Genomic DNA, 47369 nt, shown 5'->3' with positions numbered 1-47369 from the left:
TCAACTGAGCAGTCTGCCACCGGAAATTGGCCAACTCACCAACCTGCAAACCCTCGACCTCAACAATAATCAACTGAGCAGTCTGCCAAGGGAAATCAGGCAACTGTCAAACCTGGAAAAGCTGGATCTTCGTAGAAATCCAGTCCCCATTCCACCAGAGATTTTGGGGCCGAAGGTTTACTACCAAAATCCGGGTAATGTGAATGAAATTCTCGATTTCTATTTTCGGGTGCAAGATCCAGCAGAAAGCGAACCCTTCTACGAAGCAAAATTCTTGATTGTTGGCGAAGGAGGAGCCGGTAAAACCTCTTTAGCTAATAAAATCAAAAACGAAACCTATAAACTCCAGGCAGAAGAGAAATCAACCCAAGGCATTGACGTGATTCGGTGGCACTTTACACAGCCCAATGGCAAAGATTTTCGTGTCAACATCTGGGATTTTGGCGGTCAGGAAATCTACCATCAAACCCATCAGTTTTTCCTCAGCAAGCGTTCTCTCTATGCTTTAGTTGCCGACACTCGCAAAGAAAACACTGATTTTTACTGGTGGCTGAAAGTTGTCGAACTCTTGAGCGACAAAAGCCCAGTTCTCATCATCAAAAACGAAAAACAAGACCGTCAGTGCGAAGTCAATGAAGGCCAGTTACGAGGAGAATTTAGCAATCTGGAGAAAATACTGGCAACCAATTTAGAAAATAATCGCGGTTTAACCGAGATTAAAAACGCGATTCAGCTTTACATCAGCAATCTTGACCACGTTGGCACACCTTTACCAAAACTCTGGGTAAGAGTCAGAACCGCCTTAGAGAACGATTCCCGAAATTACATCAGCGTTGAAGAATACTTTAACCTTTGCCGAGTCAATAATTTAACTGACCGTAAAGACATGCTGCGCTTGAGTAGCTATCTTCACGACCTCGGCGTTTGCCTCCACTTTCAAGATGATTCTACACTCAAACACTACGTCATCCTCAAACCGGAATGGGCGACAACTGCCGTTTACAAAGTTTTGGATAATCAAGCTGTCAAGGAAAATCTAGGTTGTTTTACCAAAGACGACCTCAAAAATATTTGGCAAGATGGCGAATATGCAGATATGCGAGATGAACTCCTGCAATTAATGATGCAGTTCAAGCTTTGTTACGAAATCCGCGATCGCCCTAACAATTATATTGCGCCTCAATTGCTTTCCATTGAAAAAGCTAAATATACTTGGGATGATACCCACAACCTTATCCTACGCTACACCTATACATTCATGCCCAAAGGCATCCTCACCCGCTTTATTGTCGAGACGCACCCTTGGATTGAACAGCAAAAACTCGTTTGGAAAAACGGTGTTGTTCTCAACAAAGATCAAACTCGTGCTGAAATCATTGAAAACTACAATCAACGGGAAATTAAAATCCGTGTAGCCGGAAACCGTACAAAAGAATTGATGGCTGTCATCACCCATGAACTCGAAAAAATCCACAACTCTTACGAACGTTTGGAATATCAAACTTTAGTTCCTTGTAATTGCAAAAACTGTGAAGGAAGCCGGACTCCTCATGTTTATTATATGGATGTGCTGTATAGGTTTCGATACGCTCGTCAGTACGAGATCCAATGCCAGAAAAGCTTTCAAATGGTAGATGTCCGCAGGTTAATCGATGATGTAATGTTCCAATCCGCTAAAGCAGATGAGGAAATCAACCCCCAAGTTACACCGTTGCAAAGCGAACTGGAGCAAGAGAGAAATGAATTGTTGACGCATCGGTTACGAGATAGCAAACAAGTAGAAAAAGGTATCATGAATAGTCAATCTGCAATAGAGTTCGAGAAGGAAATTTTTATCTCTTATGCTTGGGGTGGAGAAAGTGAGCAATTTGTCAATAAACTGGATGAAACTTTCCAGGCAAAAGGAATCAAAATCATCCGCGATAAACGCGATTTGGGCTACAAAGGACTAATTAAATCCTTCATGGAACGCATTGGACGCGGTAAATGTGCGATCGCAGTTATTAGTGACAAGTATTTAAAATCTCCCAATTGCATGTTTGAGCTAGTGCAAATTGCTAAAAATGGTGAATTTTATAATCGAATTTTCCCTATTGTGTTAGCGGATGCCCAAATTTATAAGCCTGTTGCAAGACTTAAATATATTAAACATTGGGAAGACGAAATTAAAGAATTAGACGAAGCTATGAAAGGGGTTTCCGCAGCTAATTTGCAGGGATTTCGTGAAGAGATTGACCAATACACCGAGATTCGCAACACGATCGCGGAACTGACTAACCTGCTAAAAGATATGAACACACTCACCCCTGATATTCACAGCAAATCAGACTTTGAGGAATTGTTGAATGCGATCGCACACCGTTTAGATGAGTAAAAATAGACTATTAGTGAAGTTTAAAGGTGAAGCGATGTCTCCGACGGGCTACTCCTACGACCTTTTTACTTGACAACTCGTGTTCCAATTACGAATTACGAATTGGTTTAGCCACCCAAAAACCTGCTCAACCGTCAAATCCAGTGTTAAAAACTTTGGTGTGGGAAGACAATCGCTACCTATCAACTCAATAGGTTCCTGTCCTGGTGAAAATGCTAAAATCAGTCGTTCCTCTGGATCGATTAACCATCCTAGCTGAGTACCATGTTTAAGGCAGTGCAAAATATTACTGATAACTTTAGTAGCTCTTTGCTCAGGTGAAAGAATTTCTACAGTCCAGTCGGGATAAATTTCAAAAGCATTGGGTACTTCGCCATCAGCCTCAAAAGGAATTCGTTCCCAAATGAATACAGCAGCATCGGGAACAATAGAACGTCCACCAAAGCTACAACGCAATTCTGGAAAGGCGAGGGCAATTTGTGAGCTTTCGGCAACTTGATTTACAGCATCACAAAACTTGAGTCGCAGACGAGAGTGTTTGCCTTGAGGCATAGGTTTCTGGTAAATTTGACCGTCAATAAACTCACTGGCAGGCTTGGTTTCTGGCAGTTTGAGGAATTCTTCGAGGGTGAGAGACGAAGGAGTTGCTGTTGTCATTGCCTTGAGTTCAGTATCATTGCCACTTTGCCAAAATTTTATCGCTTATATTTTCTGCTGGGATAAATCCATCAAATTTGCCAGCTTGTAAACTACCCGCGCCCCCACATTACCATCCCACTCAGCATCCCCAACTTCGCAGATATCAAAGCCAATAATTTTTCTGCCACTATTGACTAATTCCCGGAACAGACAAAAAGTTTGCTCTAATTCCAACCCACCTGGAACAGGAGTACCTGTACTCGGACAGAGTTTTGGATCTAGACCATCTATATCAAAGCTAATATGAACATACTCAGGTAAATGACTGATAATTTCTCGGCATAAATCAATCCAAGTTGTTCCAGAGTAAAGCTTTTGCTTAATAGCTGGGTCGTAATAAGCAATAATGCGACTATCAGATTGGTCAATCATTTGCACTTCATCATGACTAATATCACGCAAACCCACCTGCACCAGCTTGGAAATTTGCGGTATTTTCATCGCATTAAACATAATAGACGCATGGGAAAACTCAAATCCCTCATAAGCATCCCGTAAATCTGCGTGGGCATCAATGTGCAAAATGCCATAGTTTGGGTATTTAGCCGCTAATGCTTGAAAATAACCTAGAGGTGAACTGTGATCTCCACCAATGACTGCAACTCGCTTACCATGATTAATTGCTTCTTGACAATTTTCAAACAGCCATTGATTCACCTGTTCACCAGCCTGATTAATTTCTGTCAGCACAGGTGTTAAATCTGGTGTATCTGAGAGTTGTTTACCTTGGGCTAATCGCTCAATAATTTTTGCTGCCAAAGTGCGATAGTATGTGTTCTTCTCTAAAATATCTTGGGGAATTTCCACCATGAAAATTCCCTGTTTCCAACCATTAGGGTTATCAAAATCGAACAAATCTAGTTGAGTCGAAGCATCTAGAATTCGCTGTGGGCCGTTAGCAGTGCCAGCACCATAGGAAACAGTGACTTCCCACGGCACACCAAAGACAATCAGGTTTGCAGACTCGTAATCGCAAGGCAAACCTAAGAGGTTGCCATTTACTTCACCTACGCCGCTGGGATTGTAGTCTTGTAGTTGATTACTCATCAAATAATCTTCTGGATTTAGGTAGATGGACAGTATGCCGCCTAGTGGACATCTGCATTGTAATACAAACAAACAAAGTAGAAAGTGGGGGAAGAAGAACTATTGATCCATGCCCGAATGGCACTAAGAAAAGGGAAAATCGTTGAGGCAGCAGGGGTGCAGAGGAGCAAAGGAGCAGGGGAGAAGGAAGAAATTTTAGGCATTGCGCTCAGATATTTATAAATTCCCCTCTGCCCCCCTGCTCCCCTGCCCCTCTGCAATCCCTACGCCGCTTACCTTTCAGCTTAACTTAGTGCCATTAGATCCATGCCCCATGCCCCATGCCCCATGCCCAATCCCCAATTCCCAATAACTATTTACCAATATCTTCATTCCATAGTTCGGGGTTAGCTTCAATAAACTCACTCATCATTTGTTCGCATTCGTCAAGATTAAGATCAATTACTTCCACACCGTGAGATACCATAAATTCTTTAGCACCAGGAAAAGTTCTGGATTCTCCAGCGATGACTTTTTTAATGCCAAATTGTACCACTGCCCCAGCGCACAAGTAACACGGCATTAAGGTTGAATAGAGTGTTGTACCTCTATAACTGCCAACCCTTCCAGCATTGCGGAGACAATCGATTTCGGCGTGGGTGACAGGATCTCCGTCTTGCACACGTTTATTGTGTCCTTTGCCGAGAATTTTGCCATCTTTGACGAGAACCGAACCAATGGGAATTCCACCTTCTTGTTTGCCTTGTTTTGCTTCCTGAATTGCAGCTTTGATAAACTCATCCATATTAATAATTCTCCTTTTATGTCAAAACAACTAGTATTAATGGATCACGATGGTGGTGTAGATGATTATCTAGCAACTATGCTGCTGTTGACGATGGATCATATTGAACTCCTTGGTGTTGTCGTCACTCCAGCAGATTGTTACGTTCAACCGGCTGTTAGTGCCACACGTAAAATTATAGATTTGATGGGATTTTCTCATATCCCAGTTGCAGAAAGCACTGTGCGCGGGATTAATCCATTTCCTACTCTCTATCGCCGTGATTCGTTTATCGTTGACCATCTCCCCATTCTCAATCAAAGGGAAACCATCACTACGCCTCTGCTTGCTGAAACAGGTCAAGATTTTATGATCCAGGTGTTACGTGACGCATCAAGCCCCGTAACGTTGATGGTAACTGGGCCGTTGACGACGGTTGCAGTGGCTTTGGACAAAGCACCAGACATTGAAGCCAAGATTCACAAGATTGTGTGGATGGGGGGTGCGTTAAATGTCCCTGGTAATGTAGAAAAAAGTCTGGAAGCGGGACAAGATGGTTCTGCCGAATGGAATGTTTATTGGGACGCGGTTTCAGCCGCGCGGGTATGGCAAACCCAAATTGAAATTATTATGTGTCCTTTAGATTTAACTAACAATGTCCCTGTCACATCAGAATTAGTGCAAAAAATGGGACGACAACGCCAGTATTCCATCTCTGATTTAGCTGGACAATGTTATGCACTAGTTATCCCCCAAGATTATTATTTTTGGGATGTTTTGGCAACAGCTTATTTGGGACATCCAGAATTTTATCAACTACGCGAATGGGAAACAGAAATTATCACCACTGGTCTTAGTCAGGGGCGTACTAAAGTAGTTACCGGTGGTCGGAAAATTTATGCAATGGATAAAGTCGATAAAGAGGCTTTTTATAATTACATTTTGCAGCAATGGGCAAGATAAAAAATAAGCCCCCACAGCGCATAGTTTTGCTTCAGGAGACAAGAGGATGAAGACCGTTATTGCTGGAGTAACCCCAATACGGTTCGGTTAAGGCAAGAGACGCGATAAATCGCCGTCTCTACAAGTGTTTTGGACTTATCTGAACTGTATTGTATTAAAGCTTAATTTTCATAAATCTCTAATGGCAAATTATCTGGATCTTTAAAGAAAGTAAATTTCTTACTTGTAATTTCGTCAATTCTAATATTTTCTGTTTCGACACCTTGGGATTTTAAGTAATCAACAGTTTTTTCTAGATCATCAACTTTAAAAGCAAGATGTCTTAAACCACAAGCTTCTGGACTACTAAATCTTTGAGGAGGATTTGGGAAAGAGAATAACTCTATCTGATCACTTTCTCCAACTCGTAAATCTAATTTATAAGAATTTCTCTCGGCGCGAAAAGTCTCTTCAATAATCGAAAAGCCTAAAGTTTCGACATAAAATTTTTTCGAGCGTTCATAGTCAGAACAAATAATAGCTACATGATGAATTCCAGTAGTTTTCATGTGTACTTTTCAAGCTAATAATCATTTCCCTGTAGCACTTTTAGCAGAGTTTTGCTAGTCTTTGCAAGATAAAGGCTTTAGCAAAGTGCTAATCTGGAAAATGCAAACCTTAATGCCATCAGCCTTAAAGACGCTGATCAATACACCAGAATCTATATACGTCTTTTTAAGACTCACGGAATCCACCGCGACGTGCAGCAAGTTCAAGTCCTATTTCATCTTCGTTGAGAAGTTGTAATCCAGCAGCGATCGCTCGTTGTCGGATTGACCATAATTTTTTGGCTAAGGGTATTTGTGGCACAAAATCAGATTCGGGGGGTGTTGTTTCTGACTCAGATTTAAGTACTTCAACAAACTCCAAAACTTTTTGTTGCTTTTCGGGTGTGAGTTCTCGCCAGTGTTCAAGTAGTTCAACTTCATTACCCATAACTACAACGCTCGTGAATAATTTTTCTATTTTAGTGGCTGAAGCCTTATTTCCCGTTCCTTGCTATAAAATTTTGCTTGGAGTACAATCGTCTCTCATTAACTTGGTATGAAGCAATATACATTGACGATGATTTTCATCAGGAGCTAGGGTTACTTCCATGAAATTAGATCGCATTACCAGCAATCCCAATCGCATGAATGGACAGCCCTCTATTCGTAATCTTCGGCTTACCGTTCGTCGAGTGATTGAGTTATTAGCTACTTATCCTAATCGAGAAGAACTGCGCCAGGAGTTTCCCGAATTAGAAGATGAAGATATTCAGCAAGCCTTAATTTTTGCATCGTCCTACTTGAGCGATCGCATCATTGAACTACCTAACAGCTATGAAACTGTTGCTTGATCAGGGATTACCACTCTCTGCGGCAGCATTACTACGTGATGTAAGTATCTACACCATCCATGTGGGTGAAATTGGGATGTCTGAAGCTGAAGATGCATTAAATTAGCATTTTTATTTGCTACAAAAGTATTCCCAATACGAATAACCTGCTGTCTCAGATTTTACTAATGAAACTCCAGGTTCCTTGAGATTAACTCTTCTTATTACTATATCTTGGGAGTTAATTTCTAATCTATCGAATTCATAAAGAGTCGCACTATTACAATCAATACCGCTACTGATAATCATCGCTTTAACTCCATTACGGTTAGGGTATTGAAACTTTATTAGTTTATTGTAAGTGTATAGTTGTCCTTCTTGTATGATTGAATCAAGATCAATATAGTATTCATAGCTGGATTGACTAGTTAGAATATATACCCAATTGCCATCGGAAGATAACTGTTTTCTTTGTACTGTATCTAAAACAGCTTTTACAATCGTTTGACCCGTAAACTCGCCAATCGCCTCCCCGATACCATTACGTAGACCTTTGCCTACAGACTTGCAACTGGCAAGTGTTATCAGAACCATAATTAAAGCAAAAGCCTTTTTCATACCCTTGTAGTTGATGTTTCTGGATGCACCAAGATTAAGCTAATGTATTAAGCACATCTTGTCCTATTTGTAGCTATTATTACCTCCGAAATAACACAGCTTTTTTGGTGATTTTAGTAAAAATTCTCAACAATTTTTAAGTATTTTTTATAAAAAAATACTTAAAATATCAATATAAAAGATTAAGGCTAAAAAAAGCCAATGCTGGTAAATAAAAACTTATCCTTGACTGATCAAATTGAATTTATTTAGACTACATACTTGCCTAGCGATTATGGTCAGAACAAACCATACCTACATGATCAATGCCAGTAGTTTTCATAAAATTTAGGAGTTAAGAGTTATTTAAAGGACTATTCCTGTAAAATAGTCTTTGATACTATCCTAGTTTTCTTAAGGTCAGCTTCGGAAAGTTCTTCTCCGGCTTGCAGGCGAGTAGCGGAAGTTTGCAACACTGTGGCTGCACCTTTATCTCCTATTTGTAAAGCGGTTTTAGCTGCTGTTTGTAACATCGTGGCTGCACCAGTGCGATCGCCTTGTTGCAATTTCGCCTCGGCTAACTGGGTTTGACGATACTTTGCTAATGCTAAAATAGACTGTTGCACCTGGGGATTGGATGTTGGTTGATACGCCCGCACTACATCTGCATACACTGGTACAAGGGGCGAAAGTAAGCCTTGTTCGTTAACTAATGGGTCATCATAACGGATTTGCAGATGCCCAATCACTTGTTTCCCTTCTGGCAACTGTCCCAGATAAATGTTCGCCAAAACTACCCGTTCTACATCCTGCATCAAGTCTCCCAAGCGTACAGCAAAGCTACCATCAGCTTCGGGTTCCACTGGTAACTCGATTGTGTCTGGGGCAACTTGGGCAATGGGTTTCAATTCTGCTAATCGGATATTGGGCACTAAAGATAACAGCAAGTAGGCGTTAGTTAGTCCAATCGATTGAATCCGTCCAAACAGTCGGCTAAATTGATCCACAGCCTGTTCAGGACGTTCAATGTGGGCTAGAGTCCCACCACCGACATCGGCAATTTTTTCCAGCAAATCCTGATTCCAGCTATTGCCAAATCCGAAAGTGTTGATAGTTAGGTTCAGCTTGGCAGCCTTTTGCGCCAGTTTAAGACAGCGCTTGTTGTCATCTCGCCCAATATCCCACTTCCAAATTCGCAAACCGCTTTCACCGTGCCCATCTGTCAGCAGAAATGCCTGGGAAACAGCGCCTCTTGTCCCCTTCATCAGTTCTGTAATGCCTAATTCCAAACCCTCAGCGATCGCAGTGCCGCCGCTAGCAGTCAGTTTGCTTTTGATTTGAGATTTGATGCTTTCGGGGTCTAGGATGACTTGATTAGGGATAATGACTTCCGCAGTACCGGAAAAAGCCACAACTGAAATGCGATCGCCTACTTTCAACCGATCGATTAATCCTTCCACTGCCTGGATCACCGTTTTTATCGGTTGTCCATGCATGGAACCACTTCTATCCAAAATCAAGCAGAGGTTAAGGGGAAGATTTTGATCGGACTCACCAGCGATCGCAAAAATCGTCATTGCTAGTTGACGTTGGCTACTTGTTTGAGCCACATCAACATTATTGTCATTTAACGCCGATAGCAATTTAACTTTCATCTAAACCTGAGTTTACTGGGGAGGGGTATCTTGCAAAACTGTTTTCGAGACAATTCTGGTTTTCTTGCGATCGCTTTCAGATAAATCTCCGCCAGCTTGTAGCTGGGTGGCAGAAGTTTGCAACACCGTCGCCGCCCCAGTATCTCCCATTTGCAGCGCGGTTTTCGCAGCCGTTTGTAACATCGTCGCCGCACCAGAGCGATCGCCTTGTTGTAATTTCGTCTCGGCTAGCTGGGTTTGGCGGTACTTAGCTAATGCCAAAATCGACTGCTGCACCTGGGGATTAAGGTCTGCTTGATAATTTTTCACGACATGGGCATAAACTGGGATATTTGCTGTCAATAAACCTACCTGGTTGGCGGCTGGATCATCGTAGCGGACTTGCACATTAGCGATCGCTTGTTCACCTGCTGGCAATTGTCCCAAATAAATATTAGCTAAAATTACCCGTTCTGCATCTTTCATTAAATCTCCCAACCGCACAGCGAAACGCCCATCAGCTTCTTGTTGCAGTGGTAACTCAATTGTGTCTGGGGAAACTTGGGCAATCGGTTTGAGTTCCGCTAGCCGGACATGGGGCATCAGGGAGAATAGCAGATAAGCATTAGTCAATCCCACCGTTTGAATCCGGCTAAACAGGCGATTAAACTCTTCCACTGCCTGTTCGGGTTTTTGAATATAAGATAAAGTACCTAAACCAGCATCAGCAATTTTTTCTAAAACATCTTGGTTCCAATTGTCACCAAATCCCAAAGTGTTTAAAGTCAAATTATAACTAGCAGCCAATTGAGCGAATTTGAAACAGCGATTATTATCACCGTGTTCATTTTCACCGTCGGTTAATAAGAAGGCTTGAGAAACAGTATCTTTTTTTCCCTTTGCCAACTCCTCAATCCCCAAACGCAATCCTTCATCAATCGCAGTTCCACCATCGGCATTGAGGCGATTAATTTGCTGTTTGATTTTCTCTGGATCTTCGACACTTTGACTAGGTACTAAGACTTTGGCACGGTGATCAAAAACTACAACACTGAGGCGATCGCCAGGATTGAGTCTATCTACCAGACGATTCGCGGCTTTTTTGACCGTTTCTAGCGATCGCCCGTTCATCGAACCACTATGATCGAGAATTAAGCATAAATTCAGGGGTACATGGCGGTCTTGAGTCTCTGCGATCGCCGAAATCGAAATTCCCAACTGACGTTGACTATTCAGTTGATTCGCGTCCAAATTACCATCATTCAAGGCAGGGTGCAAACTAACCTTCATAACACAAAGCCCCTATTCAGGATACACATATTAATAAATAACTTCAAAGCACTACTTTAGCTCTACGGAAAACCTATCCAACATAAATACACTAATATAATCAGAATATCTTAGAAGCCAAGCATTGGCAGATGCGAAGCCGCCTTCAGCATTAGGGAGAAATCCGCACCTTGAGGGAGGCGTGCATCGCGCTAGGATGTATTACAGTTAACGGCATAGTTTCAGGCGATCAGTTGCTATGGACATTTCCCCAATTAAGGCTGTTCAAGCCCCATATTACGGCGATAACTTTTACCGGACACCACCGCCAGATTTACCTTCCCTCTTATTGAAGGAGCGAATTGTCTATATTGGGATGCCACTGGTGCCTGCTGTCACGGAATTAATCGTGGCCGAATTGCTATTTTTGCAATCCGACGACCCCGAAAAACCGATTAAAATCTACATCAACTCCACCGGCACTTCCGGTTACAGTGGCGAACCTATTGGCTTTGAAACCGAAGCCTTCGCCATCTTTGACACCATGAAATATATCAAGCCTCCTATCCACACCATTTGCGTCGGTTCCGCGATGGGTATGGCAGCGATGCTTCTCAGTGCTGGTACAAAAGGCTGCCGCGCCAGTTTGCCTCACTCCTCGATTATCCTGCATCAGCCCAAGAGCTACGCCCAAGGTCAAGCAACGGATATTCAAATTCGCGCTAGGGAAGTTTTGGTAAATAAAGGAGCCTTAGTTGATATCTTGCATCGCACTACTGGACAGCCTCCAGAAAAAATTACTAAGGATATGGATCGGCTGTTATACCTAACACCTTACGAAGCGAAGGAATACGGACTGATTGACCGAGTTTTTGAGAAAGAAGAACTCGCCAATCCCCCACTTCCTGCCAGTGTCCTCTAGTAAGTGCTGAGTGCTGAGTGCTGAGTGCTGAGTAGAGACGCGATTAATCGCGTCTGTACAGGAGTTATGAGTTATTCCTAACTCTCCTACCGCCCCCAAATTATTAAGAACGGAGTAAATTATGCCTATAGGCGTTCCTAAAGTTCCTTACCGGATGCCCGGTGGACAATATACAGATTGGATTAGTATCTACGATCGCCTTTACCGAGAACGGATTATATTCTTGGGGCGAGATATTGATGATGAAATTGCCAATCAAATTATCGCTGTAATGCTGTATCTGGACTCAGATGATCCAGGTAAAGATATTTATATATACATCAATTCTCCCGGTGGAATGGTTACATCTGGCATGGCTATTTTTGACACCATGCAACATATCAAATCAGATGTAGTGACTATTTGCGTCGGTTTAGCTGCTTCAATGGGGTCTTTTTTGCTGGCAGCTGGCACAAAAGGCAAACGGTTAGCATTGCCTCACTCACGGATTATGATTCACCAGCCATCTGGTGGCACCCGTGGACAAGCAACTGATATCGAAATTGAAGCTAAAGAGATTCTTAGAATTCGTCACCAGCTTAATGGCATTTATGCTGATAAAACCGGTCAGACCATAGAAAAAATTGAAAAAGATATGGATCGTGACTTTTTCATGTCTGCTCAAGAGGCTAAGGAATACGGTTTAATTGACCGTGTAATTGAAGACCGAACCTCGGTAATAACTGGGGAGTAGGGAATAGGGGGATGAGGGGGATGAGGGGGATGAGGAAGCAGGGGGAGTAGACAAAGAATTTAAACTCTTAACTCCTAACTTCCAAATCCCCACTCCCCACTCCCCACTCCCCACTCCCTTCTTTAAACAAACTGTCAACATTGAACTTTAAAATAGCAAATTAGCCCTTATTATTAATAGTTCAGGCTTAAAGCTCATAGCTGGTAGCCCCTATCTCGATATTCGATAGCTCATAGCTCAAGATGGATCTTGGAGATTGCTACCGTTTACTAGGTTTAAGATCGGGAGCTTCTTTTGCTGACATCAAAGCGTCTTACCGACGACTGGCGCAGCAATATCACCCCGATATCAACCCAGATGACAACAAAGCCAAAGATAAATTTATTGCCTTAACAGAGGCTTACAAACTCCTGCTGACGGTAGTACTGCCAGAGGAAACTGTTGCCCATTCAAGTCATGTGTCAACTGCGCGTAATGACACCAAGGCAACGCAGCGGCAGAAAACACCAGTTACAACGGTGACAAGCCAAGAATCAGGGAAACCAAAGCCGCCGAATCTATTGGAAATAGAAGAACGGCTAAAGTGGAAGACTTATGAGCAATTGCAGCGATTTTTGCAAGAAAGACGATTTCCGCAAGCGATCGCTCTGGCGGAAGCTTTAGCAGATCGCTTGTCAACAGATGCAGAAGTCCGCCAATGGCTAGCGATCGTCTATCAAATTTGGGGACGGGCGCTTATTTCCGAAAAACAACTGCTCAAAGCCAGAATTTATCTCAAAAAAGCTCTGAAGACAGACCCCCATAATAAAACTCTCTGGTATGAAGTCCAGCGCGATTTCCAACGCTTAGAACAAATTTTTTAAGTTTACAAAATTTATCGAGGAAGGCAGAGGAGGTGTCGGTCAGCCTTACTCCTGCCTCCTGAAGAATTACCGCCATCCGCGCAACACTGCTCCCAAAACAGCGATTCCCTCAACAATCTTCTCGGTTGGTTGAAAGCTAAAAGCTAACCTGATGGCATCATCTCCCTGTCCATTGGCATAACAGCGAGTCCCTGACAGAAAGCTGATGCCGTGTTCATTAGCAGCGGTTAGGAGTGCTTTGGCGCTGATATCTGGCGGCAATTTACACCAAACGAAAAAGCCTCCACCCGGTCGCAAAGCAACTACATCACTGGGAAACTCGTGAGCGATCGCTTCTAACAACAAATTGCACTTATGCTTGTAGCAGGCGATTAACTCCTGAATGTGATCATCTAGTTTGCCTGTAGCACAGTAGCGAGCGACCACATGGCTGACAAATGGCCCCACTGGTCCCTCACTTTTGAACATTGCCAACCGCTCAATAATTGCTGGATCGCCACAAGCCCAGCCCAGCCGGATACCAGGCGCAATAATTTTTGAGAAGGTACTCACGTATAAAACCCACCCCTCCTTGTCGAGGGTTGCCAAGGGAGGCACGGCTTCCCCCTGGAAGCGCAAATCGCTGTAAGCATCGTCTTCCACCACCAGCACGCCATACTCAGCCGCCAGTGCTACTAGCTTTTGGCGGCGAAATAACGGCATAGTAGCGCCTGTGGGATTATGAAACGTCGGGATGGTGTAAATAAACCGGGGTCGAATGCCCTGTTTCTTCAAATCGCTCAAAGTTTCTTCCAGGGCGTCCACATCCATCCCCAACTCATCCACAGGAATGGTAATTACGCGTGCGCCAGCGTGGACAAATCTACTAACTACTCCCAAGAAGGTTGGCCCTTCTACAATTACCACGTCACCAGGTTCGACAAACACATCTGGTAGCAAGCCCAAAATCTGACCAGAACCATAGCCAATGATCAGGCGATCGCGATCGGCGGCGATTCCTTTAGCCTGCAAGCGGAGGATGATTTGTTCATACAATTGGCCTGAAGGTGGCCCGTAATTCAGGGCGATCGGAGCCTCTTCTGCCAGCACAGCAGCACTTGCAGCAGCTAAGTCAGCGTGGGGAAAGAGAATTGGGTCAGCTAAACCGTAGGCAAAGCTAACAGTAATAATTTTGGTTAACTCAGTGCCGTAAGTTGGTGGTGCAAGGTTTCTAGCTCGTTCGGCGAATAAATCAGTAATTTGGTAAGTAGAGGTGGTGAGAGCCATACAGAGCGAGTTGTCTTCTAGGTTTATGAATATATCAGCATTGCCCGCAAGAAATACTGATAGTCAGCTTTATTCTAAATCTGAACAATGCTACCGTGTTTTCTAAGTAAAGTTTAGTTTTGGCTAATGTCTCATCAATATCTCGACGAGCAAAAATTTTAGACTATTTTGGAATCGATAGTTTATAACCTTTTAGTATTTTCAATATTTTGACTTATTCAAAAGATAAAAAATCTACATTTTGTGTCATAAATGATGAGCAAATAAGTCATACATGAAAATATTCATATTAATAACCTATACACAATAATTAAAATCCCAAACTTAAAAATATTTCACAGCAAGAAAATTCATCCTTGCTCCGCAATAAGCAAGCTATGTGAAAAAATCCAAAATCTAAAATCTAAAATGATGAACTCAAACATGCTATGGTGACTAAAAATTACATCATTTACTAATATTGATAGTGGCATAACTAATGGAGATGGAACAGGACGCTCAATTTGTAACCGTGGTAATTACACAACTTGTCAAACCAGGATGCGAAACTGCTTACGAAGCGTGGTTGAAAGAGATTACCAGAGTTTCCAGAGCATATATGGGTCATCTGGGAACAAATGTGATTCGTCCTCAACTTGGGGTGCGAAATGAATATGTGATCATCTTCCGGTTTGACGGTTACGAAAATTTAAAGGCGTGGATGACATCGCGCGATCGCGAATATTGGCTCAATCAAGGTAAACATTTGGTTGAATCTGATCCTCATGTTCAACAACTTAGTGGATTAGAAGCTTGGTTTTCTCTTCCCAGTCAATCACTGAAAACTCCACCACGCTACAAAATAGCATTGCTAACTTGGGGAGCAGTATTTGTGTTAATTAATTTATTGAGTACGTTTATAGTCCCCCTACTTCGCGGTTTATCTCCCTTAATTATTTCGTTAATCGTTACGATTACTATGATTTTGCTATTAACATATATTGTTATGCCTAGAGTTAGCCGTTTGTTTAGCTTTTGGCTATATCCTAAATCACGAAAAATTTAGCAATTGAAATGACTTTAAGTAATTCTGCGGGTTTAACGTAATTACGGATTATCTTAACCAAGAGCGAACTCAGTAAATTGTCGTTTAAATGGGGAATGAAAAGCCAAAACGATGTCTTTTTTTGGTATACCTCGATTAATAAGTTCATTGGCGATACCTCCTTCAGTACCATCGTGTTGAATCCAAATTTTTTCGTTTTTAATATCTAGATGCAAAACACAGCCATATACGCGGCGCTTATTTGACCACCCCACGTGAACAACTTGGTAGCGATCGCGTTCTCTATCAAAAATCACTTCTGCTTCGACTTCTTCGTTGCTGGCTTTGATTTCGCTGTAAGCTAGCAGCAGTTCTTGAATAAGTTGACGGTACTGTTCTACTTTTGCCATTTTACGATCGCCTCCTCTTCTGGATCGAAAACAATCAGCCGAACTTGGTAACGTTGGATTAATAAAGCTGGCAGTTCTAAAGTAAAAAAAGAACGATACGTGTCTAAGGGAACTGCTAAATATAGAAGTCTCTCAGGTTGTTCTTCTTCAAGTGCTAATTGATATTTGAGATACTGTCCTAAAGCAGTACTAAATTCAGTTGTAGTAGATGGAGCAACAAAGCTTTTAACTTCAACCGCAATTTTTTCTTGATTTCGTTCTGCTGCTAAAACTTTCTCTGCACCAAGGTCGATGTACATATCCAAACCACCAAAACGCAGGAAAAGCGGGTCATTAGTGATGAACCAGCCCTCTTTCTCCAAAGCGCGTTTTACTGCATCATGGAATATGTCTTTCGCCGCCATAGATTCCTAGAATTTTGATTTCGGTACTATAAAACTAGCTTACTCCCTACCAAACCTGACTTAAATCCAAAACAAACCCAGGTAGCAACGGTTCACCAGAAAGTATCTTAGGATTATCTAATACCTCAACCGCAATATTAGGACAATAAATAAAAACTCGGCGCTGTTTTCTATCAATTAACCAACCAAGTTGAGTGCCATTATCAATATACTCTTGCATCTTGTCTTGCAAAATTCGTAAGTTATCGCTCTCAGAACGCAATTCAATTACAAACTCAGGACAAATCGGTGCAAATTTTTTTCGCAGTTCTGGTGGTATGGCTTCCCAGCGATCGCGTTTTATCCACGCTGCATCTGGAGAACGCACCGCACCATTAGGCAAAGTAAACCCACCACTGGAACCAAACCCTACACCTGTACCATCTTGCTTTGTCCAAATACCTAACTGACCAATAATTTCAAAGTTACGTTGGCTAGTTTCCGCATCTGTTAGAGACATAATCACTAATTCTCCCACAGCATTGCGTTCGATGTGAAAATCACGGTTTAGCTGACAAAACTCATAAAACTGATCTTCGGTTAGTGCGATCGCAGGTTGCAATTGCAAAACCACTGGTATAATTTCTGTGGCTACAGGTAAGTTGGTGGTCATAATGGCTTTGTGGCTACTTCACCTGCTTTAACTATAATCTTTTCACAATCTACGGTGGAATGAGGGTTAACTCATGAAGATTGGAATTATTGGCAGTGGAAACATGGGGCGCTCTCTAGGTATACTCTGGGCAGAGCAGGGGCATGAAGTATTTTTTGGCTCTCGTGATGCCGAAAAAGGAAAAGCAACAGCAGAGTTCGCCGGACGCGGAACGCAAGGTGGTACAAATGATCAGGCGGCGGCGTTTGCTGATGTAATTTTGTGGACAGTACGCAGCATTATGCCAAAAGAGTTGCTTTCTCATCCTGAAGTTCTCGACAATAAAATTATTATTGATTGCAATAATCAGGATATTCCTGAAGGATTTGCTTATCCACCAATAGTAGAATCTCTAGCCGAAAAGCTTGCTAAAGATATACCTCAAGCGCAGGTGGTAAAAGCTTTTAATACGATGGCGCAGGAAGTTTTTGAATTAGCACCTGAACCACTAAAGGATTATGGAGTTTCTGTTTTTGTTGCAGGAGATGATGAACAAGCCAGAAAAACAGTAATGGGGCTTGCTGAAGAAATCGGATTTTTAGCAGTAGATTCTGGTGTTTTACGTAATGCTCGATTGGTAGAAGGCTTAGGAGATTTTATTCGCCTGATTATAGGTGGTCAAAAACAAGGTGTTTATGCAACTATCTCTGTCAATGTCTTACCTACAGCGTCAGAACAACGCTTAGGTGGACGGCAAGCTTCGAGTTTGAAGTAAGTCAGAATCATTGATTGAATACATTTCTGCAATCAACTTGCTTAATTCATTGCATCTCAGTACAGTACAATCAAAAGCAGTTTCAAGGTCATAAAAATGACGACTGAAAAAAGGATTGCTGTGGTAACAGGCAGCAATCGAGGGCTAGGATATGCTATTTCCCGTCAATTATCCCAAATTGGCAACCGCGTAATTCTGACGAGTCGTAATGAAACAGATGGTCTTGTTGCTAAAGGGCAGCTTACCAATGAAGGGCTTGATGTTGACTATCACACGCTAGATGTCAGCAATGACGGAAGTGTGCAGCAGTTTACAGAGTGGCTGCGTGAAACTTACGGCAAAGTAGATATTCTGGTCAATAATGCAGGCGTGAATCCCACAACTAAGCCGGAGGAGTCCAGCTTACTAACTGTGCAACTGGAAACGATGCGATCGACCTTTGAAACCAATGTTCTAGCGGTACTCAGAATTTCTCAAGCATTAATTCCGTTGATGAAGGTGCAAAACTACGGTCGCATTGTCAATATCTCTACGGAAATGGCATCTCTAACATCAGTTCCCACTGACTACTACCCTTTAGCGCCTTCTTATCGACTCTCGAAGGTGGGAGTAAATGGACTAACTGTGATTCTCGCCAAGGAACTCCAAGGTAGTAATATTCTCGTAAATGCCTATTCTCCAGGTTGGATGAAGACAGATATGGGGGGAGATGATGCCCCGTTCACGGCAGAAGAAGGAGCCGAAACTGCTGTCTATTTAGCAACACTTCCCGATGGAGGAGCGCAAGGACTGTTTTTTGCAGAGATGCGAAAGTTTGGTGGCCCCATTCAATTACAATGGTAGGTTAATATGGGAAATTCCGCAGATTTACCGTCTATTTACGCAGATAAGCCGATTGAATTAGCACCGGCTAAAATTATTACCTCGTTTCCTGTTAATACTTTTTTGGAAAATCTAGCAATTGCACCAGATGGCACAATTTTTGTAACCAATCACGAAGTTGGCGAGATTGTTAGCATTACCCCAGATGGCAATCAGCAAATTTATGCCACTGTTGAAGGCAAAGTAAGTGGTCTTGCTTTCACTACCAACGGCGATCTGGTGGCAACAGGATGGAATGCTGATTCTATACCCGTGGTTTCTCTAGTTAAAAGTGATGGCACGGTGGAAACGTTGCTGACACTGCCAGACGCAATATTTCTCAATGGCATCACGCCACTTTCCGATACTCAGTATTTGACAGCAGATTCCTATCGTGGTGCAATCTGGCTGATTGATGTTGCTCAACCCAGTGGATCAATTTGGCTAGAACATCCAATGCTTGCTCGTAGCAATTCAGAGAGCGTGTTTCCGGCTGCAAATGGCTTGAAGCGTTTTGGTGATTTCCTCTACGTTTCAAATACGGAAAAAATGTTGCTGTTGCGGATTCCCATTGATACCGCTAATAAACCAGGTGAGCCGGAAATTTTTGTTGAGCAGACCAATATTGATGACTTTGCCTTTGATGTAGAAGGCAACCTTTATGGAGCAACGCACATTTACAACAGTGTGGTAAGAATTGCACCCGATCGCAGTACTACTATTATTGCTCAAGCCGAGTCAGGTGTAATTGGTAGCACAGCAGTGGCTTTTGGTCAAAGTGAGGGCGATAGCACCGCGATTTATGTTGTAACGAATGGTGGAATGTTTTTACCTCCACCCACTGGTGTCGTTCCTGCCAATGTTGTTCGGCTTGAGGTTGGAAAAGCTGGATATCCCTTGGGTTGAGAATGATGCAATTTTAGATTTTAAGTTTTGGATTTTGGATTAAAACTTCTAAATCCAAAATTTAAATTTGTTTGCTCTCCAACGAATTTGTACTTGTTTTACGAAAAGCAAGCTACTTGAAATAAATCCAAAATCCCCAAGCCTTGAATTTATTCATAGGATCAATCCAAAATCTAAAATCCAAAATCCAAAATTGATAAAGATGGAACAGGACGATCAATTTGTGACTGTGGTTATTTCACAACTGGTAAAACCAGGATGTGAAAAGGCTTACGAGGCTTGGTTGAAAGATATTACCAGTGTTGCCAGAACCTATCTAGGGCATTTGGGAACAAATGTGATTCGTCCCCAACTTGGTGTGCGAAATGAATATGTGATCATTTTTCGGTTTGACAATTATGAAAATTTGAAAGCGTGGATGACATCGCGCGATCGCGAGTACTGGCTCAATCAAGGTAAACATTTGGTGGAATCCGATCCTGATGTTCAAGAAATTTGTGGATTAGAAGCTTGGTTTTCTATTCCCGGTCAACCACTGAAAACTCCACCACGCTATAAAACAGCATTACTAACTTGGGGAGCTGTATTTGTGTTGATTAATTTGTTGAATACATTTATAACGCCCCTGCTTCGCGGTTTACCTCCCTTAATTATTTCGTTGATCATTACCATTACTATGGTTTTGCTATTGACATATATTGTTATGCCTAGAGTTAGCCGTTTGTTTAGTTCTTGGCTATATCCTAAATTACGAAAAGCTTAGGAATTTAAATTACTTATATGGTTTCACAAAAAGTAGCGATTATTACTGCTGCTAGTCGAGGGATTGGTGCAGGTTGTGCGCGAGAGTTAGCAGCGCAGGGTTATAGGGTTTCACTGATGGCGCGATCGCCCAAGATTCTGGATTTGGCAGATGAATTGGGCGGTATTGCTACTCAAGGCTCGATTACCAATTTTCAAGACTTACAGCGATTAGTAGAGACAACTTTAGCTCAATTCGGTCGTATTGATGCAGTAGTAAATAGTTTTGGAGATCCACCCCGACCAGATTTGCTATCTATTTCTGATGAAATGTGGATAGAAAACTTTGAAATGCTGTTTTTGAGTGTTGTCCGCATCGCCAAACTAGTTACAGAAGCAATGCGATATTCAGGAGGCGGTGTCATTGTGAATATTTCCGCGTGTGACTCCCATGAACCAGAATTAGGGACACCCTTTAGCGGTACACTCCGCGCCGCAATGGAAGGGTTTACAAAACTTTATGCCAAACGTTACAAAGCAGATAAAATTCGCATGGTTTCCGTAGCGCCTTTTTTTGTAGCAGATTCAATGGCAGAGTTAGAGGGATGGAATGTGCCTTCGGATTTGATGCTTGGTCGTCCTACTACCTATGCAGAGTTTGCTAAAATAATCGCTTTTCTGATTTCTGATGATGCCAAGTTTATTACAGGCACAACTTTGAAGGTGGATGAAGCCTATTCTTCTGCTATTTAGTTTTATTTCTAGGTCGGGAAATATAGCAAGGGACTGGGGACTGGGGACTGGGTGAAAAGTCTTTTTGTGTCTAAGTTTTATCATCTGTTGATGTCCTAATCACTTTGGCTGTTGCTATACAAGCGATGCCTATGGCGGGCTACGCCTACGCACCTGATCACCCTTCCAAAAAGCCAAAATGTTAGGGGCGGTTTCGTAACCACCCCTTTATTGCCCTAATAATTTAGAATTTACTTGCAGACCCCTTAATGGGAAGTTAATTTACTCAGAAATGTTAATCGAACTTTCAACTTGAGAAGTAGCCAATGTTGGTGCAGAGAAAATCCGCGAGTACAGACTTGATGGTTGTTGATGAGCAACGACTGGTAGAACTTCACGAGCATGGGCGGCTAATTCTACTGCTTTCACATCATAAGTCTGCGTTGCTAATTTGGGATAGAAGCCGATACCGATAATTGGCAGCAGCAAACAAGCGGTAATAAATATTTCGCGGGGTTTGACATCAGATATTACAGCATCCAAGTGCAACTCTTGACTTTGCTCACCGTAGAACACTTGACGCAGCATCGACAGTAAATAAATTGGTGTCAAAATCACGCCAACCGCTGACAGCAACACAACTACAACTTTGAAGCTGGAACTGTAAACATCACTGGTGGCGATACCCAGAAATACCATCAACTCACCCACGAAACCACTCATTCCGGGTAAAGCGAGAGAAGCCATTGAACCGATGGTAAACAGAGCAAAGGTTTTGGGCATTACCTTAGCCATTCCACCCATTTTATCCATCATCAAGGTGTGGGTGCGATCGTAAGTCACGCCAGACAGGAAGAACAAGCTAGCAGCAATCAAGCCGTGGGAAACCATTTGTAGCACTGCACCGCTGATACCCAGTTCTGTGTAAGAGGCAATCCCAATCAGCACAAACCCCATGTGGGCAATTGAAGAGTAAGCCAAGCGGCGTTTGAGATTGGTTTGGGCAAAGGCACAGCAAGCACCGTAGACAATGTTAACCACACCCAAAATTGCCAGCACTGGGGCAAAAGTCACATGGGCATTGGGCAACATTTCCACATTGAAGCGGATGAGAGCATAACCACCCATTTTTAACAATACACCAGCCAAAATCATTGAACCGGGTGCTGATGCTTCACCGTGGGCATCAGGTAGCCAAGTGTGTAAAGGAAAAATCGGTAACTTCACACCGAAGGCAATCAAGAAACCTGCATAAACCAACAATTCCAAGGTTTTGGGGTATTCTTTCATTCCCAGAGTCGCCATGTCGAAGGTGATGGTATCTCCAGAGAATGCCATTGCAAAACCGGCAATCAAGATAAATATTGATGCAGCGGCGGTGTAAAGAATGAACTTGGTAGCGGCATAACGGCGGTTTTGTCCTCCCCAGATGGAAATCAGCAGGTAAACCGGCACTAACTCGATTTCCCACATGAGGAAGAACAACAGCAAATCCTGGGCGACAAATACGCCAAGTTGGGCGCTGTACATCGCTAACATCAAACCATAAAATAATCGCGGCTTGGTGGTAACTTTCCAAGCCGCGAATATTGCGAGAGTATTTATTAAGCCTGTCAGAAGCAGTAAGGGCATCGATAAACCATCAACCCCCACAGCGCAATGCAAACCTAACTGCGGTATCCAAGGATAGTTTTCTACAAGTTGGAGCGTTGAACTTTGGAAGTCGTACTTGTACCAAAAGGCATAAATCATCAGTGCAAAGTCAGCGATCGCAACTCCCAGACCATACCACCGGACAGTTCTACCTTCTTTGTCTGGGATTAAGGGGATGGCTAAGGCAGCCACCAAGGGTAAGAGGATTATGGCTGTTAGCCAGGGAAATTCAATAGCATTCATCACTTCTGACAATCAATTTTCCTTCTCGCTTTTGATTACATTATATTAAGGAATTTTTACTTTTGTAAACATTGTTGAACTCTAAAAGATTAAATTTTTGCTTTTGATAAGAATATATACTCATCGAATGTCAGTTTTTCAGGATAAATAAGAATAAATACTTATCGAATTTTGCCGATTCCATTCTAAATGTAAACTTTTGCAACGTCAACTTTCGCTGTCGTTACAATATCGTTGCATTTTCTGTTTAAGCCTACTTGTCAGGGCTGGATGGCAGCCTAGGAACGAGGAAAGCCTTATCAAGCTAGGTTTTTAGGACTTGTTTGTACACCGTAATATTCAGTCTATTCTTGCCATCGCTTGACCTCTGGAGCGCTTCGGTGTGGCGACCCGTCACTTTGGCTATTTGCACTTGTAGAGACGTAGCAATGCTACGTCTCTTTTTGGGAACATGTATTGACAAAAATACATGGATGTGTGTTAACGCAAATAATTGTTGTTCAAATAAATGAAAAAGGAAATAAACTTGCCCTTATTTGAACATTCACTTTAAGCTTTGTGCCAAAGTAGCTAATTTTGATCTATGACTGAAAATTTTTCTAAAATATCATATAGTAAGAACATTTAAACAATAGATGAAACTTGCATTAAACTAATTCTTTTTCCGAAGTATATAGAATTTTTACGTAAATAGTAAAAAAACAGTATTTTATTTAAATTTTATTAAGTATTTATCGAAATTTATATGGCTGAGGCGTTTATTTCCTACTCTCGCAAAGATAAAGAGTTCGTTCAAAAGCTTTATGAAGCGCTCAAGCAACAGAAGCTAGATATCTGGGTGGACTGGGAAGGAATTCCACCCACGGCAGATTGGCGGAAAGAAATTTATGAAGGAATTGAAGCCGCTGATAATTTTATCTTTATTATTAGTCCAAATTCAGTCGCTTCTAAAGTCTGCCGTGAAGAGATTGCACACGCCCGAAAGCACAATAAACGTTTAGTGCCAATCGTGTGGCAGTATGCTGAAGGTATTGATCCCGAATTAGCCAAAATTAACTATATTTTCTTCCAAGAAAGTAATGATTTTGAGCAAGCTTTTCAATCATTACTCAAAGCACTTGATACTGACCTAGCTCATGTTAAACAGCATACCCGCTTACTCATGGGAGCCTTGGAATGGGATCAGAAAAAACGTAACAATAGTTATTTGCTACAAGGTAGTGAACTAGAAGAAGCAGAGCAATGGTTCACTCAAGGAGCAGGAAAAGAACCCTTGATCGCACCACTCCAACAAGAGTACATTGGCGAAAGTCGCAAAGCCCAAAGGGCGCGTTACAGAACAAAAGTAATTGCTCTGACTTCAGGGTTTGTGATTTCAACAGGATTGGCTATTGTTGCAGCAATTGGCTGGAAGCAGGCTGATCACTTGCGGATAGAAGCACAAAAATCGGAACTCCGAGCCTTAATTTCAGCATCTGATGCACGTTTTACCTCGAATAGAAATACGATTGATGCCTTGATAGAAGGTTTAAAAGCCGGACAGAAACTCAAAGAACTAGATACAGCCAAAGCCAATATTCCAACCCAGGAACGGGCAGAAGTGATGGACGTGCTGGGACAGGCGGTTTACTGGGTAAGAGAACGCGATCGCCTCCAGGGACACAGCGATTATATCCAAAGCGTTAGTTTCAGTCCCGATGGAAAAGCGATCGCTACCGCTAGTGGAGACAACACAATAAAACTTTGGAACAAACAAGGTCTTTTGCAGAAAACTTTAAAAGGACACCTAGATCAAGTAGTTAGTGTAAGTTTCAGTCCTAATAGTCAAATCCTTGCTTCTGCCAGTTTAGACGGAACAGTGAAACTCTGGAAACAGGATGGCAAGGAACCTAAAACCTTTAAAAAGCTGAATACTAAAATTCGATCTGTGAGTTTCAGTCATGATGGCAAGATTCTTGCCTCTGGTGGTGACGACAATATAGTGAGACTTTGGAACATACAGGGTCAGGAACTAAAAATTCTCAAGGGGCATACAGGCACTATCTATAGTTTGAGTTTCAGTCCTAATAGTCAAATCCTTGCTTCTGCCAGTTTAGACGGAACGGTGAAACTGTGGAACAAAGACGGTAAAGAACTTAAGACCCTAGAAGAACATAATAATACAGTGACTAGCGTGAGCTTCAGTTCTCACAATATCCTTGCCTCTGCCAGTTTAGATAGAACGGTTAAACTTTGGAATACTGAAGGGAAATTGCTTTCAACTTTTAAGAAATTAGAGGCACAAAGTAGTAAGATATACAGCGTCAGTTTTAGTCCCGATGGTCAGACCCTTGCCACAGGTAATGATGATAATAGCGTGACACTCTGGCAGAAAAATGGCCAGGAACTTACTACCTTTAGAGGACATAGTAGTAGAGTCAATCAAGTTACTTTCAGCCCCGATGGTCGTACCCTTGCATCTGCTAGTCAAGATAAGTCAGTGAAACTGTGGCAAATTGACCGCCCTTGGCAGACTATTCTCACTGGACATCAGGCTGGTGTCAATCGCGTGAACTTCTCAGGTGATGGAAAAGCGATCGCTACCGCCAGTGATGATAAGACGGTGAAACTCTGGAATCAGCAGGGTAAGCAGATCAAATCACTTCCGGTAAATGACTACACAATCTGGGATGTGAATTTTAGTCCAGATGGTCAGATAATTGCCGCCGTCAGTTCTGACGAAGGGGTGGTGAGACTGTGGAATCGGCAAGGTCAGCTACTCAAGACTTTAAAGCATGGCGATCGCATTCATAGCGTGAGTTTCAGCCCAGACAGCAAAATGATTGCTACCACTAGTCAAGATAGAACAATGAAACTTTGGAATCGCCAGGGTCAGTTGCTTAACACCTTAAAACATAGCGCCACCGTCTATAGCGTCAGTTTTAGTCCAGACGACAAGATGATTGCCACTGGTAGTAATGACGGGGAAGTGAAACTCTGGAATCGGCAAGGTCAGTTACTCAAGATTTTAAAGCATGGTGCTTCTGTCTACAGCGTCAGTTTTAGCCCTGATAGTCAGACCCTTGCCAGTGCTGGTGCAGATGAGAGAGTAAAACTTTGGCAGCTTGATGGTGGTGCGATCGCTAGTCTTGATGGGCATAGTGCTGCAATCTGGCAAGTAACTTTCAGCCCTGACGGCAAGATGATTGCAACTGCTAGTGATGACGGAACAGTGAAACTTTGGCACAAAGATGGGACTTTGATTATTACTCTTACTGGCCATAGTGGTGAGGTCAATGGGATCAGTTTCAGCCCTGACAGCAAGACTCTCGTTTCTGGCAGTAAAGATGGTACAGCTATTTTGTGGAATGTGGAAAATCTCACCCTAGATAATTTGATGGGACGTGGGTGCGATTGGCTGCATGATTATCTGAAGAATAACCCGAATGTGAGTCAAAGCGATCGCAATCTGTGTGATGGAGTTCAAACTCAGACTAAAGATTGATTTAGCCAACTTTGACTATTATTTCAAGTGGTCAAATGCTTCAAGAAAAGTAATAAATTTTAACTCCTTTTTTGCATAAAAAGAACCAAAACGATAGATAAGCATAAGAGCATAAATCTGAGAGGGCATCACTGTGTATAAAAAATCGACAGGCTGGGTACCAGACTACCCCGATTTTAGAGACTATCGCATGGACGAAATCAATCAAAAGTTAATGATCACAGTCCAAGATATACAGATAAATAATGATAATGATTCCCAAAACAGTATAGAAGAATTGTTTGAGTTATTAAAATTAATAAAAAATGGACTAAATCCAACTCTCGAAGAGGCACTCGCCTCAAAGTTCAACAATTTTCAGCAAAAGATAAATAAAGGTTTCAAATTAGTCAATGCTAAAGCTCTTAAAGAACAGATATTTTTAGCTCATGGTTGTGCAGGGCAGGAAGTCTATAATCTTCAACAGCAGTTGCTGAAATTTACCGAATATAAGCATATTTTTGAACCTGAGACACAAAATATTAGTAAATTTGTAGATGATTTATCAAAATCAGTTTATATGGAATATGGTTATTTTGGTGAAATTACAAAGGAGGCAGTAAAACTATTCAAGAGTATTTTTGGTCTCTCAATTATCTCAGATGACAGTATTGATAAGGCTAACACTGATGACAAGGTTGATAGTGTTGTAGATCAAGTAACACTCTATACTTTAAACCAAGTTTTGGAAATCTTAAAAGAAGAAACTTCTAAAGCTAAAAGCACAGAAAAAACAATTAAAAAATTTGGAATGTTTGATCCAGAAATTAAAGACATTCAAATAAAACTCAATAAACTAGGCTATCTCAAAAATTTAGGAGAAAATAACGGGGCAATAAAAGGATTCTTTGACTATCTAACAGAGGATGCAGTTAAAGAATTTAAAAGACAATATTATCCTTCAAAGGTTGCTCGTGTTGATGGAATAGTTGATGGAATAGTTGACGAAAAGACAAAGAGAATACTAGATGATCAATATAATGCACAAGCAAAACAATCTTTCGGTGATGATAAACTTAAAAAAGTACAGCAGCTTTTATGTGAGTTAGGAGAATTTGATGGACAAGTAACAGGGTATTATAGTCAACAGACAAAGACAGCTATAGAATCATTTAAAGCTAGATATGAAATAGAAATAGAAAGAGATGATGTTGATTGGACAAAAACCTTACAAGTATTAAGTGACTTAGTTGCGCTCAAAAAACAACAGCAACGGGAAGTTTTACCTGCATCCTCAACAATACCCATAACCCTTTATGAAATAATTTTAAGGGTTTTTGAAATTTCTGAATTTCAACCTGAACATTTTGTTAATGAAAAAATAATTCCAAAAGCTACGGATACTGATAAGTCTGATCTCGCCAAACACCGAGGTGCGTTGAAACGAGCAATTGATATGATAGTTAAATTGGTTGCTCAACTAATTTCTCCTTTAGCTAAACATAGAAATCTTGAAAAAGCTGTAAGAGACGTATTAGATAAGCTAGATCAATGGTTCGATAAATCTGAATACGTTAACGATATCCGTCAAGAAAATAATCAACAAGGGAATAATAAATCAGGTATTAATGCTAAAAACAATAAATATTCTCAGCAAGAGTTGTGGGAAAAATCTAGTACTTTTTCTCAATCAGAACAGGAAACAAACTTATTTAAAGACTGGGATTTAAATCCAGTTTCTTTATACATAGCTATTTCAGCAATTTTAAATTTCAAACAATCCCTGAGTAATATTGATAAGGAAATTACTGATCAAGTTTGCCTGGATAAAGATAGAAAAAAGAAATTAGCTACATCTTTAAAAAAGATAGATGATATATTTAAATCTATCAAAGATTTAAAAGTAACTATCAAGATTTTAGAAAATAGTCTGAATTATAATCCTCAAGTTCAGGGAGAAAATAATTCAAAAACTCAACCGAATAATCTGAGAACAGTCATCCAAATATTACCCGAACTTCAAGATGATCCAAAGCATTTGAAGGAAACACCAGAGTTTGAAAGTGATTTACAACTTCCGTTAGAAGGACATTTACAAAAATATATAAAACAAGAAAATAGCAAGAATGTAACTGTATATTTATTAATGCCAGAATTTGTAGATTTAACCTTCTGGTGTTCCCCAGTTGAAGACCAAGGCTCATTGGATTCATGTACGGCACATGCTGGTGTTGCTTTAATGGAGTACTTTGAGAAAAGAAGTTTTGATAGATATGTCGATGCTTCTCGGCTCTTTCTTTACAAAGCAACCCGCAATCTCATGCATCGTAAAGGTGATGCAGGAGCATCTCTTCGGGAAACTATGCGGGCAATGGCATTATTTGGCGTACCTCCAGAAGAGTACTGGCCTTATAAAGAAGATAAGTTTGATGTGGAACCAACCCCTTTCTGCTACTCTTTTGGTCAAAGTTATCAAGCGCTAAAATACTTCCGTCTAAATCCTTTAGGCACTACAGAAAATATACTGTTATTCCGAATTAAAACAGCTTTAGCCGCGGGTTTTCCCTGTGCATTTGGGTTTACTATGTATTATTCCATCGAGGATTTAAACCCAAGTGGGTATATTCCATACCCAGTTAAAAACGATAAGGTAAAAGGAGGTCATGCTGTTGTTGCAGTTGGCTACGACGACCATAAAGTAATAGAGAATGCTGATGGTAGTCAACGATCGCAAGGAGCATTGCTAATCAGAAACTGTTGGGGAACCCGTTGGGGTGAAGGGGGCTATGGTTGGCTTCCTTATGACTACGTATTGAAAGGCTTGACAAATGATTGGTGGTCGCTGCTCAAGTCTAAGTGGTTTGAGACAGGACACTTCGGGTTAGAAGCAAACGATTGGGTGTCTAATTTGGGGGGAGGGCCTACAAATGGTACACCGGAAGAGAAGCCTAAGCCGCCTGGAAATTAGGGCAAAAGCACGTAGTTTAGCAAACCCTTGGTGATAAGGATATTGATGAAAAAAATCGCCTAAAACATGAGAGGAAAATAACTTATGTCCGATTTAATTAACAAACAAATCATCCTCAAAAGTCGTCCAGTCGGCGAACCAAAAGAGAGTGATTTTGCTCTGGTAGAAACACCAACTCCCGAACCAGGTGAAGGCGAAATTCTTAGCCGCACCATTTATCTATCTCTCGACCCTTATATGCGTGGTCGCATTAGTGGAGGCCAGTCTTATGCTGCACCTGTAGAATTAGGTTCAGTTATTGTCGGTGGTACAGTCAGCCAAGTAATTAAATCAAATCATCCTCAATTTCAAGTAGGGGATTTTGTTCTTAATAGTAACGGTTGGCAAACTTATGCTGTATCTAAGGGTGAGACACTGCGTAAACTTGATCCTACTCAAGCACCTTTATCCTATAGTTTAGGTGTACTAAGTATGCCTGGCTTGACTGCTTATGCTGCTCTGCTTGATATCGGTCAACCTAAAGAAGGTGAAACTGTTGTGGTTTCAGCTGCTTCTGGGGCTGTCGGTGCAGTAGTAGGTCAAATTGCCAAAATTAAAGGTGCGCGAGTAGTGGGAATTGTCGGGAGTGACGAGAAGCGGGATTATATAGTTAAAGAATTAGGTTTTGATGTTGGCATTAACCGCAAAACTCAAGAACTTGATTCAGCTCTCAAAGAAGCTGCTCCTAATGGCATTGATGTTTACTATGACAATACAGCAGGTGTGATTTTAGAAACTGTCTTGCAGCAGATAAACCTTGGAGCAAGAATTCCACTAGTAGGTTTGATTTCAGAATATAACGCCACATCTACTCCACCAGGGCCTAATTTAATGCCACTACTAATCAAACGGGCTTTAATCAAAGGTTTTCTAGTTGGTGATTATCAACATCGGTTTAATGATTTTTTGCGTGATGTTTCTGGATGGTTGCAGTCTGGTCAACTCAAGTATAGAGAGGATGTAGTTATTGGTTTAGAGAACGCTCCTAGTGCATTCATCGGTTTACTCCGAGGTGATAATTTTGGCAAGTTGATTGTTAAAGTCAATGACGATCCAACGGCAGCTTAATCGGTTCTTAAATTGGGTATGTGGTACGTTGACACTCAAATTATTTCCAAATGAGCGAAAATTCTGGCACACCACTGGATAAAAGGGAGCAAATTGTTGAAAATCAGCGTCAGGAGTAGATAATTCAACTAAAGTTTTAGGTGTAACTAGATGCACAATGGTTTTAGGAGTAAGCTACCACTACTGCTGACATTTTGCTTATTTACTAGCTTTTTGCCTGCTTCTGGTTCAGTTTTATGTCCAGCCGTTGCCTCTGACGAATACTATAAAGTAGCCAGAAATTATGGCAGAGATGGACGCACAGGAACCGATGGGCGATCGGGTAGAGATGGTAGCAGCGGTGAAAACCAAAATATTTTTGTCAATGGTTCACCTGTAAATCTTGATTTGTCGGGTAAAGATGGTGAAGACGGGGAAGACGGGGAACATGCTGATCGTCCTGACTGTGGTTATCAACGTAATCGCGTCAGCCACGACATAAACGCCCCCAATGGTGGTAATGGTGGTAGTGGTGGCAAAGGAGGAGATGGGGGAAATGGTGGTTCCCTCACGGTGTATTACAGTAATTTGGCAGACTTACGGAACATTTCCGTTCGGGCAACTGGTGGAGAAGGCGGACGCGGCGGTAGAGGTGGCAACGGTACGCAGGGTTGTAACTGTCACAGACGGAGTTGGGAAGTGAAAACCTGTAAGGGAACTCCCGGTAGCCCTGATTACAAGTGTACTGAGAAGATTTATCGATGTAGCGACGGTAGCGATGGGCGAGATGGCAGCGATGGTAGCGATGGTAGCCAAGGGCGCTTAGGAATTTTGAGTATTGTGAATAGCAAGGAAGCTTTGGCAGCGGATACTCCAACTGTGCAGCTAGCAATTTCGCAACTGATAAACAAACAGGTTAACCTCTCGAAGAATAAGTGGAATATTCGTAAAGGGGCAACTTCTCTACTTGCGCCTGGTGCTGCGATCGCTGATGATTATCGAGAGTTTGAACAACGTCTAGAAGAGGCTTTTCAAATAGTTTGGCAAGAAAGACAACCCATTACCAGCTTTGGTAATCAAGCTGTAACACTAAATTTAACTGATAACAAACAAGTAGAAATTACTTTTCCTGAAGAATTATGGGTTGAAGGTAACACCAAAAGTGATGCTAACTTAACAACATTTACCGTTAACCATGCTATTCCCAAAAAAGATGTTACTCGGTTAGCTGTGGCAGAGTTTGCCGATGCAGGACAAAACCTCAACTTAAAAATAGTTGATTTGGCAGCAAAGTCTGATGCTATTAATACTCAGTTTCGCGTGAAATTCCGCGCCCAGGATAGCTTGCACGGTTTTTCTGGCTACAAAACTGAATATGAAGGTGATATTCCCAACGAACTTGTGACTCGTGACTATAACCGTTTTACTCTAGCTTTGGGCAAGCTGAAAATTCCTGATGAAGCTTTACGCCCTGGTATCAACGTTAATATCGAAGTCGTAGCAACTCGTTCTTTGGGAATACGTTCTGCGAAGCAAACTATTAGCTGGCAGGGTACAATCCGCAAGCCTAGATAAAGTTTAGGAAGATTTTTTCCCATCTGAAACCATTTGCGAGAGAATATAGGCTGCAAAATCTAGTAACTGATCCAGCATAAAACCAATAATCCCGATGTAGATAATCACCTGGATTATGTAATCAGCATTGCCAGCTTTATAAGCATCCCACAGGGTAAAGCCAAGTCCTTTTGGCCCTGTTAACATTTCTATGGCAATAACTATAAACCAGGCTACCCAAATGCTAACTTTCAAGGCATGAAATAGATGAAATATAGCTACTCGAAAGTTGTTATTCTGTCTCTTAAAATGCCGCATACCTATTGCAGTATTAATAATCATCGTCCAGAGAGTTCCCAGGAAAACTACTATAATAGCAGCCGATTCACTCTCTTGAAATGCTATTAAGGCAATAGGCAGCAGAGCTATAGGAGGGATACTATGTGGTATCTGAAATATCAGCCTAAATAGCTGATATATCATGCTATTCATACCTATGAAATATCCGATAAAGCTACCCAATACGGCTGCTGGAATGTAACCCACAAACAACCGTTGTAAGCTAGCTAAAATGTCTAAAAACATATTATTTTCTCTGCCTCAGTTCTCATAAAAACATTTGGGAAATACTGCGGCAATAACATAAAAAGTGTATTTAAATACGCTTTTTATTTGATTGGCAAAAGATTTTTATATCTTCTCCTCCTTGATAAATAATCAAAAAAAACTTAGGTATTATTACGATGAGATAGTAGTAGTACAAAGAAGAGGTAAAACTTTGATTTACTAAACTTTATCAGAAAAGCAAATGGTGATTAGTAAATTAAATACAATTTCCAGAATTTACTTGCTTGGTTATTGTAATAAGTCTAAACATGTATCCCTCTTCTGTCACTCTCCGGGAGGGCGATCGCTAGAAGCCTCATGAGGCAATCAATACAAGCTATACTATTAGAAAAAAATAGGTCTTGTATTTGTTATTAGAAAAGAATCGCGCAATCGCTTGCTATACAAAAACTCTAGATTTTAGAAAAGTAAAATGTTTTCGGAGAGTGACAGAAGAGGGATACAAGATTTCATGCTAAATAAAGAGCCAAATTTGTTATTAGCAATACAGAATATCTATACAATGGGTAGATGAATGTAAAATCCCGGATTTATCACCACACCTCTTAAAGCCTGCGCTTGTGCAGGGGAGAAGTAATGAGTAATGAGTAATGAGTAATGAGTAAAATTTCTTACTTCTTACTCATTACTTCTCCTCTGCTCCATCAAACGCCTTAAGCTTGTGAGAAATGCGGGAAAATGTAATATAGTTCAGTACAGTTTTTTTGTGAAGCTGATTGCACAAGCAATCCAACCAGTTTGCGGTGAACCGGCTTAACTGCATTGCGGGAAGAAAATTGTACATCGGGACTTACGGCAGCTAAATCCGCCCGCAACGATTTAATATTATTGATGGCTTATTGATAAGCTGCGATCGCAGTTTCGATTTTGCCTTGTGCTTTCGTTACCCGTCCAATTGCCACTGCCAGCGATAGGCAATATCACCAGCATTGATTTGTTGGGCTAGTCCTAGTGGAGTAAATTGCTATGAGAATCTTGCTGATTGAAGATGACGAAATTTTAGCGAGTGTTTTGTTGCAGTCTCTTACCCAACAACACTATGCTGTTGAAATCGCACGAGACGGACAAATTGGCTGGGAATATGCCCAAAGTACGAACTACGACTTGATATTAACAGATGTTGGACTGCCGAAACTCGATGGCATTACTTTATGTCAGCGCTTACGTTCTAGTGGCCGTTCCACTCCTATTTTGTTGATCACAGCAAAAGATGAAACTAGCGATCGCATTCGTGGACTTGATGCTGGAGCAGATGATTATCTCATTAAACCTTTAAATTTGGGAGAACTCCAAGCAAGGGTACGCGCTTTGTTACGTCGCGGCGATACTCCCCGTCCTCCAGTGCTAGAAGTTGGGGCATTGCGTTTAGATCCAAGTATTTGCGAGGTAACATACGATAATCAGGTTTTGGATTTAACACCCAAAGAATATAGTCTGCTGGAGTTACTACTGCGGAATCCATTGCGGGTTTTTAGTCGGGGAGATATTATCGAACATCTCTGGACTTTTGACGATCCACCCCAAGAGGAAACTGTTAAGTCCCATATTAAGTGGTTGCGACACAAGTTGAAAGTAGTTGGAGCCGTTGACTGGATTGAAAATGTTTATGGTTTGGGATATCGCTTAAAATCCCAAAAAGCTACTAGTAGAAATAGCGAAAAAATAACTCAAAAAAATCCCGATCAGAATTCCTCCATACCCGATACTTCCTCATCCGTTGAACAGCAATTTAACCAAGCAATGAGTGGGTTGTGGAGTCAATACCAAGGGCTAATGACACAGCGAATGGAGGTACTGCAACAAGCAGCCTTAGAACTCTCTAGCGGCACACTAACTATAGAATTACGTAAATCGGCAGAACGGGAAGCGCACAAGCTAGCTGGTGTTTTGGGAATGTTTGAGCAAGAAAAAGGTACTCAAATAGCGCGGGAAATCGAACAAATTTTAGACAAAGATGAAGAGTTATTATTAGCCCAAAAACACCAGATAATATCGCTAATCCAAGAGTTAGGCAACTTGTTAAACCCAATGGTAGAAAAAGTAGTTAATCAAACTGCTACCTCGATTGGGGAAGAGATAAATCCGAAGTTACTGCTGATTGACCCTGATTTACAACTGGGTTCACAGTTGCAACAACTGGCATCTTCTATAGAAATGCGTTGGCAACAAATAACAACGTTAGAAGGTGTAAAAAACTTCTTGCAAACCACATCACCAGATTTAGTAGTACTGAATGTAGATGAGATCGGACAGCGAGAAGAAAGTTTGGCACTAATGTTGGATTTAGCGACACACATCCCTCCTGTACCTGTTCTGGCGCTGGCTGTCACCGATCAGCTAATGGATCGCGTGACTTTGGCTCAGTCTGGGGCGCGGGGTTTTCTCGTCAAACCTGTCACAGCAAATCAAGTTTGGGAAACTGCGTCTCAAATATTGCAGTTTACCCGCTCTTTAACAGTAAATGTATTAGTAGTTGATGATGATCCACTGATTTTAGCAGCACTAGGCCCAATGTTAGAACCTTGGGGAATGCGAATGACCGGATTGGACGATCCCCGACGTTTTTGGGAGGTATTGCAATCTACTGCACCAGATTTGTTGATTTTGGATGTGGAAATGCCCCAAATCAGTGGTATAGAACTTTGTCAGGCAGTTCGCACAGATCCGCAATGGCAGGAATTGCCAATTGTATTTCTGACGGCTCATCGAGAGATGGAAACGGTGCAGCAAGTGTTTGCTGCTGGGGGAGATGATTATGTAGTTAAACCCGTTGTGGGGGCAGAACTGCTGGCAAGGATTACCCACCGCCTAGAACGCAGCCGCCTACTACAGTCGCTCTCTACCAAAGACCCCTTAACCGGACTAGCAAATCAGTTACAGTCTAGCCGCGACTTACAGCACCTGATTGTTCAAGCCGAGAAAAATCAGCAATCGGTTTGCTTAATGATCTTGAATATCAGTGATTTACGTCAAATTAATATCCAGTATGGCCATGAGGCTGGTAATCAAGTATTGCAACGATGGAGTCGTCTATTCCAATCGGCATTTTGCAGTGACGAAATATTGGGATATTGGGGTAATGGAGAATTTGTGGTCGGAGTTTCTGGGTTTACTGAAACAGAACGGCTTGTGGTCAAACATCGCCTCAGTGACATTTTAACCAAGCTCCGCCAGCAAGTCTTTACAGCTCCCAATGGCGATCGCTTCCAGGTAACTTGTAATTTTGCTGTGGTTGAGTATCCTAATGATGGACTAAACATCCAATCTTTATACCAAGTTGCTAATTCCATGCTGAAGCAGAACTAAGGGACTTCTAGCTAAAAAAATATCTCATCGTTGTGGGAGCATGGGGGCACTTAGCTGGGGGCAGGGGGAGAAAGAAAAATCACAACATCGTTATTCGTTTGACCATATTTGGTTAACCAAAACGGGTTTCTGTTTAGGCATCAACTGTTTGCCAAATTTGGCGTAGAGAGCAGGAATAACCAATAAAGTCAAAGCTGTAGAAGTAAATAAACCGCCCAAAACTACAATTGCTAAGGGTTGCAGAATTTCATTGCCGGCTCCACTGGCGATCGCCAAAGGCAGCATCCCTAGTGCGGAAGTGAGTGCCGTCATCAGAATGGCGTTCACTCGTTCTAGAGAACCGTTGACAATCACATCTTTGAGGGGCATTCCCTGAGCAAATTTATTGTTATAGTTGTCTACCAACAACAAGCCATTGCGGACAGCAACGCCAAATAGGGTAATAAATCCAATCAGAGAAGCGATCGAAATCACACCGCCACTCAAAGCAATGGAGATAATACCACCCACCAAAGCCAAAGGCAGATTGAGCATGATGGTGATCGTGGCGGAGAGCGATTTAACGGAGAAGAACATCAACACCGCAATCACAATCGCTGCCAAGATACTAAATACCAGTAGGTTATTAGTAGCACGCTGCTCTGATTCAAACTGTCCACCGTACTGGATGAAGTAGCCATTAGGGAGTTTGATTTTCTGTTGAATTTGGGATTGAATATCGCTGACAACACTTCCCAAATCGCGCTCGGCAACGTTTGCCGAAACAACTATCAGCCGTGATACATCTTCCCGATTCACAACATTCGCTCCCATGCCGTAGTCTACTTTGGCTACAGCACCTAGCTGGATAGTTTGACCAGTAGGGGTAGTGATGGGAATAGCGCGAATGGCATCTAAACTATTGCGGGCTTTCTCTGTCAAGGAGATAGAAATATCAATAAGCTGCTGATTTTCTGCCACTTGCGACACCACACGACCATTTAAAGCAGTTTCCACCACGTTTGACAACTGCTCCATACTCAATCCATAGTTAGCGGCAGCCGCGCGATCATAATGAATTTGTACCTGACGAATGGGTAGTTGGGGTTCAAGCTGCAAGTCTACAACGCCAGCGATGGGCTGAATTACATCTCGCACTTGTTCGCCAATCTTCCGCAGTTCAATTAAATCCGGGCCAAAGATTTTGACAGCGATCGCACTTCTGACCCCCGACAGCACTTCATCCATGCGGTGAGAAATAAATCCACCAATGTTAGATGCCACACCAGGCAGTTTATTGAACTCTTGCCGCAATTGTTTAATGCTGGCTTCGCGGTCTTGGAGGGCGCGATCGCTCAATTCTACGTCCACATGAGCCATACTCACTCCCGCCCCGTCTGCATCTCCTGGAGCGCGTCCTGATCGCACTTGCACCCACTCATACAAAGGATTATCTTTGAGCGCACTGGACAGTGCTATCCCAGCCCGATTGGTCATATCTAGGGAAACACCCGGAAATAAAACCATTGAATTTACCAATGATTTCTCCTGAAATTCGGGCAGAAACACCCGTCCCAAGGAGGGAACGATCGCAAAAGCAGCAACCAATGCTGCAAGTGCTACACCGAGAATAATTTGGGGCGATCGCAGCGATAGATTTAACAATGGACGATACAACCGTTCTGCCCAACGGGAAACGAATGTACCTTCTTGCGGTAGGGTTTGGTTTGCCAGCAGAATTGCACACAGGGCAGGCGAAAGGGTCATGGCCACCAAAGTAGACGCGCAGATTGAGAGCAAATACGCCAAACCCATCGGTGCAAAAATGTTGCCTTCAACACCTGTCAAACTAAAAATTGGTGCAAACACGACCACAATGATCACCGTGGAAAAAATCACGGCTAACCGCACTTCCACTGATGTGTCATACACCACCTCGAAGGGATGCTTCGGGTTGCCTTGCGCCTGATTAGTTCGCAGTCCCCGATAGCAGTTCTCCATGTCCACGATTGAGTCATCCACAACTGAACCAATGGCTACGACTAAACCGCCCAAGGTCATGGTGTTAATGCCCAAGCCAAAAGCTTTCATGAACATTAAGCCAATTAACAGTGACAGAGGAATTGCACTCAGAGTAATTACGGCGGTGCGCCAATTCATCAGAAATAACAGCATAATCACCGACACGATGATGATGCCTTGAATCAGGGAACTGCTGACATTGGCAATGGCAGTATCAATAAAGTTAGACTGCCGGAATGTTCGCGCCACTTGCACATCAGGGGGAAAGTTTGCTTGCAAGGATTGCAGCACCGCTTCTACTGCTTTTGTTACTGTGGGGGTATCGACATCAGGCTGTTTGTTAATCATCATCACCACAGCCGGCTGCCCATTAAAACTAGCATCCCCCCGCTTTAGTGCCGCACCCGTTTGTACTTCCGCCACATCTTTGAGCAAAATCGGTTTCCCATCTTGCACCTTCACCACAGATTGCTGTAAGTCTGCAATTGATTTCACCTGCCCAATGCCGCGCACTAACAGTTCTTGACCACCACCAATTAAGAATCCACCAGGGGCGTTAGAATTTGCGCCTTTGGCAGCATTGGTAACTTCGGTCAGCGAAACATTGAGCGATCGCATTTTTTCTGGATCAACTAACACTTGTTCCTGCCGTTCATCCCCACCGTAAACGGTGACTTGGGTGACTCCCGGCACAGATAAAATTTGATTGCTCAGGGTAGTATCCACCAGACGGCGCAAGTCCATTAGCGAGGTTTTCCCCTGCCCATTCACCGTAAAGGCATACTGTAAAATCGTACCCAACGGCGATGCTAACGGTGAAATTTCCGGCGGATGCACCCCTTCAGGTAACTGATTTGTTACCTGCTGGAGTTGTTCTGTCACTGATTGCCGGGCTTGATAAATGTCGGCATCCTGGTCAAACACCACCTGCACCATAGACAGTCCGACTTTGGAGGAAGAACGCACCGTAGTCACCCCCGGCAAACCATTCACCGCGCTTTCAATCGGCACGGTAATTTGTGATTCCACTTCCTCTGGAGCTAGTCCAGTCGCTTCGGTGTGAATATCCACCTGGGGGGGCGCAAATTCGGGAAAAACGTCCAGTGGCATCTGAGTGACAGTGAACACTCCCCACACCGTGACTAAAATCGCACAGATAACTATGAACCAACGCTGGGTAATTGAGTTTTTGAGAATCTGATTCAGAATGGAGTTAAACATCTCAATTAAACGCCTCCCTTGTTCTTGCGATTGCCTGCGATAACAGCGATCGCTCCGCCCACAAGCACGACTCCACCACCGACTCCTGCTAAGATACCCATCGGCAATCCACCACTTGCCTGTTGTGTGGTGTTATGGCTATGGGCAGTACCCTGATTGTGTGCCTGTTGATGTTCAGCTTCCGTTTTGGGAGTGGCACTTGCAACTGGACTGGGTGCTGTATTGGCGGTTTGGGTGTTGGGAGTGGCACTCGCTACTGGACTGGGTGCTGTATCGGCGGTTTGAGTTTTACGCGATTCAGCATAGAGCGACAAACTACCTTGGGTAACAAGTTTTTCGCCAACTGATAATCCTTTGGTAACAGTGATCAGTTCGCCTTTGGTCGCGCCAGTTGTAATTTCCACTGGCTCATAAAAAGTCTTATACTGCACAAAGACTAGCTGTTTACCGTTGGCATCAACCAGTGCCGTCACCGGAATCATCACAGCAGATCCAGATTTGGCAGAGGAGGCGATCGGTGTTACCACAATACCTAACAGTTGATCGGTTTGGGGAGTGACTTTCACGCGATTAATGCCGCCCGTTGCTTGAAATTCATCACCATGTCCAACGTGACCAAATACAACTGTGGGCGCACTGATAATTAAACTGGCTGCCAGAATGGAACTCATTAGCATAAAAGGTTTCATAATCTCTCCTCACAATGGATACCGGGTTAAACAAAAGTTCTCCATAGTTTGCCAAAGGGCAGATGAAATCCAGGTGAAATGGCAGATGTTTTTGTAAGATCAGAGCTTCATGGTTGATTTCCTTGGAGCAATGCGAATTTTACTGGTGGAAGATGAAGCGGATTTGGGACTGGCAATCAAGCAAGTCTTAATTAGCGAAAGATATGTCGTGGATTGGGTAACAGATGGTACTCAAGCATGGCTGTGCCTGGAAAGCCAGTGGACAGACTACACAGTTGCTATTGTTGATTGGCTACTGCCGGAAATGACGGGATTACAGTTATGTCAGAAGCTCAGACTACATCAAAATCCCTTACCAGTGCTGATGCTCACAGCTTTGGGTCAGCCAGAAAATCGTGTAGCAGGGCTGGATGCGGGAGCTGATGATTATTTAGTCAAACCGTTTGTGATGGAAGAATTGCTGGCACGGTTGCGGGCCCTTCAGAGGCGATCGCCTCAACTACAACCGTCTACCCTGACTGTTGCAGGTTTTACTTTAGATACAGCAAACAATGTCCTACGAGTAAATTCAGATGGATCTACGTCCCTAGTCATTCCCTTAACCACCAAAGAATTTCAGCTGCTCATGTATTTGATGCAGAACCCCAATCGCATCATTCCCGGTAGTAAATTGCGTCATCAACTTTGGGACATGGATGAAGAACCGATTAGTAATGTAGTTGCGGCGCAAATGCGCTTACTACGTCGGAAGTTAGCAAATCATGGCTGTCCCTGCCCTATTGAAACTGTTCCCGGTGCTGGCTATCGCTTTAACTCTCAAGTTGATTCTCGGCTATGAATAGCTACTCACTTTTTCGGCGCAGTCGTCTACGGTTAGCCCTTTGGTATGCCGGAGTCATGGGCGTGATTTTGAGTGTTTCTGGCTTGGGGATGTATCGCGCAATGGTACAGACAAACTGGGCAGCAATGGAGCGCGAAATTGAATCAATTGCTGGAACTTTACACGATAGCGTTGAACCACTGTTACCGCCTTCCGAAGAACCGACTGCTGTGTTGCAACAAATTTTTCCCGATCTTTGTTTAAGTGGACAACCTTGCAAGGCTACCCCGACGCTGATTCAACGGCACACCATCGGCATTAGCGATCGCACCACATATTATATTCGGCTGTTCAATCATCAAGGGAAACTCCTGGCTTTTTCACCCAATCAACCCCTATCTCTGCCACCAACTCTCAACCGCACTTCATGGCAAACCTTTCGCACGGCTAACGGCATTCGCTATCACCAATTCACCACGATTTTGCATAGTGCCAATACCCATGATCTAGCTGATGAAGCCAATGCTGATTCATCCTGGGGCTATTTGCAAATTGGGCGCACTTTAGAACATTTTGATGCGGAAATCAGCCGAATTCAATGGATTATGGCGATTGGTTTGCCTATTGCTCTGAGCTTGGTTGCTACTTCCAGTTGGTGGCTTTCAGGATTAGCAATGCAGCCAATTTATCAGTCCTATCAACAACAGCAACAGTTTACTGCAAATGCTGCCCACGAATTGCGATCGCCCCTCGCCAGCCTGTTGGCAACTGTAGAAGCTATTCTCCGCATACCGCAATCAAATCAACAAGATATGCAAATGATGCTTCATACTGTTGAACGGCAGGGGCGAAGGTTGAGCCATTTGATCGCTGACTTACTCTTGTTGACCAGTTTGGAGCAAAATTCACTTGAGCAATATTTAGGGGCAAAACCTTTTCAGCCCTGTTGCTTAAATGATTTGGTGAGCGATTTGACCGAAGAATTTTTAGAGCTGGCCACTGCTGCTGATATTAACTTAACCTGCCAAATTCCCACTTGCGAGGTTTATGCTCTAGGTAACGAATCGCAACTTTACCGTTTAGTGTCAAACTTGATTGCCAATGCCATCCAGTACACACCCAGAGGGGGATATGTAACTGTTAGCTTAGTCAAGAGTGATTACACTGCTGTCATTGCGGTGAAAGATACGGGTATTGGGATTGGGCTTGCTGATCAGGAGCGAATTTTTGATCGCTTTTACCGTGTTGATGGCGACCGCTCTCGTAAAACCGGAGGCACAGGTTTGGGGCTAGCAATTGCTCAGGCGATCGCCCAAAAACATCAAGCGATTCTGAAAGTCGAAAGTCAGGTGGAAAAAGGTAGTATTTTTACGCTAGAGATGAAAGTTTTATCTTCTAAATAATATAGTTTGAATAAATTGGATAATTTATTTTTTTGAGTTCCTTAAAGCTCCCCTTCTAACTGTTGGGCTACCAGTCTGGCAAATAACCCACCTTGGGCAATCAATTCCGAAAAATTACCTACCTGCACGACATGACCAGCGTCGATAACATAGATGCGATCGGCATTACGAATTGTGCTGAGGCGATGGGCAATTACCACTCTGGTAGCATTTAACTTAGCTAAACTTTCAGTCACAATTGCCTGAGTGCGGTTGTCTAAAGCACTGGTCGCTTCATCCATCAAGATAATTTTAGGCTTGGAAACAAGCGATCGCGCAATCAATAATCTTTGCCGTTGTCCACCTGAAAGATTACTACCACCCTCAGCGATGATCGTATGCATTCCCATTGGCATTTGCTTGATATCATCAGCAAAGCCTGCCATCTGTGCCGCTGACCAAGCTTCTTCTAGGGAAACCAAAGCACCGGCGGTGATGTTATCAAAAACCGAGCCAGTGCCGATTTTACCATTTTGCAGTACCACTCCTAACTGTCTTCGCACAGCCTGGAGTTCCATCTCTGCTAAGTCTTTGCCATCATAATAGATGCTACCTGTCAATGGAGTTTCAAACCCCAATAACAACCGCAATATCGTTGATTTTCCACTTCCAGAAGACCCAACGATCGCTACAAATTCCCCTGGTTCGGCATGGAGGCTGACATCATTGAGGATTAAGCTGCCATTTTCCGAGTAGCGAAAGCTGACACGATTTAGGGCAATACGACCGTTTAATTGACCGGGGTTAACCTTGGTTGAGTCATATTCAGGCTGCGATCGCCAAATCGGTTTTGCTCGTTCCCATATTGGTACAATACTCCAAATTTCCGATACAGTATTGCTCAGGTCAATTACTCCTTTGATAAAAATCGCCAAAGCATAGTTAAAAGCAACGAATGTACCCAGTGTTAAGCGTGTCTGCATCAACAGCATGGCAAACCCAAACAGCAGTATAGAACTTACCAAAGGGAGTGCTTCGTTAAATACAGAAATACCATCTTTAATCTCTTGCCAACTTGCCTTCAGCCGGATCTGCTGGCTGTACTTTTTTGCCCAAGCTGCAAATGCGCGTTCTTCTGCCATTGTGACTCGCAGTTTGGCAACACCGTTAATTAGTTGGACGGTGAGTCCCTGAATTGCACCATTGAGTTCTTGCTCTTTTTTCGATTTCTTCACCAAGAGGAAACTTGCAACAGTCGTAACCACAGCGGCAAAGATTGCTAAACCCACGCCCACAAGCGCTAGTTGCCAACTGTAAATAAACATCAGCACCAAGTTGAATAAGGCAAAGACTCCACTTAACAACGTCCGTTGGGTAGCACCACTGAGTTTTTGATGAATTTCCCTCACCGCCATGACGCGGTTAACCAAATCTCCAGAAGTGTACTGACGAAAAAAGCTAGGACTTAATCTGAGTAACCGATCCCAAATGGCTGGCTGCAATATGCTATCAGTGGCGCTTTCCACTCGTAGGGTAATAATACTTTGGGCAACTTGAAAAGCTAACTGTCCAAAGGCGACTGCAAACATAACCAATCCGATCTGCCATAGCAAAGCGCGATCGCTATCGGGAATGGCATTATTGATTAAAATTGCTGTTGCTTGTGGTGCAACCATTCCCAATATTGTGCCCAGCAGCCCTACCACTAAAATACTGGCGATGTCTTTTTCATAACCCTTAACCCCAAACCGCAGTAGGTCGATGGCCTTGAGCGCAACTTGGGGTAACGGTCGATACAGAACGTAAGCTAATGGTGACAGTGTTTTTGCTATTGATTCATTTACAGGTGTCCGAGTCCGCGCTACGGGGTCAAAGATCACATAATCTTGATTATTTGTAGGTAACAACGCCACTGGGCGCTTTTCCAACTGAGTATAAGCTAACATCGCCCCTTGGTCTTGATGCCACCAGCCATCTGCTAAAGTTACACGACGGATACGAATTTGTGATGCTTGCGCGATCGCAGCTACAGGGTCTTTAATAGAATTCAAATCCTCTGCTGGTGGACGAATCTCTATCCCCAGCGATCGCCCGACTGCACCAAATGCTACCAATAAGGGCGGCCCTTCCTGAGAAAAAACCGCCTCCTGCTGTGGCTGCAATACTGTTGCTAAGTCAGAGAGTGCCCCCTCTATTACTTGCTGATTAAATTGCTCACGTTCCTGAAATCGCCGAAATTCTGCTTCTGCTTCTTTATTTGCCAGTAAACTGAAGTAGTAAAAGAAATAAGTATGCAAACTGGCTAAACCTGCCAAGATTTCCTCGGAATTTTCTAAATCTGCCGTTGGCAACACCTGTCCGATAACTGCATTTTCTGCCTCCAGCCACATATCACTCGTGAGCGGAAACGCTGATGAGGCAGAATTCAAGGTTAATTCCTCAACTCCCATCCAGTGAGTATTGCCTTGCTGCAACTTCACCCATAGAAGTGTTTGTTGCCTCCACTGTAGCGTTTCACCGGGCGATAATGAAAAATCTCGCCCTAATGTCTGCACAAGGTTTAATGGCGTAGTCAAAACTGTTTGCTGGGCACTAAGAGATTGTCCTAAATGATTTACCCAACCTTCTAAAAATTCTATGGCTTGAGAGTCAGCCGCCGCGATTCTCTTAACCAAATCAACCATTGACATCTGGCATAATTGGGTGGGTTCAATTGCGATCACTACAAAATTCCATTGGCTTTGTGCTATTACTTCCGGTAACAAGACTTCACCAGCATTGACATGAAACAGATAGCGGCGATGCTCCTTTAGTAAACTGTTCTTAACTCTAGTGGCAAACACCGCCAATGTTCCAGACTGCACTATCCAGAATGTTTCTGAGTCATTCAACAGTACTGGTTCGTTTGCTTGAAAGGAGTACAGTTTAGAAGAAGAATTCACCTGCGGGCTACTCATTACTCAACTATGCCTCTGCCGCGTGAAGTAAGCGAACATAAGTTCCGCCTTGCTGCCATAATTCCTCATGGGTTCCACGCTGCACGATTTTACCTTGCTCTAGCACAATAATTTCATGGCAATCGCGAATTGTGCTGAGGCGGTGGGCTACTACAATACAGGAACAACCACGCTGTTGCAAGTTACGGTTAATAATCAACTCCGTTTCGGCATCCAGGGCGCTGGTTGCTTCATCTAATACTAAGATTGTGGGATTTCTCACCAAAGCGCGGGCAATTTCTAAACGCTGGCGTTGTCCACCACTAATATTCATACCGCCTTCAATTAACTCAAAGTCATATTTTCCAGGCATAGATGCGATCGCATCATGAATCGCTGCATCTTGGCAAGCCTGCACCAAATCGGCTTCTGGTACAGTTGAATCCCAAAGAGTGATGTTTTCGCGCACAGTGCCGGCAAATAAAAAGATATCCTGTTCAACCATTGCCAACCAGTTAGCCAAAACAGAACGCTTAATTTGCGATCGCTCTACACCATCAAAGCAGATTTCCCCATCCCAAGGTTGATAAAGCCCGCAAATTAATTTAGCAACTGTAGATTTACCAGAACCACTTCCCCCCACAAGCGCTATTCTTTGCCCTGGCTTAACAGTCAAGCTCAAATTCTCAATCAACGGAGGTTCTACACGACTATAGCCAAAAGTGACATTCCGTAACTCAACATTACCCTGTAATTGCCAAAGAGATGAGGAAGTAACTTCTCCCCCTGCTCCCCCTGCCTCCCCTGCCTCCCCTGCTCTCCGCCTCCCCTCCACTTCCAAATCAACGGGATTTTGCAATACATCATCAAGGCGGTTTAAATCAGCTTCTAAATCTTGGAGTGTACTACCGAAATTAACGAGGCTATTAACTGGCTCTAAAAAACTCAGTGTTAAACTTTGATAGGCGACCAGCATTCCAATACTGAGATTGCCCTTCATTACCTGTAAACCACCAACCAGCAAAATAGAAGCTGTGGCTAGGGCTGTCAAAATTGTGGGTAATGTGGTGAGAATTTGAGTTTGTAAGCCTAATTGTTGTTGGGCGTTCATGGCTTTAGCGTAATAACCCGCAAACCGAGCAAATAAATCTGACTCCAGCCCTGAAGCTTTGATGGTTTCTATGGTTTGGATGCCGCTAATCGTTACTCCACCCACCTTGCCATATTCCTGGGCTAGGCGCATATTTGTATCTACACGAGTTTGCGATAAAAATAATAGGGCGAGAATGTTGATTAAAGCAAAACCAACTGCGATCGCACTCAGCAATTGATCATACTGAATCATAATCAGCAGGTAAAATATCATCATCACCGCGTCAATTACTGTAGTTGCCAAAGGCCCTGAGAGTACTTCTGCCACTCGGTCATTCAGTTGCACCCGACTACTGATTTCCCCAGCAAACCGTTGGTCATAAAACCCAATTGGCAATCGCAGGATATGCCAGAGAAATTGTCCTGATGTGCTGACTGATAACTTAACCATTAATCGCCGCAGGTAGGTAAGCCGCAGTCTAGCAAGGAATGCCCGCAATAAAGTAGTAATTAGCATTCCTAACAGCAAAGGTCGTAACCAATCTTGCCTATCTTGGATTAAAATCTCATCGATAAATACCTGAGCAAAGGCTGGCACAGCTAACCGAGGCAGTGTTAGCAATAACCCCGCAAGCAAGCAAAATAAGATAGTAACTCGTGAGTTTTGTAAGCGGCTACTTAAAGCAGAGACAATGTGATTTTTTTTGCCTCCCTTCTGAAAATCCGCTCCTGGTTCCATTGTCAGCACAACACCCGTGTATGCGCGATCGAACTCTTCCCAACTCACTGTTCTCCGACCATTGGCAGGATCGTTGAGGTAGACGCGTTTTTTGCTATATCCTTCTACTACGAGAAAATGGTTAAAATTCCAAAAGGCAATGTAGGGGAGACGGGTAGTTTTGACGTTTTCTAGAGACAGTTTTAAACCTTTAGCATTGAGTCCATAGTTTTTGGCAGCTTTGAGGATATTAAAAGCTTTACTCCCATCCCGCGAAACACCGCATTCTTCACGCAGTTTAGCCAGTGGCACAATTCGGCCGTAATAGCTCAGAATTATTCCTAAAGCAGCCGCACCACATTCGACCGCTTCCATTTGCAAAAGTGTAGAAGTGCGGACACGATTTGGTTTAAATTTTGGAATTGGGAATGGGGCATAGGGCATAGGGCATTGGTATTAGAACTTGAAAGTTGAGCCTCTGAGGGTGAAAGTTGAGCTTCTGAGGGTAGAAGTTGAGCTTCTGAGGGTTAACCCAATACGGTTCGGATAAGGTTTATTGATGACACGCCCTAGATCGCAAAGACGCGATAAATCGCCGTCTCTACAAAGGACTCATTATTGTAGAGACGGCGATTTATC

38 protein-coding genes are annotated in these 47369 nt (G+C 42.8%); 20 read left to right on the top strand and 18 right to left on the bottom strand.

Annotated features, from left to right (window positions below):
• Window positions 1-2374 (top strand): COR domain-containing protein (locus tag ABF638_RS15645; RefSeq protein WP_435023679.1); only part of this gene is annotated, 2374 nt, incomplete at its 5' end.
• Window positions 2375-2428: 54 nt separating this feature from the next.
• On the opposite strand, the gene ABF638_RS15640 is transcribed toward ABF638_RS15645, so the two are convergent.
• From ABF638_RS15640 to ABF638_RS15630, 3 genes are all read right to left on the bottom strand, one after another.
• Entirely contained in the window at window positions 2429-3031 is a 603-nt protein-coding gene (locus ABF638_RS15640; protein WP_435023677.1) for a Uma2 family endonuclease, read from the bottom strand.
• Window positions 3032-3076: 45 nt separating this feature from the next.
• Window positions 3077-4120 carry an agmatinase SpeB gene (gene speB / locus ABF638_RS15635; RefSeq protein WP_435023675.1) on the bottom strand — a complete coding sequence of 348 codons (1044 nt, stop codon included), beginning with the start codon at window positions 4118-4120 and terminating at the stop codon, window positions 3077-3079.
• 352 nt (window positions 4121-4472) lie between these two features.
• Window positions 4473-4904: a nucleoside deaminase gene (locus ABF638_RS15630; RefSeq protein WP_435023674.1), complete on the bottom strand. Its 432-nt coding sequence runs from the start codon at window positions 4902-4904 to the stop codon at window positions 4473-4475.
• An 18-nt stretch (window positions 4905-4922) separates the two neighbouring features.
• Between ABF638_RS15630 and ABF638_RS15625 the strand changes: the two genes are divergently transcribed.
• Window positions 4923-5846, top strand: a complete 924-nt coding sequence (locus ABF638_RS15625) for a nucleoside hydrolase (RefSeq protein ID WP_435023672.1) — start codon at window positions 4923-4925, stop codon at window positions 5844-5846.
• A gap of 161 nt (window positions 5847-6007) precedes the next feature.
• Here the strand turns inward: ABF638_RS15625 and gloA2 are convergent, their stop codons facing one another.
• Complete coding sequence (gloA2, locus tag ABF638_RS15620) at window positions 6008-6394, bottom strand: SMU1112c/YaeR family gloxylase I-like metalloprotein (protein WP_435023671.1); 387 nt, start codon at window positions 6392-6394, stop codon at window positions 6008-6010.
• Between the two features lie 166 nt (window positions 6395-6560).
• The gene (locus ABF638_RS15615; protein ID WP_435023669.1) at window positions 6561-6821 is read right to left on the bottom strand and encodes a hypothetical protein; all 261 of its coding nucleotides are present in this window, start codon (window positions 6819-6821) and stop codon (window positions 6561-6563) included.
• A gap of 160 nt (window positions 6822-6981) precedes the next feature.
• On the opposite strand from ABF638_RS15615, the gene ABF638_RS15610 reads away from it, so the two are divergent.
• A complete protein-coding gene (locus ABF638_RS15610) occupies window positions 6982-7224 on the top strand; it encodes a DUF433 domain-containing protein (protein WP_292765164.1) in 243 nt (80 codons plus the stop codon).
• Window positions 7208-7330, top strand: a complete 123-nt coding sequence (locus tag ABF638_RS15605) for a DUF5615 family PIN-like protein (protein ID WP_435023667.1) — start codon at window positions 7208-7210, stop codon at window positions 7328-7330. The genes ABF638_RS15610 and ABF638_RS15605 overlap by 17 nt, the downstream gene beginning before the upstream one ends.
• Window positions 7331-7335: 5 nt before the next feature.
• Here ABF638_RS15605 and ABF638_RS15600 read toward each other — a convergent pair whose 3' ends face one another.
• The 3 genes from ABF638_RS15600 to ABF638_RS15590 all read right to left on the bottom strand — a co-directional run bounded on the left by ABF638_RS15600 (window position 7336) and on the right by ABF638_RS15590 (window position 10724).
• Window positions 7336-7821: a hypothetical protein gene (locus ABF638_RS15600; RefSeq protein WP_435023665.1), complete on the bottom strand. Its 486-nt coding sequence runs from the start codon at window positions 7819-7821 to the stop codon at window positions 7336-7338.
• 353 nt (window positions 7822-8174) lie between these two features.
• Window positions 8175-9455: a vWA domain-containing protein gene (locus ABF638_RS15595; RefSeq protein ID WP_435023664.1), complete on the bottom strand. Its 1281-nt coding sequence runs from the start codon at window positions 9453-9455 to the stop codon at window positions 8175-8177.
• Between the two features lie 12 nt (window positions 9456-9467).
• Window positions 9468-10724 carry a vWA domain-containing protein gene (locus tag ABF638_RS15590; RefSeq protein ID WP_435023663.1) on the bottom strand — a complete coding sequence of 419 codons (1257 nt, stop codon included), beginning with the start codon at window positions 10722-10724 and terminating at the stop codon, window positions 9468-9470.
• 238 nt (window positions 10725-10962) lie between these two features.
• On the opposite strand from ABF638_RS15590, the gene ABF638_RS15585 reads away from it, so the two are divergent.
• From ABF638_RS15585 to ABF638_RS15575, 3 genes are all read left to right on the top strand, one after another.
• Complete coding sequence (locus ABF638_RS15585) at window positions 10963-11625, top strand: ATP-dependent Clp protease proteolytic subunit (RefSeq protein ID WP_069072491.1); 663 nt, start codon at window positions 10963-10965, stop codon at window positions 11623-11625.
• Window positions 11626-11746: 121 nt separating this feature from the next.
• The gene (locus ABF638_RS15580; RefSeq protein WP_069072492.1) at window positions 11747-12358 is read left to right on the top strand and encodes an ATP-dependent Clp protease proteolytic subunit; all 612 of its coding nucleotides are present in this window, start codon (window positions 11747-11749) and stop codon (window positions 12356-12358) included.
• 242 nt (window positions 12359-12600) lie between these two features.
• Window positions 12601-13221 carry a J domain-containing protein gene (locus tag ABF638_RS15575; RefSeq protein WP_069072493.1) on the top strand — a complete coding sequence of 207 codons (621 nt, stop codon included), beginning with the start codon at window positions 12601-12603 and terminating at the stop codon, window positions 13219-13221.
• Between the two features lie 66 nt (window positions 13222-13287).
• Here the strand turns inward: ABF638_RS15575 and ABF638_RS15570 are convergent, their stop codons facing one another.
• A complete protein-coding gene (locus tag ABF638_RS15570; RefSeq protein ID WP_435023660.1) occupies window positions 13288-14487 on the bottom strand; it encodes a PLP-dependent aminotransferase family protein in 1200 nt (399 codons plus the stop codon).
• Between the two features lie 484 nt (window positions 14488-14971).
• On the opposite strand from ABF638_RS15570, the gene ABF638_RS15565 reads away from it, so the two are divergent.
• Complete coding sequence (locus tag ABF638_RS15565; RefSeq protein WP_435023659.1) at window positions 14972-15532, top strand: antibiotic biosynthesis monooxygenase; 561 nt, start codon at window positions 14972-14974, stop codon at window positions 15530-15532.
• A gap of 53 nt (window positions 15533-15585) precedes the next feature.
• On the opposite strand, the gene ABF638_RS15560 is transcribed toward ABF638_RS15565, so the two are convergent.
• From ABF638_RS15560 to ABF638_RS15550, 3 genes are read right to left on the bottom strand one after another with little or no spacing between them, the layout of a single operon-like run.
• The gene (locus ABF638_RS15560) at window positions 15586-15921 is read right to left on the bottom strand and encodes a XisI protein (protein ID WP_435023657.1); all 336 of its coding nucleotides are present in this window, start codon (window positions 15919-15921) and stop codon (window positions 15586-15588) included.
• Window positions 15909-16325 carry a XisH family protein gene (locus ABF638_RS15555; RefSeq protein WP_435023656.1) on the bottom strand — a complete coding sequence of 139 codons (417 nt, stop codon included), beginning with the start codon at window positions 16323-16325 and terminating at the stop codon, window positions 15909-15911. The genes ABF638_RS15560 and ABF638_RS15555 overlap by 13 nt, the downstream gene beginning before the upstream one ends.
• Window positions 16326-16371: 46 nt before the next feature.
• Complete coding sequence (locus tag ABF638_RS15550) at window positions 16372-16977, bottom strand: Uma2 family endonuclease (protein ID WP_435023655.1); 606 nt, start codon at window positions 16975-16977, stop codon at window positions 16372-16374.
• Between the two features lie 73 nt (window positions 16978-17050).
• On the opposite strand from ABF638_RS15550, the gene ABF638_RS15545 reads away from it, so the two are divergent.
• The 5 genes from ABF638_RS15545 to ABF638_RS15525 all read left to right on the top strand — a co-directional run bounded on the left by ABF638_RS15545 (window position 17051) and on the right by ABF638_RS15525 (window position 20992).
• Window positions 17051-17731 (top strand): NADPH-dependent F420 reductase, encoded by a 681-nt coding sequence (locus tag ABF638_RS15545; protein ID WP_181931236.1) that lies wholly within the window; start codon window positions 17051-17053, stop codon window positions 17729-17731.
• Between the two features lie 96 nt (window positions 17732-17827).
• Window positions 17828-18574 (top strand): SDR family oxidoreductase, encoded by a 747-nt coding sequence (locus ABF638_RS15540; RefSeq protein WP_435023653.1) that lies wholly within the window; start codon window positions 17828-17830, stop codon window positions 18572-18574.
• A gap of 6 nt (window positions 18575-18580) precedes the next feature.
• Window positions 18581-19498: an SMP-30/gluconolactonase/LRE family protein gene (locus ABF638_RS15535; RefSeq protein WP_435023651.1), complete on the top strand. Its 918-nt coding sequence runs from the start codon at window positions 18581-18583 to the stop codon at window positions 19496-19498.
• A gap of 202 nt (window positions 19499-19700) precedes the next feature.
• The gene (locus ABF638_RS15530) at window positions 19701-20261 is read left to right on the top strand and encodes an antibiotic biosynthesis monooxygenase (protein WP_435023650.1); all 561 of its coding nucleotides are present in this window, start codon (window positions 19701-19703) and stop codon (window positions 20259-20261) included.
• Window positions 20262-20278: 17 nt separating this feature from the next.
• Window positions 20279-20992: an SDR family oxidoreductase gene (locus ABF638_RS15525; RefSeq protein ID WP_435023648.1), complete on the top strand. Its 714-nt coding sequence runs from the start codon at window positions 20279-20281 to the stop codon at window positions 20990-20992.
• A 261-nt stretch (window positions 20993-21253) separates the two neighbouring features.
• On the opposite strand, the gene ABF638_RS15520 is transcribed toward ABF638_RS15525, so the two are convergent.
• Window positions 21254-22867 carry an NAD(P)H-quinone oxidoreductase subunit 4 gene (locus tag ABF638_RS15520; RefSeq protein ID WP_435023646.1) on the bottom strand — a complete coding sequence of 538 codons (1614 nt, stop codon included), beginning with the start codon at window positions 22865-22867 and terminating at the stop codon, window positions 21254-21256.
• A 745-nt stretch (window positions 22868-23612) separates the two neighbouring features.
• Between ABF638_RS15520 and ABF638_RS15515 the strand changes: the two genes are divergently transcribed.
• From ABF638_RS15515 to ABF638_RS15500, 4 genes are all read left to right on the top strand, one after another.
• Entirely contained in the window at window positions 23613-26351 is a 2739-nt protein-coding gene (locus tag ABF638_RS15515) for a toll/interleukin-1 receptor domain-containing protein (RefSeq protein ID WP_435023643.1), read from the top strand.
• A 133-nt stretch (window positions 26352-26484) separates the two neighbouring features.
• The gene (locus ABF638_RS15510) at window positions 26485-29298 is read left to right on the top strand and encodes a peptidoglycan-binding protein (RefSeq protein WP_435023640.1); all 2814 of its coding nucleotides are present in this window, start codon (window positions 26485-26487) and stop codon (window positions 29296-29298) included.
• A gap of 84 nt (window positions 29299-29382) precedes the next feature.
• Window positions 29383-30405: an NADP-dependent oxidoreductase gene (locus ABF638_RS15505; RefSeq protein ID WP_435023638.1), complete on the top strand. Its 1023-nt coding sequence runs from the start codon at window positions 29383-29385 to the stop codon at window positions 30403-30405.
• A gap of 150 nt (window positions 30406-30555) precedes the next feature.
• Entirely contained in the window at window positions 30556-31959 is a 1404-nt protein-coding gene (locus tag ABF638_RS15500) for a collagen-like protein (RefSeq protein ID WP_435023635.1), read from the top strand.
• Between the two features lie 3 nt (window positions 31960-31962).
• On the opposite strand, the gene ABF638_RS15495 is transcribed toward ABF638_RS15500, so the two are convergent.
• Window positions 31963-32523: a nitrate transporter gene (locus ABF638_RS15495; protein ID WP_181931226.1), complete on the bottom strand. Its 561-nt coding sequence runs from the start codon at window positions 32521-32523 to the stop codon at window positions 31963-31965.
• Between the two features lie 1008 nt (window positions 32524-33531).
• Here ABF638_RS15495 and ABF638_RS15490 point away from each other — a divergent pair.
• Window positions 33532-35871 (top strand): response regulator, encoded by a 2340-nt coding sequence (locus ABF638_RS15490; RefSeq protein WP_435023633.1) that lies wholly within the window; start codon window positions 33532-33534, stop codon window positions 35869-35871.
• A gap of 90 nt (window positions 35872-35961) precedes the next feature.
• Here ABF638_RS15490 and ABF638_RS15485 read toward each other — a convergent pair whose 3' ends face one another.
• Window positions 35962-39093 (bottom strand): efflux RND transporter permease subunit, encoded by a 3132-nt coding sequence (locus tag ABF638_RS15485; protein ID WP_435023631.1) that lies wholly within the window; start codon window positions 39091-39093, stop codon window positions 35962-35964.
• A 5-nt stretch (window positions 39094-39098) separates the two neighbouring features.
• On the bottom strand, window positions 39099-39782 hold the full coding sequence (locus ABF638_RS15480) for a cobalt transporter (protein ID WP_435023629.1): 684 nt from the start codon (window positions 39780-39782) through the stop codon (window positions 39099-39101).
• 130 nt (window positions 39783-39912) lie between these two features.
• Between ABF638_RS15480 and rppA the strand changes: the two genes are divergently transcribed.
• Together rppA and rppB are read left to right on the top strand one after the other, a co-directional pair.
• Window positions 39913-40620, top strand: coding sequence for a two-component system response regulator RppA (gene rppA / locus ABF638_RS15475; RefSeq protein WP_435023681.1), 708 nt, complete (start codon window positions 39913-39915; stop codon window positions 40618-40620).
• Window positions 40617-42005 carry a two-component system sensor histidine kinase RppB gene (gene rppB, locus ABF638_RS15470; protein ID WP_435023627.1) on the top strand — a complete coding sequence of 463 codons (1389 nt, stop codon included), beginning with the start codon at window positions 40617-40619 and terminating at the stop codon, window positions 42003-42005. Before rppA ends, rppB begins: the two co-directional genes overlap by 4 nt.
• 41 nt (window positions 42006-42046) lie before the next feature.
• Here the strand turns inward: rppB and ABF638_RS15465 are convergent, their stop codons facing one another.
• Together ABF638_RS15465 and ABF638_RS15460 are read right to left on the bottom strand one after the other, a co-directional pair.
• Entirely contained in the window at window positions 42047-44926 is a 2880-nt protein-coding gene (locus ABF638_RS15465) for an NHLP bacteriocin export ABC transporter permease/ATPase subunit (RefSeq protein ID WP_435023625.1), read from the bottom strand.
• 22 nt (window positions 44927-44948) lie between these two features.
• Window positions 44949-47174 carry an NHLP family bacteriocin export ABC transporter peptidase/permease/ATPase subunit gene (locus tag ABF638_RS15460; RefSeq protein WP_435023623.1) on the bottom strand — a complete coding sequence of 742 codons (2226 nt, stop codon included), beginning with the start codon at window positions 47172-47174 and terminating at the stop codon, window positions 44949-44951.
• Window positions 47175-47369: the final 195 nt, after the last annotated feature.

The sequence above is a fragment of the Nostoc sp. CALU 1950 genome (assembly GCF_051172895.1).
GTDB classification, from domain to species: Bacteria; Cyanobacteriota; Cyanobacteriia; order Cyanobacteriales; family Nostocaceae; genus Nostoc; species Nostoc edaphicum_A.
The sequence above is the reverse complement of the archived record's forward strand: the minus strand, read 5'-3'. Positions and strand labels throughout refer to the sequence as shown.

Bases quoted from the DNA above. Each gene is read 5' to 3' on its own strand.
- speB (WP_435023675.1), bottom strand. From the start codon at position 4,120: ATGAGTAATCAACTACAAGACTACAATCCCAGCGGCGTAGGTGAAGTA.
- ABF638_RS15550 (WP_435023655.1), bottom strand. From the start codon at position 16,977: ATGACCACCAACTTACCTGTAGCCACAGAAATTATACCAGTGGTTTTG.
- ABF638_RS15490 (WP_435023633.1), top strand. From the start codon at position 33,532: ATGAGAATCTTGCTGATTGAAGATGACGAAATTTTAGCGAGTGTTTTG.
- ABF638_RS15480 (WP_435023629.1), bottom strand. From the start codon at position 39,782: ATGAAACCTTTTATGCTAATGAGTTCCATTCTGGCAGCCAGTTTAATT.
- ABF638_RS15585 (WP_069072491.1), top strand. From the start codon at position 10,963: ATGGACATTTCCCCAATTAAGGCTGTTCAAGCCCCATATTACGGCGAT.
- ABF638_RS15590 (WP_435023663.1), bottom strand. From the start codon at position 10,724: ATGAAGGTTAGTTTGCACCCTGCCTTGAATGATGGTAATTTGGACGCG.
- ABF638_RS15605 (WP_435023667.1), top strand. From the start codon at position 7,208: ATGAAACTGTTGCTTGATCAGGGATTACCACTCTCTGCGGCAGCATTA.
- ABF638_RS15565 (WP_435023659.1), top strand. From the start codon at position 14,972: ATGGAACAGGACGCTCAATTTGTAACCGTGGTAATTACACAACTTGTC.
- ABF638_RS15515 (WP_435023643.1), top strand. From the start codon at position 23,613: ATGGCTGAGGCGTTTATTTCCTACTCTCGCAAAGATAAAGAGTTCGTT.
- ABF638_RS15525 (WP_435023648.1), top strand. From the start codon at position 20,279: ATGGTTTCACAAAAAGTAGCGATTATTACTGCTGCTAGTCGAGGGATT.
- ABF638_RS15625 (WP_435023672.1), top strand. From the start codon at position 4,923: ATGTCAAAACAACTAGTATTAATGGATCACGATGGTGGTGTAGATGAT.
- ABF638_RS15540 (WP_435023653.1), top strand. From the start codon at position 17,828: ATGACGACTGAAAAAAGGATTGCTGTGGTAACAGGCAGCAATCGAGGG.
- ABF638_RS15500 (WP_435023635.1), top strand. From the start codon at position 30,556: ATGCACAATGGTTTTAGGAGTAAGCTACCACTACTGCTGACATTTTGC.
- ABF638_RS15530 (WP_435023650.1), top strand. From the start codon at position 19,701: ATGGAACAGGACGATCAATTTGTGACTGTGGTTATTTCACAACTGGTA.
- ABF638_RS15555 (WP_435023656.1), bottom strand. From the start codon at position 16,325: ATGGCGGCGAAAGACATATTCCATGATGCAGTAAAACGCGCTTTGGAG.
- ABF638_RS15610 (WP_292765164.1), top strand. From the start codon at position 6,982: ATGAAATTAGATCGCATTACCAGCAATCCCAATCGCATGAATGGACAG.
- gloA2 (WP_435023671.1), bottom strand. From the start codon at position 6,394: ATGAAAACTACTGGAATTCATCATGTAGCTATTATTTGTTCTGACTAT.
- ABF638_RS15505 (WP_435023638.1), top strand. From the start codon at position 29,383: ATGTCCGATTTAATTAACAAACAAATCATCCTCAAAAGTCGTCCAGTC.
- ABF638_RS15615 (WP_435023669.1), bottom strand. From the start codon at position 6,821: ATGGGTAATGAAGTTGAACTACTTGAACACTGGCGAGAACTCACACCC.
- ABF638_RS15460 (WP_435023623.1), bottom strand. From the start codon at position 47,174: ATGCCCTATGCCCCATTCCCAATTCCAAAATTTAAACCAAATCGTGTC.
- ABF638_RS15545 (WP_181931236.1), top strand. From the start codon at position 17,051: ATGAAGATTGGAATTATTGGCAGTGGAAACATGGGGCGCTCTCTAGGT.
- ABF638_RS15600 (WP_435023665.1), bottom strand. From the start codon at position 7,821: ATGAAAAAGGCTTTTGCTTTAATTATGGTTCTGATAACACTTGCCAGT.
- ABF638_RS15630 (WP_435023674.1), bottom strand. From the start codon at position 4,904: ATGGATGAGTTTATCAAAGCTGCAATTCAGGAAGCAAAACAAGGCAAA.
- ABF638_RS15535 (WP_435023651.1), top strand. From the start codon at position 18,581: ATGGGAAATTCCGCAGATTTACCGTCTATTTACGCAGATAAGCCGATT.
- ABF638_RS15560 (WP_435023657.1), bottom strand. From the start codon at position 15,921: ATGGCAAAAGTAGAACAGTACCGTCAACTTATTCAAGAACTGCTGCTA.
- ABF638_RS15520 (WP_435023646.1), bottom strand. From the start codon at position 22,867: ATGAATGCTATTGAATTTCCCTGGCTAACAGCCATAATCCTCTTACCC.
- rppA (WP_435023681.1), top strand. From the start codon at position 39,913: ATGCGAATTTTACTGGTGGAAGATGAAGCGGATTTGGGACTGGCAATC.
- ABF638_RS15495 (WP_181931226.1), bottom strand. From the start codon at position 32,523: ATGTTTTTAGACATTTTAGCTAGCTTACAACGGTTGTTTGTGGGTTAC.
- ABF638_RS15640 (WP_435023677.1), bottom strand. From the start codon at position 3,031: ATGACAACAGCAACTCCTTCGTCTCTCACCCTCGAAGAATTCCTCAAA.
- ABF638_RS15485 (WP_435023631.1), bottom strand. From the start codon at position 39,093: ATGTTTAACTCCATTCTGAATCAGATTCTCAAAAACTCAATTACCCAG.
- rppB (WP_435023627.1), top strand. From the start codon at position 40,617: ATGAATAGCTACTCACTTTTTCGGCGCAGTCGTCTACGGTTAGCCCTT.
- ABF638_RS15595 (WP_435023664.1), bottom strand. From the start codon at position 9,455: ATGAAAGTTAAATTGCTATCGGCGTTAAATGACAATAATGTTGATGTG.
- ABF638_RS15580 (WP_069072492.1), top strand. From the start codon at position 11,747: ATGCCTATAGGCGTTCCTAAAGTTCCTTACCGGATGCCCGGTGGACAA.
- ABF638_RS15575 (WP_069072493.1), top strand. From the start codon at position 12,601: ATGGATCTTGGAGATTGCTACCGTTTACTAGGTTTAAGATCGGGAGCT.
- ABF638_RS15570 (WP_435023660.1), bottom strand. From the start codon at position 14,487: ATGGCTCTCACCACCTCTACTTACCAAATTACTGATTTATTCGCCGAA.